At 44.6% G+C, this 41,627-nt stretch carries 29 protein-coding genes; 16 read left to right on the top strand and 13 right to left on the bottom strand.

Translation table 11 applies throughout. From position 1 onward, the window contains the following. The first annotated feature begins 220 nt into the window (after positions 1–220). The 7 genes from P5683_RS00585 (at position 221) to P5683_RS00615 (ending at position 18,330) form a co-directional block, all read left to right on the top strand. Positions 221–5,071, top strand: a complete 4,851-nt coding sequence (locus P5683_RS00585; RefSeq protein WP_315638553.1) for an Eco57I restriction-modification methylase domain-containing protein — start codon at positions 221–223, stop codon at positions 5,069–5,071. Between the two features lie 18 nt (positions 5,072–5,089). Then, positions 5,090–5,437, top strand: a complete 348-nt coding sequence (locus P5683_RS00590) for a hypothetical protein (protein WP_035759013.1) — start codon at positions 5,090–5,092, stop codon at positions 5,435–5,437. 157 nt (positions 5,438–5,594) lie between these two features. Beyond that, on the top strand, positions 5,595–11,933 hold the full coding sequence (locus tag P5683_RS00595; protein WP_315641720.1) for a DEAD/DEAH box helicase: 6,339 nt from the start codon (positions 5,595–5,597) through the stop codon (positions 11,931–11,933). Then, the gene (locus P5683_RS00600) at positions 11,896–14,055 is read left to right on the top strand and encodes a UvrD-helicase domain-containing protein (protein ID WP_006668285.1); all 2,160 of its coding nucleotides are present in this window, start codon (positions 11,896–11,898) and stop codon (positions 14,053–14,055) included. Before P5683_RS00595 ends, P5683_RS00600 begins: the two co-directional genes overlap by 38 nt. A gap of 306 nt (positions 14,056–14,361) precedes the next feature. Then, positions 14,362–14,913 (top strand): hypothetical protein, encoded by a 552-nt coding sequence (locus P5683_RS00605; RefSeq protein WP_046318747.1) that lies wholly within the window; start codon positions 14,362–14,364, stop codon positions 14,911–14,913. A 519-nt stretch (positions 14,914–15,432) separates the two neighbouring features. After that, positions 15,433–17,805, top strand: a complete 2,373-nt coding sequence (locus P5683_RS00610) for a CBS domain-containing protein (protein ID WP_187757651.1) — start codon at positions 15,433–15,435, stop codon at positions 17,803–17,805. A 117-nt stretch (positions 17,806–17,922) separates the two neighbouring features. Beyond that, complete coding sequence (locus P5683_RS00615; RefSeq protein WP_006622943.1) at positions 17,923–18,330, top strand: phosphomannose isomerase type II C-terminal cupin domain; 408 nt, start codon at positions 17,923–17,925, stop codon at positions 18,328–18,330. Here the strand turns inward: P5683_RS00615 and P5683_RS00620 are convergent. Next, a complete protein-coding gene (locus P5683_RS00620; RefSeq protein ID WP_006622945.1) occupies positions 18,327–19,274 on the bottom strand; it encodes a cation diffusion facilitator family transporter in 948 nt (315 codons plus the stop codon). The two genes, P5683_RS00615 and P5683_RS00620, sit on opposite strands and share 4 nt — an antisense overlap. Before the next feature lie 145 nt (positions 19,275–19,419). Between P5683_RS00620 and P5683_RS00625 the strand changes: the two genes are divergently transcribed. Together P5683_RS00625 and P5683_RS00630 are read left to right on the top strand one after the other, a co-directional pair. Then, complete coding sequence (locus P5683_RS00625; RefSeq protein WP_006622947.1) at positions 19,420–19,770, top strand: hypothetical protein; 351 nt, start codon at positions 19,420–19,422, stop codon at positions 19,768–19,770. 123 nt (positions 19,771–19,893) lie between these two features. Beyond that, positions 19,894–20,292, top strand: a complete 399-nt coding sequence (locus P5683_RS00630) for a hypothetical protein (protein ID WP_006622950.1) — start codon at positions 19,894–19,896, stop codon at positions 20,290–20,292. Between the two features lie 79 nt (positions 20,293–20,371). Here P5683_RS00630 and P5683_RS00635 read toward each other — a convergent pair whose 3' ends face one another. Further along, complete coding sequence (locus tag P5683_RS00635; RefSeq protein WP_006622951.1) at positions 20,372–22,603, bottom strand: polysaccharide biosynthesis tyrosine autokinase; 2,232 nt, start codon at positions 22,601–22,603, stop codon at positions 20,372–20,374. Positions 22,604–22,717: 114 nt separating this feature from the next. Further along, entirely contained in the window at positions 22,718–23,155 is a 438-nt protein-coding gene (locus P5683_RS00640; protein ID WP_006622953.1) for a hypothetical protein, read from the bottom strand. A 239-nt stretch (positions 23,156–23,394) separates the two neighbouring features. Here P5683_RS00640 and ccsB point away from each other — a divergent pair, with 239 nt between their 5' ends. Together ccsB and P5683_RS00650 are read left to right on the top strand one after the other, a co-directional pair. Continuing rightward, positions 23,395–24,444, top strand: a complete 1,050-nt coding sequence (gene ccsB, locus P5683_RS00645) for a c-type cytochrome biogenesis protein CcsB (protein ID WP_315638550.1) — start codon at positions 23,395–23,397, stop codon at positions 24,442–24,444. 149 nt (positions 24,445–24,593) lie between these two features. Next, positions 24,594–24,941 carry a KGK family protein gene (locus P5683_RS00650; RefSeq protein ID WP_315638549.1) on the top strand — a complete coding sequence of 116 codons (348 nt, stop codon included), beginning with the start codon at positions 24,594–24,596 and terminating at the stop codon, positions 24,939–24,941. Between the two features lie 82 nt (positions 24,942–25,023). On the opposite strand, the gene P5683_RS00655 is transcribed toward P5683_RS00650, so the two are convergent. Further along, positions 25,024–27,243, bottom strand: a complete 2,220-nt coding sequence (locus P5683_RS00655; RefSeq protein WP_111891761.1) for a S8 family serine peptidase — start codon at positions 27,241–27,243, stop codon at positions 25,024–25,026. Positions 27,244–27,461: 218 nt separating this feature from the next. Here P5683_RS00655 and P5683_RS00660 point away from each other — a divergent pair, with 218 nt between their 5' ends. Genes P5683_RS00660 through grxD form a run of 3 tightly spaced genes read left to right on the top strand, consistent with a single transcriptional unit; the run spans position 27,462 to position 28,790 of the window. Beyond that, positions 27,462–28,127: a hypothetical protein gene (locus P5683_RS00660; protein WP_006668291.1), complete on the top strand. Its 666-nt coding sequence runs from the start codon at positions 27,462–27,464 to the stop codon at positions 28,125–28,127. Positions 28,128–28,166: 39 nt separating this feature from the next. After that, positions 28,167–28,424 carry a BolA family protein gene (locus tag P5683_RS00665; RefSeq protein ID WP_006622964.1) on the top strand — a complete coding sequence of 86 codons (258 nt, stop codon included), beginning with the start codon at positions 28,167–28,169 and terminating at the stop codon, positions 28,422–28,424. Positions 28,425–28,466: 42 nt separating this feature from the next. Then, positions 28,467–28,790, top strand: a complete 324-nt coding sequence (gene grxD, locus P5683_RS00670; protein WP_006622965.1) for a Grx4 family monothiol glutaredoxin — start codon at positions 28,467–28,469, stop codon at positions 28,788–28,790. A gap of 60 nt (positions 28,791–28,850) precedes the next feature. Here the strand turns inward: grxD and P5683_RS00675 are convergent, their stop codons facing one another. After that, positions 28,851–29,102: a DUF6761 family protein gene (locus P5683_RS00675; RefSeq protein WP_006622967.1), complete on the bottom strand. Its 252-nt coding sequence runs from the start codon at positions 29,100–29,102 to the stop codon at positions 28,851–28,853. A 418-nt stretch (positions 29,103–29,520) separates the two neighbouring features. On the opposite strand from P5683_RS00675, the gene P5683_RS00680 reads away from it, so the two are divergent. Next, entirely contained in the window at positions 29,521–30,276 is a 756-nt protein-coding gene (locus tag P5683_RS00680; RefSeq protein WP_108615196.1) for a response regulator transcription factor, read from the top strand. Between the two features lie 210 nt (positions 30,277–30,486). On the opposite strand, the gene P5683_RS00685 is transcribed toward P5683_RS00680, so the two are convergent. Further along, positions 30,487–31,866 (bottom strand): aldehyde dehydrogenase, encoded by a 1,380-nt coding sequence (locus P5683_RS00685; RefSeq protein WP_315638548.1) that lies wholly within the window; start codon positions 31,864–31,866, stop codon positions 30,487–30,489. A 231-nt stretch (positions 31,867–32,097) separates the two neighbouring features. Here P5683_RS00685 and P5683_RS00690 point away from each other — a divergent pair, with 231 nt between their 5' ends. Continuing rightward, on the top strand, positions 32,098–34,134 hold the full coding sequence (locus P5683_RS00690) for a flavin-dependent dehydrogenase (RefSeq protein WP_315641719.1): 2,037 nt from the start codon (positions 32,098–32,100) through the stop codon (positions 34,132–34,134). Positions 34,135–34,144: 10 nt separating this feature from the next. Here P5683_RS00690 and P5683_RS00695 read toward each other — a convergent pair whose 3' ends face one another. The 7 genes from P5683_RS00695 to P5683_RS00725 all read right to left on the bottom strand — a co-directional run bounded on the left by P5683_RS00695 (position 34,145) and on the right by P5683_RS00725 (position 41,622). Continuing rightward, positions 34,145–35,056 carry an SPFH domain-containing protein gene (locus tag P5683_RS00695; RefSeq protein ID WP_315641718.1) on the bottom strand — a complete coding sequence of 304 codons (912 nt, stop codon included), beginning with the start codon at positions 35,054–35,056 and terminating at the stop codon, positions 34,145–34,147. A gap of 2 nt (positions 35,057–35,058) precedes the next feature. Next, positions 35,059–35,337 (bottom strand): hypothetical protein, encoded by a 279-nt coding sequence (locus P5683_RS00700; protein WP_315641717.1) that lies wholly within the window; start codon positions 35,335–35,337, stop codon positions 35,059–35,061. Positions 35,338–35,569: 232 nt separating this feature from the next. Beyond that, positions 35,570–36,535 (bottom strand): ShlB/FhaC/HecB family hemolysin secretion/activation protein, encoded by a 966-nt coding sequence (locus P5683_RS00705; protein ID WP_315642350.1) that lies wholly within the window; start codon positions 36,533–36,535, stop codon positions 35,570–35,572. Continuing rightward, positions 36,526–37,314, bottom strand: a complete 789-nt coding sequence (locus P5683_RS00710; RefSeq protein ID WP_315638546.1) for a POTRA domain-containing protein — start codon at positions 37,312–37,314, stop codon at positions 36,526–36,528. Before P5683_RS00710 ends, P5683_RS00705 begins: the two co-directional genes overlap by 10 nt. Before the next feature lie 142 nt (positions 37,315–37,456). Further along, the gene (locus tag P5683_RS00715) at positions 37,457–37,840 is read right to left on the bottom strand and encodes a response regulator (protein WP_006622978.1); all 384 of its coding nucleotides are present in this window, start codon (positions 37,838–37,840) and stop codon (positions 37,457–37,459) included. Positions 37,841–38,350: 510 nt separating this feature from the next. Continuing rightward, positions 38,351–41,383, bottom strand: a complete 3,033-nt coding sequence (locus P5683_RS00720) for a PAS domain S-box protein (protein WP_273247741.1) — start codon at positions 41,381–41,383, stop codon at positions 38,351–38,353. Positions 41,384–41,490: 107 nt separating this feature from the next. Then, positions 41,491–41,622 (bottom strand): hypothetical protein, encoded by a 132-nt coding sequence (locus P5683_RS00725; protein WP_006622980.1) that lies wholly within the window; start codon positions 41,620–41,622, stop codon positions 41,491–41,493. Positions 41,623–41,627 lie beyond the last annotated feature (5 nt).

Here is a 41,627-nt window from a genome sequence, read left to right on the forward strand (position 1 = left end):
GGTTTCTTGTTGGAGAGGTCTAGAAACCCGGTTTCTTCGAGAAACCGGGTTTCTTTGTGGAGAGGTCTAGAAACCCGGTTTCTTTGAGAAACCGGGTTTCTTGGTGGAGAGGTCTAGAAACCCGGTTTCTTTGAGAAACCGGGTTTCTTGTTGGTCGTGAGTAGTGTAAAATGAAAATTTACAGGGTTTCTTTGACTATAAGCCGGGGTTATCGAATATTATGTTAATCGGAATTGCTAACGAAAATGAATTTTATGCCGCCTATTATTTGGATGCAATTTTAACCGAAGACCTAAAGACGATCGCCTCCGAGGTGGGGACCAATCAAGAGCCGCCGTCCCAGGCTTTGGGGAGGCTGCGGGGAGATTATTTTCGCCTCAAAACTCGCACCCAAACTATTAATATAGATAAAACTGAAATTCTCGGTCAGCAACGGCAGTTTTTTCGGCAGGTTTTGGAGGTTTTGGGGTATCAGTGGGAACCGGGGTTAAAGTGGTTGGATAATGATACCTTGCTCCCGATTTTGGCGGAAGTTAGACAGAGTTCTGGAATGCCAAATTTGTGGGTTTTGGAAGGGTTTAATCCTACCGGAGAACCTCTCGATATTCTCTCCCTGGAATTTGACCCTATTCAAGGTCAAGATTTCCCGGAATTTCGGGTCGATCGCTCTCCAGAAAACTGGCTAAATTCTACCCTGGAAGATATCGTAACTGATGTGGTTTTTGGTCAAAATGAACCCCCCCGCTGGGTGCTATTAATTAGTGTAGACCAGATAGCTTTAATTGACCGTTATAAATGGAATGCTTCCCGGTTGTTAAGGTTTGATTTAGAGCAGATTTTAGCCGATCGCGATCGCCATTCTTTGTTCGCTACCGCTACCCTGTTACACCGCGATCGCATTTGTCCAGCCGAAGGAATGGCGTTGTTAGATACCCTTGATGAAAATAGTCACCGCCATACTTATAGCGTTTCCGAAGACTTGAAATTTGCCTTACGGGAGGCGATCGAACTTTTGGGAAACGAGTTTATTTATTATCGGCGGACAGTCGGTAAAAAGGGGGTTTATTCCACCCAGGAACAAACCCAAAAGGGAGAACAGGAAATTGACCCCAACCTGTTAAAAATCCAGTGTTTGCGGTGGGTTTATCGACTGCTATTTATCTTTTATATTGAAGCGCGACCCGAGTTAGGTTATGCTCCCATGGGTTCTGATGTTTATCGGGAGGGATATAGTTTAGAAACCCTGCGAGACTTGGAACAGGTGGAGTTACTTTCTTCCGAGGACTCGGAAGGCTATTATATAGATACCTCTATTCGTCGTTTATTTAAATTGTTGTGGTTTGGATATCCTGAAGAAGACCATAAACAAGCCGAACTTTTGCAGAAGAAAACAGCCATTTATAATACCTTCCGTTTACCCGCCTTAAAAAGTCATCTGTTTGACCCCGAATATACCTCCATGTTAAACGGAGTCAGGTTTCGCAATTCCGTCCTACAGAAAGTCTTGGAATTGATGTCTTTGTCGCGGTCAGGACAAGGACGACGGGGACGCATTAGCTACGCGCAATTGGGGGTTAACCAGTTAGGGGAAGTTTACGAGGGTTTATTGAGTTTATCGGCTTTTTTCGCCGAGGAAAACCTCTACGAAGTTCAACCCGCCGCCAAAAAAACCTCTACCAAGACAGACACCGAAGACGAGGACGAAGACCAACCCACAGTTAAACCCAAAGCGGCGAAAGGTTCCCAACCACGCAGTGAATTAGAGGTGGCTTATTTTGTTCCCGCTGACCGTTTGGAGGAGTTAAAAACGGAGGAGTTGGTGACAGACCCCCAGACCGGAAAAACTCCCCGCAAACATGAGAAAGGGAAATTTTTGTTTCGGTTAGCGGGAAGAGACCGCCAAAAAAGTGCCAGTTATTACACTCCCCAAACCTTAACCAAATGTTTGGTCAAATATGCTCTCCAAGAACTTTTAGCGGACAAGACCGCTGACGATATTTTAAAGTTAACCGTCTGCGAACCAGCTATGGGAAGTGCGGCTTTTTTGAATGAAGCTATAACTCAATTAGCCGAGGCTTATTTACAGCGAAAAGAGGAGGAACTTAATCAACGGATACCCCATGAAAACATCACCTTAGAGAAGCAGAAAGTCAAAATGCTGCTGGCTGACCGCAATGTATTTGGCATTGATAAAAACCCCATAGCCATGGAATTAGCCGAGGTTTCCCTGTGGTTAAATTGTATCTATGGGGAAAAAGACAGCGACCAAATATTCGTCCCCTGGTTTGGCTTGCAATTGCATTGTGGTAACTCCCTGGTGGGTGCGAGACGACAAATATACCCCCGCCAAAAGGTGAGTCAAGGCAAAAAAAACCTCTCCTGGTGGGAAATGCCGCCGTCACGGATACCCCTGGGAGAAACCTTCCCCGCAGACGGTATTTTTCACTTTTTGTTAGGGGACCCAGGTATGGCTAATTATACGGATAAAGTGATTAAAAAACTCACCCCCGAAGCCATAAAACAGATTAACCAATGGCAGAAAGAATTTATCAAAACTCCCCTAAATGCCGACCAAGCGGACTATGGAACATACCTATCAACTCGCATTGATGAACTGTGGCATACTTACGCGAAGGAATTAGCCATAATTCGCCAACGGACTACGGACAGCTTGACGGTGTGGGGACAACCGGAACAGGAGAAACGGGAAGTTCCCCTAGCACAAAAAGATAAAATCTACGAACAGGAGAAACTCTCGCGGGGGGTGAGTAATTCATCGGCTTATCGGCGGCTAAAGTTGGTGATGGACTATTGGTGCAGTTTATGGTTTTGGTCGCTAGAGGAGGCGGAAAACTTACCGAGTCGGGAGGAGTTTTTCAGCGACATAGGGATGATTTTAGGGGTGACGGAAATGGTACCCTCCCAACAGTTATCTTTATTCCCGGAAACTCAAACACCCCAGCAAGCGGAGGATTTTATTAAGAAATTTGGTTTTGTGGACTTGGAGAAGTTCAAGGGTTTTTCGCCTCGGTTGCAGTTGGTGGAAACTTTGGCGGAAACTTATAAGTTTTTCCATTGGGAGTTGGAATTTGCGGATATTTTCCTAGAGAGAGGCGGGTTTGATTTAATGATTGGTAACCCTCCCTGGGTGAAGATAGAATGGCAAGAAGGGGATATATTGGGGGACTATGACCCGTTGACGGTGATTAGAAAGTTATCGGCGAGTGAGTTGGCGAAACGGCGGGAAGATTTATTTAGTAAATACCCAAAGTTACAAGCGGCATATCTTCAGGAGTATGAAGAGTCACACGGAACCCAGAATTTCCTCAACGCGGTGCAAAATTATCATTTATTACAGGGTCAGAAAGCCAACTTATTTAAGTGTTTCCTTCCCCAAGCCTGGAATTTTGGCAAGTCTGGCGGGGTGTCGGGTTTCTTACACCCAGAAGGGGTTTATGATGACCCCAAAGGCGGAACTTTGCGCCGGGAATTATATCGGCACTTAATAGGACATTTTCAGTTTCAAAATGAATTTAAACTTTTTTCTGATATTGGAAATCGAGTTAAATTTAGCATCAACATTTATCAAAATCCATCTAGCCACAACACAAAAAATATTCGCTTTGTCAATATTGCTAATGTTTTTAGTCCTAATACCATTTTTGAATGTTTTGAGTCTCCGGTAATTGGTTTGATTCCAGGGATTAAAAATGATAACGGCAAATGGGAAACCAAAGGTCATCCTAGCCGAATTATTAGCGTTAATTCCGAGACCTTACAGCTATTTGCGAGATTATATGATGCGGAAGGAACCCCCGCCGAGGAAGCGCGACTACCAACTTTACATTCGCAAAACTTAGTCAGTGTATTAGAAAAGTTTGCCACCCAAGAACAGCGACTGGGTAATTTACAAGGTGAAGTTTATGCAACTCAGCATTGGAATGAAACTAATGCTCAACAAGATAAGACAATTCGCCGAGATACTCAGTTTGCGAAGTCTCCCCAAGACCTGATTTTATCAGGACCCCATTTCTTTGTCGGAACACCATTATTTCAAACTCCGAAAAAAGTTTGTAATACTCACCGCGCTTATGATATTATTGATTTAACGGCAATTCCCGACGACTATCTACCGCGCACTAACTACGTCCCGGACTGTTCCCCTGCTGAATACCGTCGTCGCACTCCCTGCGTTCCCTGGGATGACCAAAAACCCGTCACTGAGTTTTATCGGGTAGTTAGCCGGGAAATGCTTAGTCAATCAGGAGAAAGAACCTTTATTTCTGTTATGATGCCTCCAGGTATTGCTCATGTTCATACCTGTATAGGAACAAGTTTTCAAGAGACAATCAAAGCCGTTGACTTTCTGGCTATGGGAATGAGCCTTACCATTGATTTCTTTGTGAAAACAACTGGAATGGGTCATGCAAATCAAAATATTTTAAAACTTCTGCCTTTAATTCCAGAAAACTTTACACTTAAACCAGCTTTACGAGTTCGCACTCTAGCGTTAAATTGCCTAACAGTGTATTATGGTGAATTATGGGAAGAATGCTGGGAGGAAGGATACGGTGAAGAGAGATGGACAAAAGGGGAAGACCGGCGACTGAATCAAAACTTTTTCCGTCATTTAACCCCAGAATGGCAAAGAAATAACGCCTTGCGGAGTGACTACGAACGTCGTCAAGCGTTAGTAGAAATAGACGTATTAGCAGCCATGTCGTTAGGGTTAACCCTAGAGGAACTCATCACGTTATACAGGGTACAATTCCCGGTGATGCAGCAATATGAAAAGGAAACCTATTATGATATGAATGGTAGAATAGTGTTCACGAGCAGCAAAGGGTTAACGGGGGTAGGTTTACCGCGCAAAGGGAACGCGAAAAAGGAAATCATCGGTTGGGAAGACATCAAAGACCTGGAAAGTGGTATCATAGAAGTAACGGTTACCGACGACACGCTCCCCCAGGGTCCAACGACTCGGAAAATCGCCTACGAAGCGCCTTTTATATTATGCGATCGTATTGAGGACTACCGCACGGCGTGGAAACAATTAACAATTAATAATTGATTTAGAGGAGATTCGATTATGGACACCATAACACACTATCGGCAAATTGTCAAAGACCCTTTATTCCAGCAGCCTATAAACCGGGTTTCTTTGAGAAACGGGGTTTCTTTATCCCTCCACCAGCCACCCCGGAAACCTCCTTTCTTACTCCAGCAGCCTATAAACCGGGTTTCTTTGAGAAACGGGGTTTCTTTATCCCTCCACCAGCCACCCCGGAAACCTCCTTTCTTACTCCAGCAGCCTATAAACCGGGTTTCTTTGAGAAACCGGGTTTCTTTTTCGTCCTTGGAGAAACGGGGTTTCTTATCCCCCCAGGAGCCGATAAACCCGGTTTCTTCCCCCCAATTGTTAATTATTGGTTATTAATTAAGACCACCCGGAAACCGGGTTTCTTTTTCGAGAAGCCGAGAAACCGGGTTTCTTTGAGAAACCGGGTTTCTTATCCTCGAGAAGCCGAGAAACCGGGTTTCTTATCCCCCAATTGTTAATTGTTAATTATTAATTATTAATTAAGAGAAGAGAGATGTTTCCTTCAGTTGTAGCTGCCCAAATTAGGAACTGTGTTTCTGACTATTTGATAACCACCTTTCGACCGACAACGCCAGGGTTTAATGGGTTGATTGAACGATTCCTGAAAACGGCTAATAACCTCTATCGCGGACCTTATGTTTCGGTGGGTTTACCGTTTCGACAGGGTACAATTGGCGGGGACTATTTCCCGGAAATTCCCCTGGGTTTTATCCCGTTTTTGCACCAAGAACGCGCTTTTAATCGCCTCAGTCCCCCTAACTATCAGTCAACTATAATCGCCACGGGGACGGGTTCGGGGAAAACGGAATGTTTCTTAATTCCCCTCCTAGAACATTGTCGCCAACAGGGGAATAAACCGGGGATAAAAGCGATTTTAATTTATCCTATGAACGCTTTAGCGACGGACCAAAGTAAACGTATCGCCCAAATAATTGAGCAAACTCCCTCGCTAAAAGGTCAGGTTACGGCTGGGTTATATGTAGGGGAAAAAGACGAAAAACCTACGCGGGTGATGACCCCAGAAAAGGTGATTACTGATAAAGAGATGTTGCGAAAGTCTCCCCCAGATATCCTGCTGACTAACTATAAAATGTTGGACTATCTGCTAATTCGACCAGACCTTCAAGCTTTATGGACAAATAATGAACCGGAAACTTTGCGCTATTTGGTAGTTGATGAATTCCATACTTTTGATGGCGCACAGGGGACGGACTTGGCTTGTTTGTTGCGTCGCCTAAAACACCGCCTCCAAACTCCCCCAGGACATTTGGCTTGTGTGGGAACTTCGGCGACTTTGGGGAACAAAAGTGATAAAACGGAAATCTTAGCCTATAGTAAAACTATCTTTAAAGAAGAGTTTGAGGCGGCGGCTTTAATTGAAGAAGACCGCCTAAGTGATGGGGAATTTTTGGGGAATGCTTTATTAAACGTCCTCCCCCTACCGAGGTTAGAGGACTGGGAAAAACTGCAACCGGACAACTACACCGACCCGGAAAACTATCTACAAACTCAAGCGCAACTTTGGTTAAACCCGACTACAGAAACGGATACTTTTATTAATAAACCCATAGACGACCAGTGGCGGGTAGAATTAGGGAAGGAACTAAAAAGCCTCCCAATTATCCATAATTTAATCAGGGTTTTAAAGGAAAAATCCTGCACCTACGAGGAAATTCTCGATCGCATTGGTAGCCGTCTCCACTTCCCGGTCAAACAACACCCAGAATATTGCTATCTTCTCCTGGATAGCATTTTCGCCTTAATTAGCGCGGCACGTTGCCAAATTGACAACCCCAATGGTACAATAATCATAGCCCCTTGGGTGACATTACGGGTACAGGTCTGGTTTCGGGAACTCAAGCGTATGGTGGCTTCTGTGGAGTCGCAGCCGGAACTTGCTTTCTCGGACGACCTCACCCCAGAGTTACGCCAAAATCAGAAAACCTTACCGGTCATGCACTGTCGCGACTGTGGGGCGACGGGTTGGGGTGGTGTGCGCCATTCCACGATTAATAATAAACTTATCCCCAACGACCTGCGTGGCTTCTATCAAGCGTTTTTCAGCCAGAAGCCGTTAGTGTCCTTCCTGTTTCCCTGCGACGAGTCTCACGAGGAAACTCAACTCCTCTGTCGTCACTGTCTCACGGTTAACCCAACTTCGGTGGAATTCTGTAAGGGTTGTCATAAGGAAAACAACGCGGATAATTTAATCCCGGTGTTAGTCCCGGAGGTGACGCAAACAGTAACCCGAAACGGACAGGAACAGTTAATATCTAACCATGACTGCCCTTTCTGTGGCAACTCGAACGGCTTATCAATTTTGGGCGCACAAGCAGCCAGCCTGACGAGCGCTAGTATTGGCATCTTGTACACGACACCGTTCAATCAGGACAAGAAACTACTCACCTTTTCGGACTCGGTACAAGATGCTGCTCACAGGGCTGGATTTTACAACGCCCGCACCTATCGTAGCACATTACGCACGTCAATTTTCCAATTAGTGCGAGAATCTCAACATCCCCTGACTTTGCAGGAATTATGCGATCGCTTTGCGGACTATTGGCGGGAAAAAATCCCCATCCCAGAAAATTATATCGCGACTTTCCTACCGACAGACCTGCAATGGTTGCGGGAGTGGGACGACTTCCTAAATGGCGATCGGTCTAAATTAGACCCCCACACGGCTTTACCGGACTTACTGGAGTTAGTCGAAAAGCGCCTGGTGTGGGAAATTGTGACGCAATTCGGACACCGAGGGGCGATCGGTCCGTCTTTGGAACGCAGCGGGGTCGCTAGTGTCAGCTTTAACCCCCAATTCCTGACGGCTGCGACTAAGACGCTACACCAAAAGCTGAGTAATGAAATAGAAGCGCTGCGGACAGTGAGTGAGGACCGGGTAAGGGAGTTAATCGTGGGTTTATTGCATCATCTCCGCCACCGGGGAGGGATTGTGCAACCTGTCACCCAAGGCAATTATATCAGCAGTGGCGGCGAAACATATCTTTTGTCTAAATTAGTTTATATGCCAGGGGTGGGTCCTTCTGTCCCCGCGCCGAAATTTCTGGTAAATGCGGCGGCGAAAACTAAGCAGTTTGAAAGGGTGATCTCTGGGAAAAACAGAGACAGTTGGTGCGAAGATTGGACTATGCGAGTATTTGCTCCCCACACGCTGCTACTGAAGGAACAACTGATTGATATATTACACTTCACCCTAGAGACTTTGGTGGGGGCGAAGTTGCTAGAGTCTCATTTTTGCGGTCAAGGTCGCGCTTGGGGTATCCCCATGGCTGCGATTATAATTAACCCAGGGGGAAAGGTTCTTACTTGCGATCGCTGTTATCATCAAATCACCCATTCTCGGACTTCTTCCCACTTACCGGACACTTGTCGCAGCTTAGGCTGTCAGGGACATTACCACGAAGACGACCAACGCCCCGGTTTAGTCTACTATCGCCAAATGTATCAACAGGGAGAAGTTCGTCGCATTGTGGCGGCGGAACATACGGGACTTTTAAGCCGCACTACCCGCGAACGTTTAGAACACCGTTTTATCCAGAGCGATCGCTATTGTGATCCTAACTTAATTTCGGCGACTTCGACGTTAGAAATGGGGATTAATATTGGCGACCTCTCCAGTGTTTTCCTGTGTTCTCTCCCCCCCAACGTTGCCAACTACCAGCAGCGAATTGGTCGCGCGGGACGACGAGACGGTAATGCGTTAGTGGGAGTAATTGCCAACGCCAAACCTCACGATTTATTCTTCTACAGCGACCCCGCCCAAATGCTAGAAGGGGGGATAGAGGCTTCGGGATGCTATCTAAACGCGGCGGCGATTTTAGAGAGACAACTGACGGCGTTTTGCCTAGATAATTGGGTGGCAAGTGGGTTAGACTCGGAAGGATTCTCTCCCCAACTTAATGATATCCTAAACCATCTGCAAAATCAAGCCCAAAATCGATTTCCTTACAATTGGCTAAGGTTCATTGACAGCCAGCAAGGGGAATTACTGAGGGAATTTATAGATTTATTCGCGGATACCATTACGCCAGAAACTCAAGCCCAAATTGAGGAGTTCATGCACCAGGGACAAGGGGAAATCGGCGGACTAGGCTGGCGCATTTTGAACCGCCTAGAAGGCATGAAAAAAGAACGACATCGTTTTAGTAATGCGATCGTCAACCTCACCAAAAAAATCAAAGCCCAAAAAGGGGAACCCACCCACCTGCAAGACCCGGACAAGCTGGCAGAAATGGAACAAGAAAAAGAGGGACTCCGGGAAATTATCCGAGATATCAACAACAAAAATATCTTTAACTTTCTGACGGACGAGGGACTGCTCCCCAACTATGCTTTCCCGGAAGCGGGAGTAACTTTACGGTCAATGGTTTTGCGGAAACTGCGGCCAAAACAAGGGGCGAATGGTAAGCGTTATGAGGTGCTAACCATGACCTATGAACGCCCCAGCCAGGTGGCGATTAGAGAATTAGTACCCAGCGGGGTTTTCTATGCGGAAGGAAGACGAGTAAAGGTTGACCAAATAGACCTCAAATTATCGGAGCCGCAAGAGTGGCGAATTTGTCGAAGTTGTAGTTATGCAACGGAGAGTTTTCAACCAGAAGCCCATCAAAAAACCTGCCCGCGATGTAATGATACCCTATGGAGTGATAAAGGCAGGTTGCGTACTATGCTGCGGTTACGGCAAGTTATGGCAACTACTGCCGACCAGACAAGTCGCCTAACTGATGATAGTGAAGACCGCAAAATCGAATTTTTCGAGAAACAGTTATTAGTGGATTTTTTGCCGGAATTCCGCGAACAAACTTTTTTGATTAATCACCCAGAGTTTCCCTTTGGGTTCGAGTATATTTCCCGCACGAAGTTCCGCGAAATCAACCTAGGCGAGTCTTTGTCCACGGGGGAAACGGTGGAAATTGCGGGTAAAAAATTTACGACAAAAGGGTTTACAGTTTGCCGCAGTTGTGGTAAAGTAATAGATAGGAATAAGGACCACGCCCAAAATCACGCGATTAGCTGTCAGTGGCGGGACAAACCCGACCAGGTAAAAACTATCGAGGTGCTGTATCTTTACCGGGAATTTGAATCAGAATCAATCCGGTTTTTAATGCCGGATGAAAGTTTCTGGACTCCGGAAGGTTTGCACTCGTTTATTGCAGCGCTCCAATTAGGCTTAAAAGAGAAGTTTCGGGGGAAAGTAGACCACCTCCGCACGACCATTAGCGAAGAACCGCAACCGGAAAGCAACCTCCGCAAATCGTTTTTATATCTGTTCGATAGCATACCGGGAGGGACGGGATATCTGCGGCAATTAATTCGCCAGCCGCAGGAATTACAAGAGGTATTTCTGCAAGCCTTGGAAAAGATGAGAACCTGTAGTTGCAAAGAAAGGCATCAAGACGGGTGCTATCAATGTATTTTTGCTTATCGGAATAGTTTTTATAAAGACTATACCAGCCGGAAAAAGGCGGAGAGTTTACTGGGAAAATTACTGAATCATTGGAGTGAATTAAAAGACCATTCGGAAGGTTTATCAGCGATTCGAGTTAATAGCAATTTAGAGAGTGAACTAGAGAGGAACTTTATCAAGGCGCTATCAATGCGAACTGATTTAGTGCTGAAACCAGAGATTATTGATGGTAAAACAGCCTATTTTATCAAACTAAAAAATAGTGCTTGGATTGTGGAAACTCAAGTAACGCTGGACGAAAAAGATGGTGTAACCATTCCCTGTCGGGCGGATTTTATCATGCGTCCGGCTTCGAGTCGGGTGGAGAGTTTACCAGTGGTGGTATTTACAGACGGTTGGGAATATCATCGCGATCGCATTAAGGAAGACTTCCAACAACGTCAGGCGATCGTCCGTAGTGGTCGATTTTGGTGTTGGTCGTTAACGTGGGATGATGTGATGAAACAGGTTAACCGCAGCCACCGCACCACAAACCCGCCGCCGGACAGTTTCCGTCAGGACTTAAATAACGATAAATTCCGGAAATGCGGGGGCTCATTTTATAAGCGATATGACTGCGAGGGAATGCAACTCCTGGAAAGCCAGGATAGTTTTGCATGGCTAATGAGTTATTTAGACCAACCCCAGGCGCAAAATTGGCAAAGGTGGGCGTTATTGCGAACTCTAGCCCAAGGGAGTCCCGCCAATAATAAGTCACCAGAATTTCTAGGGAGGATGGAAACTCGCCTATCTCCAGAAGCGATCGCCCTTTGGGAAGTTCCGCCCACATACGTCATTGGGGAGGTATGTATTTCGGAGTCATTACAGATTTTTACGCTAGTAGACCTGAAGCGTAACCACGAAAAAAACGCGACAGGTAGCCTCGTCTGCTTAGAGTTAGACGACCAACAGGAAGACCCCGGAAGTTGGCGGGAAGCATTGCGATCGCTGAATTTATACCAATTCCTCCCCCATTTTTACGCCATTACGACCAACGCCGCCCCAGAGATATCCCTAGCTACTCCAGGGTCTATAGTCCAGTCTCCCCTAGAAAACACTGACCCCCGTTGGGAGGAGTTAAGGGAATTAGTGATCGAAGAAAGTCTTTTTCCCGCCATTGATCGCATGAGTCAGGAAAACTGGCCCCTCCCCCAAGCGGGATATGAACTATTAAGCGATCGTGGTAGCGTCAAAGCGATCGGGGAACTCGCCTGGGAGGAGACCCAAATCGTGGTCACCCTCACCCCCGAAGACAACGAAGCCTTTATCGCCGCCGGTTGGCGGTCTTATCTAGTCGAAGACTTCTTAAAAAAATTAACAATTAATAATTATGAACTTAGATCATGGGATTCGCCTAGCCATTGCTGATGACTTTTTTAGTAGTCACAATCAATTGCCACGCAAAATCCAAAACAAAGTATCTGAATTTATCAATCGCTTTCGCCAAAGCCCTACCCGGTCGGGGTTAAATTATGAATCGATTAAAGGGAGTCGAGACAAACGACTAAAATCTGTGCGGGTGGATTTAGATTATCGGGCGATCGTACTGAAACCGGAAACGGGGAATACCTATCTATTGCTATGGGTTGATCAACATGACGATGCTTATCAATGGGCGCGGCGAAAAGTCTGCCAAATTAACCAGGTTTCTGGGTCGGTGCAAATTATCGATGTTGAACAAGTAGAAGCGACTACGGAAAAACTCAAGCAAAGTCACCAGCAACCAGAAGCCCAACCTAAACGCTTTGATGCGATCGCCGATCGGGATTTAATGCGTTTGGGGGTTCCTGAAATTTTACTCCCAGCAGTGCGGGAAATTGTGAGCGATCGCGATGTGGAAGAACTTTTGCCCCATCTCCCCAAGGAAGCCAGCGACGGGATTTTTATGTTAGCTGCTGGCTATCCCCTCCCGGATATTTTCCAACAATTGGAAAGACCAGAACCCAAAGATAATATCGACCCGGATAACCTGGAAGCAGCCCTAGACAATGAGGACAGCCGTTCTCGGTTTATGGTAGTCACCGATGACACAGAATTAGAGGAAATGTTAGCAGCCCCCCTGGAAAAATGGCGGGTTTTCCTTCATCCTACCCAACGGAAATTAGTTGAAAGAGACTGGAATGGGGCGGTGAGGGTACTCGGTGGGGCGGGGACTGGTAAAACTGTGGTGGCGATGCACCGGGCAAAATGGTTGGCAGAAAATCGCTTGACGAAAACGAGCGATCGCCTTTTGTTTACGACGTTTACCCGAAATTTAGCGATCGATATTGAAAACAACCTGAAAACCATTTGCACCCCGGAAGTAATGAAACGCATTCGGGTAATTAACCTAGACTCTTGGGTGACAAGTTTTCTCAAAGAGGAGGGCATCGAAAACCGGATCGTGTACAATAACGAAACGGATGACCTCTGGCAACAAGCCTATACTTTAGCGCCGCCAGAATTAGGATTTCCCCTAAGTTTTTATCGGGAAGAATGGCAGGAAGTGCTACAACAAAACCGCTGCCAAACTCTCAGAGATTATCTAGGTTCCCGTCGCATTGGTCGGGGAACCCGTTTGAGTCGTCAACAGCGACAAGGAATATGGCTGGTTTTTGAGGAGTATCGCAACCTGCTACGAGAAGCGGGATACCGCGAGGCTAATGACGCGATGTATGATGCTATTTCGATTATTCGCGCCAAAGGTCGAGAAATTCTCCCCTATAAAGCGGTAATTGTGGATGAAGCCCAGGATATGAGTAAAGGGGCATTTGAGTTAATTAGGGCGATCGCGGGTCCCCCAACAGCCAATGATATATTCTTGGTCGGAGATGCCCACCAACGCATCTATGGGCAAACTGTCATCCTCAGCCACTGCCATATTGATATTCGCGGACGGTCTAAGAAGTTGCGCCTCAATTATCGCACTACGGACGAAACTCGCAAATGGGCGACAGCGGTTCTGGAAAATTTGGCGATCGATGATTTAGATGGCGGCGTAGATTCTTTACAAGACTACCGTTCAATCATGCACGGCGATGCCCCCATTGTCAAGGGGTTCAAGACTTTTGAGCAGGAAATTTCCTATTTACAAGAGTTATTAACAACCTTGCAAAATCAGGGGAATACTGGCGATCGCAATTCATCGCGAGTTTGCATGGTGTTTCGCACACAATCTCTCATGGAACAGTACGAGTCAGCGTTAGGCAATTATCCAATCAAGATGCAACGAATTAAACGAAATCAACCGGACAATCTCTTAGATGAAGGCATCCGCATCGGCACAATGCACCGAGTAAAAGGTTTACAATTTGATTGGATTGTGCTACCGGGATTAAATGATGATATTTTACCCCTAAAAACCGGTTTAAACGACTGTCCAGACGATGTTTCCAAAGACCGCTTTATCACAGCAGAGCGCTGTTTATTGCACGTCGCCGCCACCCGCGCCAAGCAGCAAGTCCTGATTAGCTATTATGGGAAACCCAGCCCATTTATGGAAAAAAAATAAACCCGATTTCTTAAAAAAAAATAAACCCGGTTTCTCAAAGAAACCGGGTTTCTAAGAGTCTGGTGAGAAACCGGGTTTCTAAGAGTCCGGTGAGAAACCGGGCTTCTGGCTTACGGCCAATTACCGGCACCGGCACTGGTCATGTAAAGGAGCGATCGCTATTTTCGATTTTTGGGCCAAAAACAGCGAAAAAAAAGAAATTAAAAAAATAAATTCAGAAATTGGTAGAGAGCATCGTCTTCTAGTAGAAGGGAGAAAAGAATCAAACAAATCTCTACTTCGACAAACTAATCAAAGGAAAAATGTATGACTCGTATCAGGATTGAATTAATTGATGTGTATTGTGCCGATACCGAAGATATTACGGGAGCCGATGATTTTTATCTTGTCGGTGCCCTAGTCGGTGGTGACGTCACCAAAGCAATTTTGACCCGTCCTATCAAAATCAATGACAAGCAAAGAAAGCAATTTAATCCCCAAGATTCCGTTTTATTTGACGGCAATCTTCTTCCAGGACAAGTCATCAAAGGTGGACTGAAAGCTTATGATGAAGATGCTGGAAAAGACTGGTCTAAGTACGGTGATACGATCACAGCAATTAGCAGTATGGTTTCCAGTGCTATATCTGCTGCCGGACCCTACGGAGTCCTTGCTGGGACGATTCTTTCAGCCGCAACAACTGGCGTTGGCATTCTCGCAAGTCTTGACAAAGATGATTTGCTCGGTGCTTGCGAATTGGAAATTTCTGCCGTAGGACCGGCTAATGAAGTGCGGGAGTGGAAGATGTCTAAGAAAAACACCTTTGTGGGTTGGTCTACCTGGGATTACACGGTTCGATTTATGATTAGTCGTTCCTAAAAAATCGCCATATTTGTAGGCGATATTGCCCGGTGGGGAAAGAATCCCTACCAGACCACCACTCGTGGCGGGGATTCTCAAAACCCCCCAAGTCTTGATTTCCGGCTGTTAAATTAGAGGCGATCGCGTCGGTTATCTATTGATGCGATGTTTCCAAAGACCGCTTTATTACTGCGGAACGCTGTTTATTGCACGTCGCCGCCACCCGCGCCAAGCAGCAAGCCATGATTAGCTATTATGGGAAACCCAGCCCATTTGTGAGCAAAAAATAAACCGGGTTTCTTTGAGTCTGGTGAGTGAAAGAAACCCGGTTTCTCAAAGAAACCGGGTTTCTTTGAGTCTGGCGAGAAACCGGGTTTCTGGCTTACAGCCAATTACCGATTAAAACAAACGCCGCCCAATAGTAGGGATCTCGGTTGCTGGAGTAGGGATAATTGGGCTTGACCCAACCAGAAATTAGCAGCCAATTGCCGATGAAATAGTCCATAATGAATAATCGTCGGTGCAATTGTATCAGTTATGCTTTACCCTGCGCCCCATTACTCCTCAGCCCTTGAACAAGCGGTAGACCGCTATCCGGTTGCAGTCACTCCCGATACGTCGGTAGCAGAGGCGATCGCATTGATAAGCCAATTACAAAATCACTGTCCCTTCCCCCAGGATCTCAGACTAGAACCAGACAGATCTGATTCTAGAACATTAATCCAGCCTACGGGGATACGAGCAAACTGTATATTGGTGGTTGATAAACCCACGCCCTTATGTACAGAATTGGTGGCTCAACCACCAGAACAATCAACGTTATTAGGGATTTTTACGCCCCGTAATTTATTACAACTAATTGCTACGGGAATTTTAGATCATCCCGAAGAAGCCACCCTGGATCACATCAGAATTGGGGAGGTTATGTCAATTCCAATATGTCAACTAACGGAGTCGGAAGATCAGGATATCTTTACGGCGTTGTCTATGTTTCGACAACATCAAATTTTGCATCTACCAGTTGTGAATAGTCAAGGTCATTTAGTGGGAGTAGTCACGCCGGCAAGAATTCGTCAAGTCTTGCAACCTTCTAATATTTTGCGGACTAGACGGGTAGCTGATGAGATAATTACGGACGTTCTTACCGCGCCGGTCAACACTTCTGTATTGACGTTGGCGCAAATGATGGCTACTCATCCAATTGGTTGCGTTGTTATTCATAATCAATTAGCTACCCATAAATTAGAACCTGTGGGTATTGTCACGGCTGAGGATATAGTTTTAGCGCAATTTCTTCAGCTAAATTTAGCGGAAACTACGGCAGCCACTATTATGGGGATTCCTCAATTTTCGTTAAAAGTTCAAGATTCATTATGGCTGGCTCATCAGGAAATGCAAGCCAGACAACTCCAGCGTTTATTGGTTAGTAATAACCAAGGACAATTGCAGGGAATTATTACCCAAATGAGTCTGTTGCGAATGCTCGATCCTACGGAGATGTATCGGGTGATTAGACAGCTTAAGCAGTCTGTATATAAACTGCAAGCGGAGAAAATGGAACTGCTGAGAAGTCGTAATATTAAACTAGAAAAACAGGTGCAAGAACGCACGGCGCAACTCCAGGAGCAATTGCAAAGAGAACGGCTACTAGCTAAAATATCTCTGCAAATTCATCAATCTTTGAACTTAGATGAAATTCTAAATACGACAGTAGCAGAGTTGCGAGATTTTTTGAGTTCCGACCGGGTGGTTATTTACCAAATACTTAATAGTGGTGTGGGGGAATTGGTGGCGGAGTCTGTAGGAGAAGGATGGCGATCGCTCTCGGAAAATAGATTAAATGAATCGGTGATTAATTATTATAAATATACCTTTTTTGACCAGAATATTTATATAGTGGAAGATATCGAAAAAGCGCGAATATCTAAGGAAAAATTGCAGATTTTATCGGATAAAAAAATTCTCGCTTATTTGGTAGTTCCAATTATCCAGGATGGACAACTTTGGGGAACCATTGAAGTTCATCACTGCCAAAAATCTCGTCATTGGCTACCCTCGGAAACTAACCTACTTCAACAATTAGCCACCCAATTGGCGATCGCTATCTATCAAGCCCAACTATATCAGCAAGTTCAAGCCTTGAATACTGACCTAGAAAAACAAGTTCTTGACCGCACGGCAGAATTACAGCGAAAAGTGCAGGAACTCCAACAATTAAACATCCTGAAAGATGAATTTCTCAGCACAGTTCCCCATGAACTTAGGACTCCTTTATCTAATATGAAAATGGCGATTTATATGCTAAAATTGGCTCCGACAGCACAACGTCAACAAGTTTATTTTGACATCCTAGAAAATGAATGTGTCCGGGAAACTAACCTGATTAATGACCTCCTAAATTTACAGAAGCTAGAAGCAGAAAATATTCCCATCAGCTTAGACCTGTTAAATCTAGTGAATTGGATACCCCGAATCACTCAACCCTTTTATTCTAGGGCTAATTCAAGAAAGCTGGTTTTGAATGTGGAATTGCCGCCAGACTTACCCTCTGTACGCACTAATACTAGCAGCCTAGAAAGGATTATTGCAGAACTACTTAATAATGCTTGCAAGTACACGATAGAAGGGGGTGAGATTAATTTAAAATTAGAAACGCTCCCCATTAAATCGGATTTACAAGTATCCCATAAACTCCGGTTGCAAATTGCTAACCAAGCGCAAATACCGGAACAGGAATTACCCCGCATTTTTGATAAATTCTATCGAGTCCAAAATGCTGACCCATGGAAACAAGGGGGAACTGGTTTGGGGTTAGCATTAGTGGAAAAGTTGATCGAACAACTTGAGGGTAAAATTGAAGTTACCAGTCAAAATGGTTGGACTACATTTACTATCGACTTTCCCATCTAATGGGTAGATGTTAAGTTCTGTAAAGCAAAATTGACGGTTTACGGGAGGCAATGGGAGCGAAATTGTTGGGAAAATATGAGTTAAAATGAAGTTTGTATTTTGGGCGTGACGTGGAAAATGGGAAAAGCCAAAACGGACAAACCAACAGAAACTCAAACACCGATAATGACCCGGACACCCCCCTGGGGTAAGGTAATGTTGTTAGAACAGGGGGAACGTTATCGGATCAATCGGATTGTGATTAATCCGGGGTATCATATCAGTACCCAAATGCACTATCATCGTAGTGAACACTGGATTGTAGTGGCGGGAACAGCGAAGGTGAAATGTGGTGATGAAGAAATTATCCTCACGGCGAAGCAGTCTACATACGTCCCGATGAATACCCCCCACCGGGTAGATAATCCGGGAGTGATTCCCCTAGTAATGATTGAAGTACAGAATGGGGAATATTTGGGAGAGGACGACATTATCAGGTTTCCGGAAGTTGATGAGAATATCGATCAATCGGATATTTCCCGTTAATTATCGTCTTGGTCCTCTGTCGGCGATCGCTCCTCGTAGGTAATCACATCTGATTTATATTCGGGTGGTTCCACATGAATTAAAATACGAGCCGGACCATAGCGCTTTTCTAATTGTGCTTCGACGGCTTCAGTAATGTCATGGGCTGTTTCTACATCCTTAGCCCGGACAACCATGTGCATTTCGATAAAAACCTGCCGTCCGATGATACCGCGAGAGGCGATCGCATGACAATTAACGACACCGGGAACAGACATAGCAATCAGCTTAATTTGTTCAGGTGCGATCACCATTCTATCCACCAACCAAGGTAAATTATCGCTAATCACCTCCCACCCGCTGCGAAACACCAAAATAGCGACCGGAAACGCTAACACCACATCCAAAAATTGTAATTGTGGTAAACCCCAAGCATTACCCTGCCACACCCCAATTAATCCGGCGATCACCACAATTGTCGTCCAAATATCACTCATAGTATGTTTAGCGTCCGCCACGAGGAAAGCACTTCCTAGACGCTTACCCACCCGCCGCTCATAATAAGCGATAAAAATATTAATACCCAAGACCACCAACAAAATCCATAAATGTTCAACAGAGACGATCACGGGGTCATTTTCACTGTCTAGCAGACGTTCCACAGCACGGGTGAGGATTTCAAAACAGGCAATTCCCAAAAAAGCGGCAATTCCCAAAGCACCCACCGCATCAAATTTTTGGTGTCCGTAGGGATGTTCGCGATCGGGATGTGGGGAAGCAAAATGATTAGCAACCAATCCTAGCACATTATTCGCCGCGTCGGTGACACTATGCACAGCATCAGCCAACAAACTCAAAGACCCAGTGATCACCCCTAGGGCTACCTTAATCCCGATTACTAATAAATTCAAAGCCAAGGTGATAATCAGAACCCGGCGCACTTGGGAACGGTGATCCACACTCATGATGATACCCTGCTATTTTCCTCAAATTCGCTCTCGAAACTTTCCGGTAAACATCAATCCCCCCCAAACCTCGACATCGGATAATTAAGAGGCGATCGCTAATCGGTACAATTGTTAAGGTAATCATTATTCTACCATTAAAATTATGTCTGCTGCTCCTCTAACTCTCAATTTAATACAGGGCTCAGTAGCCTTGCGCTTCACCCCGCACGCCGCCACCAACTTACAAACAGCCCTAAATGAGTTAACCAAGCTAATAGCAGTGGCTGCTCAATCTACCGCTGGTGGAGGTAGACCCACCCCCCAGAAGTCGATGGAATACCAGTATACCGGAGATGTCTTTCTGGAAGTCTTCTGTAATCCCAACATCTGGCCAAGTCTCTTTGCTGCTAAAGTCTTGATTACCCTCCGCGACGATCGCATTAAACTTACCACGGAGGCTGAATTAACCCAAATCCTTAATGATGTGCAACAATACCTCGAACAGGTTGGCTAAATTCGCGCTATTCACTCCAGTTTTGGCGTAAGTCCCCCCAGACTAGAGCCAAATGCTAGAATATATCCTAGATCCGCGCTAATTAGCCACTTGTTTCTTGTCGTGACGAGTTTTCTGCTACTTATGAATGTCGATAACCTAACCCAAATGCTACACCAAGGATTTCGTGTCACCCTAGGCGCAACATCCTCACTGATTGAAATTCTCCAAGACCCTCAAAAGCGGGAAGCCAACCTGGAAACTATCCAGTCACAGTTAAATGAACTCGCCCAAGAATGGGCGGAAAAAGGCGCTATCACCGAAGAGGAAGCCCGCAGCTTTGTCGATACACTCCTTTCTCAATCAGAATCCACCCAGTCCAGTGAAGTCGATAGTTCAAACATAACTACTCCTACAGATTCCACAGAGTCTGAAGTATCTAGCCCCCAAACCAATGAAATCACCGAAATCCAAAATCTCACCTCTCAAATTGCTAAGTTAAGGGAAGAGTTGGAACGCTTGCGGGAGTCTGATGCTTCCTAATCAACAAAACCAGCCCGTTAGTTAATTAAAGCCAATCCCCCCCACCCGTAGAGACAAGCCTCCCTTGTCTCTACACTTGCTATGATTTTCTGGCATTTGTTCTCGGAACTGTTCCTACAATTGATGATGAACTATTCACCTTTTGAGGAGTCCAATTTCGGGGATTTTGCCGGAATTGAGGATTACTGAAACTATAACTATAAGAACTGAGGGGAACTTCAGGAGAACGGTTCGCAACTACTCCTAAAATGGGGGCGCTCATGTTCGGGTGTTCTTTTAATTGAGCGATCGCATTTTCCAGAACCGAACGATTAATTCGACCCAAACTGGCTACTAACACCATACCACTGGTTTCCGAAGCCAGCAAGTTAGCATCTGCTAATCCTAACATAGGCGGTGCATCATAAATCACCAAATCAAAATCCTGCTCAAGTTTTCGGATTAAATTAATCATCCTATGAGATGATAAAATCCTAATCGGGTCAGGGGGAGTTGAACCTGATGTTAAAACAAACAGATTACTCTCCAAAAAATAGGGCTGAATTACACGCTCTATATCTATATCGAGAGCATCACTAGAAATTAAATCAGTCAACCCCTGCATATTAATTAATCCCAACTGCTGATGGAGACTCGGACATCGCAAGTCACTATCTACCAAAAGCACCTTTCTACCTTGTTCCGCCGCCGCCAAAGCCAGATAAATAGCAGTTGTAGATTTACCTTCCCCAGGGACAGAAGAACTAATCACCATAGACCGAATTTGTTGATCTGGACTCAACAGCCGAATGCTAGTATAAAGGCTTCTAAACGACTCATAAAATGCCGACATGACATTTCCTTGTGACTGATTACTTGACCCAACTCCCAAATCCAAATCTTCGCTATTTTCTAGTGCATAACCATCGGGATTAATATTCTGTGAAACTGTAGACTTCAAATGGCGGTCAAACGGAATAACTCCCAAAATCGGTAACCTTGTCGCCTCCTTAACCTCCTTAACCGTGTAAATCATATTGCTAAGTTGGTCTACCAACAGCGCCAAACCTAATCCTAATAGCAAACCCAAAGCCGTCCCTAAAACTAAATTTTTCTTGAGACTTGCAGAAGAGGGTTTAGGTTCACCCGGAGGAGTTAATAACTCCCAGGGAGCATCCCTTTGAGCCATATCAATTTTAAAAGCCTCCCGTTTTGCCAAAAACTGATTTAAGTTATCCGTAGCAATCAATAACTCTCGCTGAATATCCGTATATTCTCGACTCACTACCGAAAGCTGTTTAACTTCTGCATTAATCCTATCTATGGTATCTTGCAGAATCAGATTTCGTTCTTCTAGGTCTTGAATTTTACTAGCCCACTCTTGACTAACTCGGTTGGTTTCTCTTTGTAAAAGTGGCAATAAACTTTCCCGTTGTTCTTGCAGAATGCTGATTTCTGGACTTTCTTCTAAATAAAGAACCGACTCTTTAGCTATCTGATTATCTATAGCCCGCAGTTGATTCATAATTTCTTGATAACGGGGACTTTCCATCAGTACAGAAGCCACCGCATATTCCGGGGATTGATTAGCGAGTTCCCTTTGTAGGTTCGCATACAAGGCTTTAGCTTGACCCAGTTGCAGCTGATTTTCTAAAAGTTGTTGTTCAATTGACGTTACCTGAGTTGAGAGTTTACTACCCTCAGTTTCCGGGTTTAACAGATTATTGGTTTGGCGGAGAGTCTGTAGTCTTTCTTGCTGATTATCAACTCTTTGTTGTAATTGTGGTATTTGCTCACCCACAAACTCAATACCTTTGAGAATATCTTGTTGTCTGGTTTCTAAGCTATAGTTTAAAAATGCTTGTGAAACCAAATCTAAAACCGACTTAACCAAATTTTTATTAGGGTGCTGATATCCTACTATTAAAATATTTTCAGGAGTCGGCTTGATTCTCAGATTACTGGCAATAAATTTATAAGTAATACCCGGATATTGAGACTGAAGTTCCTCTACAATCGGAACAATAACCCTGGGGCTAGTCAGTAGTTTAAGTTGTACTGCGTCCAGGGTCACAGCTACGATTTCTTCTCGATGACTAAGAGTTTGGGGATTAGCAGAGGAAATTACCTGAGTAGAAATAGCGACTGGCTGAGTTAATATTTCCAACTCAGCTTGATAGATGGGTGTATCAGTAATAGCCTTGTAGACAGCCGCCCCAGCTACCACAATTGTCACTCCACTAATCAGTAAAAGTTTCCGACGAACAGCCCCCAACAGCCGCCCCAAGTCTAAGCCGCCTTCATCATCATCAAGGTGAGTATTGTAAGTCATGGCTATGAATTTGGTGATTGCTTAGGTGCGATCGCCTTATATTCAGCGATAGCACTACATTCTATCTCTCAGTATACTCGGTTGAGTTATGGATCAACTGAGTACATCCAGCCATCAAGCCGCCCCGGAATTAGCTCCATTGAACAACTCGAAGATTTGCCTACAGAATAATTTTAACTTATCGGCTCCCTCATCGGCAGGTTGACACTCACCCCAAAATTGCCAATTGTCTACGGTGGAGACTTTCCACTGTTGTCCACGGTGATCATATCCTGCGGCTTCGACTCCGATCGCCCTAAGTCTAGTCTCATAAGGATCATCATACAGTCGGATCTGAATCAAAATACAGCGACTTTGCATCAACCGACTTCTACCGGGAAAGTTAAAACCAATGTCGATGGAGTCTGGGTCAACTAATTCCCTAGTCTCTGGGTCATTCATCCAGGGCTTGAGGTCTACCCGCACATCGGGAAACTGTGCTTTAAATAGATTAACGACAGAAGCAATTTTGCTGGCAACTTCGAGATTATTAGCTTGTTCGGCTGCATTCACTTTGTGCTGGTCCTCCGAAAAACAGTCCTATCAAAAATCAGATGATGGTGGATTTTTGCATCGTAACCGAGATTTATGAAAAAATCAGGTTATGGTCGAACATAAACCCATTACAGGGTATCTCTGACCGGGTGTGGTGGCAGGTTATTTAATTGCTGTTGGTCCGTAAATAGTCAAAATGCTGCAAAAATCGGTAGGATCGAAAAAGTGATCGAAAAAATTTGACAGGAGAACATAACATGGATCTGGTGGTACTCCAGAATCAGTTAGATAACATTTCATTTGCCATTCTGCTAATCACAATGTTGATTTACTGGGTAGGGGCTGCATTTCCTCAAATACCCACCTTGCAGGGCTTAGGAACCGCTGGTATGGCGATCGCCAACCTGTCCATAGCAGCCCTATTAGGGGCTAGATGGATGGAAGCCGGATATTTTCCCATTAGTAACCTCTACGAGTCCCTATTTTTCCTGGCTTGGGGGATTACCGCCATGCACTTAGTGGCGGAAAACATGAGTGGTAGCCGTTTGGTCGGTGTGGTAACAGCCCCGGTAGCTATGGCGATCGCCGCCTTTGCAGCCCTCAAGCTACCCGCCCCCATGCAACTATCAGAACCTTTAGTCCCAGCCCTAAAGTCCAACTGGTTAATGATGCACGTTAGCGTCATGATGATCAGTTATGCCACCCTGATGGTGGGTTCCCTATTGGCGATCGCCTTTTTAATTCTAACTCGCGGCCAAGCCGTCCAACTTAGTGGCAGTTCCCTGGGGACCAGAATTTCCCGGAATCATAAATCATCCCTTCTGGAAGTACAAACCATTACCACTTCCCCTAATGCTCTGCTATCGACCTCCAAACCTTCAGAATTTGCCGCTGCTACCAACGGTCAAGGTTCTACCGCCCTTCTCGAGTTAGTTACCCCCTCAACAGGCCAACCAACCAGCACCGCCACCCTATCACCCCAACGTCTCAGCCTAGTAGAAACCATTGATAACATCAGCTATCGGATCATCGGTTTAGGTTTTCCCCTACTCACCATTGGCATTATTGCTGGTGCAGTTTGGGCTAATGAGGCTTGGGGTTCTTACTGGAGTTGGGACCCCAAAGAAACCTGGGCTTTAATCACCTGGTTAGTTTTCGCCGCCTATCTCCACGCCCGCATTACCCGAGGATGGCAAGGCAGGAAACCCGCCATTCTAGCTTCTGTAGGATTTTTGGTGGTTTGGGTGTGCTACTTAGGAGTTAACCTATTAGGCAAGGGTCTCCACTCCTATGGTTGGTTCTTCTAACAAATAGTGCGGCACAAGGGGCCAGTTCTGTAATCATCTCTATTTTCCCCAGACTTTTGAGAACCCGCCCGTACATATTCTACAGGGTGGAAACAAGGGCTAAGACCTGATTACCGCCCTGATCCCAAATTCACTAAAAAGGAAATTTCATGAACAACCTAACTCGTATTTTGGATGATAACGACGTACTCCATACCGGTTCGAGTACCCTCATGTTTCAATGCACCTTCAAGGTCAGCGAATTTCTGACTATGATGCAGTCTAAGTTGGAAGAGGAAAATCTGTTTGGGGAAGGCATTGAGTGCGAACTACTTACCCCCGGCGGCCCCTGGGAAAAGGGTCGGTTTCAAATCTGTTTAGAGTTTGTCAGTGATAATGTTACCAGCGCGAACGCTATCCCATCTGTTGACTATGGCATGATGGGCGGCGGCGATACTCCTGAAGTTTTGCCAGCCCATATTCGACGACAAACCCAAAGAATTGGTATGTGGAGTTAGCAGGACGTAACTCTCATCTCAGGATTGATTCTGGGAAGCAGCCACCGATTCATGAGGGTCGGTGGCCGGAGGGTGTCAGATATTACAAACCTAAATCCAATTTCCACCCGTTCAATTTACCAGTGTGATGGGGCGCTAAATCCGCGACAACTAACCGCCAAGTCCCCTGTGGTGAGTGATTTAGTAACTCTCTCATGTAGGGAGTCGTCTGGAGATTATAGGTAGTTTTCAAAACCTTATTGCCTCCCAAAGTGCGACCCTGGAGTAGAACCTCCTCCCCGTGTGGAGCAATTAACCGCACTTCCAAATCACCCAAAAATTGATGCTCGATATCGACAGTCACCTGGATATCTAAAATCGGGCTAGTATTAGCAACAGAAATAGTGCTAGTCACCCCCTGGGGGTTATTATCAGGGATATTTAAGACGCGGTTATTAGATTGCTCCACCCGCCTTTGCACCTGTTGGCGGCTTACTCGTTGACTTTGAGCCATTTTGACGGCTTTTTCAGCATTAACTCGACCGTAGCCAAACCATTGGGAATATCCATTACCATCATAGGTTCCCATGCTGATAGCCAACTGAGGATCAGCATCAGGGTCTACAATCTTATCGGCGGTTTGTTCAATGATGCGGCGCACTTCCCTAGCACTGAGATCAGGATTAACAGATAAGACCAGAGCGGCTACTCCAGCCACGAGAGGAGTGGCGGCGGAAGTTCCTCCAAAATGGGATGTAAAGTCACCCTGATCATAGCCGGCTGCACCTACGCGATCGCTGGTAAAAACTCCTAAACCACGCAGAGCGGTTCTAATCGCTGGAGGGGTTCCAATATAGCCAGTTTCTTGGAGCCACATTCCGGGGGGGGCATTGTTACTGGGGGCACAGACGGTGATTCCGGTTCCCCAATTGCTGTAGGCGGCTTTTTTATTAAGACTGGTACAGGCGGATACGGAAATTACATCAGGATGAACCGCAAATCCAGATAACCATCTGACTCGGCCTGATATGACATTATTAGGCCAGCCACTTTCATTAATGGTTCCGTTGATGGGGCGATTGGCGTTTCCGGCCGCAAATAATACGACGCAGCCTCGACCGTTGCGCCCTACGGTGGCGGCTTTGGTAATTACTGCTCGCTGTCGTATGGACAAGGGGAAATAAACGGCACTCGCCCCCCAACTACAGGAGATGACAGAGGCTCGGTTATTGATAGCCCAATCAAAAATCCTTTCGACTGATTCATCATCGAGATATCCAGTGGTGCGAATGGGCATTAAGGCACAACCTGGCGCAACTCCGACGATACCTTTGCCATTTTCTTCGGCGATCGCTAATCCGGCGCAGGCGGTTCCGTGGTTATCTGAAGGAGATTGTGGTGAGGGGAGACGATTTTGGCCTTTCAGGTCAATGGGGGCGACAATTTTTCCTATACCCTGAAAATCCGGGTGATTGAGGTCGATCGCATCATCGGTAATAGCAACCACTATAGATCTGGTTCCTCGGGTAATATCCCAAGCTGGTTCTACCGAGATATGAGCATCAGGAGCTACGTCAGCACCTCCGGTATTATGGAGATACCACTGACGCGGGTAGAGAGGATCACTAGGTCGATAATACTTTTGGCTTTTGACCACAATATTCGGTTCTGCTACTAGAACTTCTGGGTTCCAGGTCAGGCGGTTAGCAATTTTAATCGGATTTTCTTTAGCTTGGCGGATGACTTCATAAACAAAGGTGTTGGGAACACCATAGACGGATTTTAATAGTCTCAAACCTTGGCTGTTGGCGATCGCATTGCGGTTGGACTCCTCAACATCTTCGTTAAACTGAATGGTGATTTGATTGGTCAGATACATAACCATTCCCGGATTATTATCAGCCTGATAGACATGACTCGCAAAAGCCACCCGATCTGACTGACGAGCCAGTTCCATCGCCTGATCTAGTTCTGTGTCTTTTACCTTAACCTCTTGGAGTTCTGGTGGTACTGAGGAAGTTTCCTCAATGTGGATAGGCAAATTTTCCAAGTTTTCTGCCTCAGATACAACCGGGGTAAACTGAGGGCCACTATCCGTGACTGGTTGTTTTGGCGTGAGTCCATCAGCCTGACCCGGTAGGGGGCTGACTCCAGCACCGCCTACTGGGGGTGTGGAAACCAGGCGAACCGTAAACCGCCCAGGAACTTTAGTAATTGCCAGTTCCTCACCTCCCCGTTGTAGAATGCTGCCAAGACTTTCTTCGGGAACACCTATGCCCTGATATTGTTGATCGTTAATCTCGTAGGGGTTAGCTGATGTCATTTTGTTATAATCCTCAAAACTGCTCACTATTATTGGCTCAATAGATTAAGTCCGATGTTAATGGTTGACCGAATCAAGCTGGTTGGGATGGATGGTCATCCTATAAAGACTATAACCCTTGGCTGGTCAGGATCTACAACAGTTTTGCTCAACTCCCACAATTTGGCCAGAAAATGATAAGATCCGTAAACATAAATAACCTTTCATTTCGCGATCGCATGATGCTGTCCCGTTTCATAGTCCGCTATCCGCAAGTTTGTCTGAGTATATTGGCATCAGTCTTAACTGTTTTCACCGTCTCAGGCAGTGCTACAACGGTTATGGCTCAAGATCCTTCTGTGTATGATGAGCCCACAGGTGAAGGGTCCGGCTCTGAATTTCCTCGAGATTTAAGTCCGACTCCAGTACCTATGAATCCTCAAGATATGCGCCCATTGAGCCTTGATAGTAGTTTTTTAAGTGTTCAAGGGGGGGAGCGCTTGTTAGCCGAAGCCGGGGAAGCCATTAGTAACGAGAATTACGCCCAGGCGGCGAGGAAACTCCAGGAGGCGCGGCAAATTTTCAATCAGCTTTCCAATTTTCATCAACAGTTAGCCAGCAGTTTCTCAGGGGTTGACAACCGCATTGCTGACCAACATCGCAATGAGGCCAGAGATACCGCTCAAATGAGGGATACAGCCACTTATCAATTGGCTTTAGTCCATCGCGCCCAAAATCAACCCGAGTTAGCGGTTCCCCTGCTGGTGCAAATTATTCGTTCTCAAGCCCCAACCCGGGATTTAGGCCAAAAAGCATATCAACAATTACTTGAATTAGGATTTGTCAGCAGTCCCGCCAGGGGTAGTGCTTCTTCTAACCCGGCGACCACTTCCAATGCTCAATAATTCATCTACAATCAAACATAGTCGTTTCATAGGAATCCCATGATCACCCTTTCCCAAGTTGAGGCAATGATTAAGTCTGAGTTGCCTGATGCTGTTGTTAAAGTTGAAGACCTCGGCGGCGGCGACCATTTACAGGCTGTAGTGGTTTCGCCTCTGTTTGAGGGCAAAACCCTGGTGAAACAACATCAGATGGTTTATAAAGCTGTTAAGCAAGCTATGGCAACAGAGGCCATTCATGCCCTGGCCCTGAAAACTTATACCCCCCAAGAGTGGTCAAAAGTCAACCAGGCTGCTTAATTTGTTGATCTAAGTTGTCAATAACTGAATTGAATAATCACTATGAATCCTGAAGTAGAAGCCAGAATTGAAAACCTGATTAACCAGCACAAGGTTTTTGTGTTTATGAAGGGTACCAAGTTGATGCCCATGTGCGGTTTTTCCAATAACGTGGTACAAATTCTCAATAGTTTAGGGGTTCCCTTTGAAACCCTCGATGTTTTGGAAGATGGAGAAATTCGCCAAGGCATTAAGGAATATTCAAACTGGCCGACCATTCCCCAAGTTTACGTCAATGGCGAATTTGTCGGCGGTTCCGATGTGATGATTGAGCTATATCAGAAGGGCGAACTACAAGAGATGCTAGAGGTGGCTTTGGCATCATAGTCGGACTTACTAATTAACTCCCAGACCCAGCCTTCGAGTGGCTGGGTTTGGTAACAATATCTAGTAGTAGTCTACTTCTGGTTGCGGTAGGGGAGTCATTTCCAAGTTAGACGGGTCGTTGATGTACCTAAAGGTTTCTTCCTCTAGGCGGTGAATTTGATAAGGTTCGAGGACGTTTGTATTTCTCAGGGCGGCAATGTAGCCATCTACAAACATTCTAAGCTCATCATAACGATAGCCTCGATTCCACATTTCGACGAGGGAATCGGTGATTTTTTGGTAGTGCCGGATGGTCTGAGCATTCTGTAACATGGTGGAAACCTCAAGTTATAATCTATATGTTGGGGGTATGGTTAAGGGATTAGTCTCTACCTTGATTCAGTTTTATACACCTCACCGATATGGATTTCTGGCATTCTAGCTGAATCGGACTATGATTGAAAAGACTTGGACCTCTAGTTATAGGTTTCCCTGGACTGATGGCAATTGTTTCAACTTCTTACTGATTCCCCTCATTGTGATCATAATGCACCCCGGAAAATTACGGGGGTTGTGGGCTGATGGCCGCTTTAAGGTTGATGCCTCTCTCCCTCTGTGATTTTTATATTAACCTAATTCTGATCATAGATATAGGGTGGATTGCCGATCGCAAGGGTAGCAGGAGTTACAAAATGATGATTTAGACTCTGTTAACCTTGTGTGCAATTATTGATAAAGGAAGCTGGCACCAGTGGGATCTGCTTATATTTCAATTATTGAAGGAAATCCGCACCTGCGATCGCTGTTAGGTTGGCATCTTCAGCACGTTGGTTATTCGGTGTGTCAATCTGCGGACTTTCATCATGCTAGAGAGGTGTTTTACACTACTCAGCCTAGTTTAGTAGTTCTTGATGCAGAATTACCAGGCGGCAATAGTCTAGAATTCTGCCAGTGGCTACTACAGCAACGACAGTCTTTAATCCTGATGCTTTCGGCTCGGAATACGGAATCTGATATTGTCCGTGGTTTGAGAGCCGGAGCCGATGATTATCTAACTAAACCTTTTGGAATGCAGGAGTTTTTGGCGAGAGCTGAAGCACTTATGCGTCGCACCCGCAATGTTGCTCCTCCTACCAGTTTAGATTATGGGGATTTGAAAATTGATTTGGTACAGCGTCGGGTTTATCTTCTGGGTCAACTGATAGAACTGACTCCCCAAGAGTATAGTCTTCTTTATGTTTTGGCTCAAAATGATGGGGAGCCTCTCAGTCGTTCGGAACTTTTACGGCGCGCTTGGCCAGATTATATTGATAATCCCCGCACGATTGATACTCATATTCTATCATTACGCAAAAAGATGGAAACTGACCCTCGACAGCCTAGTTTAATTCAAACGGTTCGTAATATTGGTTATCGATTGAATTTGGATGTTCTTAAACCTGATCCAAGTTGGTATCCTAGTGTTAATGGTCAATTACCACCAATTCAGGCTAAAACTGGTAGCTAATTGTGAGGATTCGGTAGGGTGCGTCAGCACCAGTATATCAATGGCATTGTTAACCAGAACATTCACAACTGACGCACCCAATAAAAGGCTTTTACTCGGTTTGTATGATTCCCTATATAGGGAATAGAGTTGAGAAAAAGCCGTTTTTAGTTATGGGCAATGATGGTAAATTTATTAATCAGATAAATCCACCATATTGCAGATAATAAATCAGCCGTTTTTGATGGAAAATCTCATCAGGTTAAATTTGGGTTTATAGGGTGCGTATCGCAGGGGAATATCGAAAAGCAGAGATTGCTTTAAAAGGCTTTTGTAATGGCAAAAAGTGTCAAAGGTTGCTTGACCGTGATATTTACCGATACCGCTTTCTCCTACGCCTCCAAAAGGCAAAGATTGACCCCCAACTTGCATAATAGTTTCATTGAAACAAATACCCCCAGATGAGGTTTCTTGAAGAACGCGCTGTTGTGACTGTTTATTACGCGAAAATAGGTAAAGTGCGAGAGGTTTGGGTCTGGCGTTAATTTGACTAATCGCATCTCCTAAATCATTATATGTCAAGATAGGTAAAATCGGCCCAAAGATTTCGTCTTGCATGATGGGGTCTTCCCAGGAAACCTCATCAATTAGGGTGGGAGAAATATAGCGATCGCTTTCATCAAATTTCCCACCAGCGACAATCTTACCATCATGTATTAACTCAGTTAACCGATGAAAATGATAGTGATTAATAATCCGCCCATAGTCGGGACTTTGCTGCGGTTCGGAGCCATAAAAACTCTCAATACAGCCAATCATAGCTGTAATTAAGTCCGATTTAATGCGGCGGTCTACCAATAAATAATCGGGAGCTATACAAGTTTGACCAGCATTAATAAACTTCCCCCAAACTATTCTTTTGGCGGTATAATCTAACTGAGTATCAGCATCGACAATACAGGGACTTTTGCCACCCAATTCTAAGGTAACGGGAGTCAGATGTTTGGCGGCGGCGGTCATGACAATTTTACCGATACGCTTCCCTCCGGTAAAAAAGATGTGGTCGAAGGGTTCATCTAATAGTTGTTGGCTAACTTCTACCCCCCCTTGAACAGTGGCAATATAGTTAGGTGAAAAAGTTTTGCTAATCAGATCAGCTACGACTTGGGAAGTGTGAACAGCTAGTTCAGAGGGTTTGAGGATAGCACAATTCCCGGCAGCGATCGCACCAACTAGGGGAGAAATGACCAATTGAAACGGATAATTCCAAGGTCCGATAATTAAGACAACTCCCAAAGGTTCAGGATAGATATAGCTAGAAGCAGGAAAGGCGGTGGGGTGGGTCTTGACCCGGCGAGGTTTGACCCAGGACTTTAGATTTTTGAGAGCATATTTAATTTCTCCGAGGGTGGACAGTTCAAACAACCCTTCTAACTCAGGACGGCCTAAGTCAGCTTTGACTGCTTCTAGGATAGGTTGTTCAAAATCGGCGATCGCCTGTTGGAGTCGTCGCAGTTGCGAGAGTCGGAAGTCTACCTGTTTAGTCTGTCCGGTGGCAAAAAATTGTCGCTGTTGGCTGATAATTTCCGAGATATTCAAGTTTTCTGTCATTATTGAGAATTTCCTTATGGTTAGAAGTTCCCCTGTTATAGACCAGGGTACTGACAGTCTGCTATATCTGGTTATGGTGGCATAACAGACTATTGTTACCTGTTCTACTGCCCTCTGGATAGTTACTGCTGGCGCAGTTTCCCCTATCCTTAGTGTAATAGTGCGATCGCTAATTTCGTTAACAGTGAAGCGGTAAGCCTCAACTCAGGTACCAAAGAAATTGACATGGACATGAAAGAGATTCTATATCTGGAAATTCCTAACCCCGATACACACAGCGTTTGTACCTGGTTGCAGCAAACGTTTAATCCGGGGGTGGGCGAGAAAATGATCACCCCAGACGGGTTTCGCCTGAAATTTCCTCAACAGGGGTCTGGGGAATTGTCGGTGTTTACTTGGTCAGTCCAACGCACAACCTATCTCAAGGTTTTTCGGGTGGGGACTGTGGGAAGTTCTCAAGAAAAACAGGTACTCAACAGCCTGGAAACTGGGTTAAGACAGGAGTTTCCCTATCAGTATCCTGAACCTCCAGCCATTGATTTGTCGAAGGAGTCGATTTTTGAGGCTTTGGCTGCCTATTATCCCCAAACGGTCAAATATTTTCAGAAAATCCCTAATGGGGAATATGACTTAAAACGGGTGTACTGGTGGGAAAAACGCTGGCGGGAGGGGGTGAGAAATCCACAAACTCCTAAACAGGTCATTTTTACTGAGGCGAGAACCGACTCTGATGGCGAGTTGCCTAGTTATGACCTAATTTATGTTGGTGGGGCTTTAGGGGTCATTCATGCGGCGGTAATGGCACGTTTAGGGTATCGGGTGCTATTGATGGAACGTCTCCCCTTTGGTCGGATGAACCGGGAATGGAATATTTCTCGCAGTGAATTACAGAGTTTAATTGACCTGGGATTGTTCACCGGGGCGGAAGTAGAGAGTTTTATCGCTAGGGAGTATAAAGACGGTTTCCACAAGTTTTTTGATGCTAATAATCCCCCCATCGCTAAGGGGGAAGTTTTGCATACTCCTAGAGTTTTGAATGTAGCCATAAATACCGATAAATTGCTGTCTTTGTGTGGTGAAAAACTGCGACAGGCGGGGGGAGAAATTTGGGATAAAACCGAGTTTATTCGGGCGGATATAGGGGGCGATCGCGTTAAGGTTACCGCTACTGATTTGACTACTAATTCCGAACGCATAGCTACGGGAAGGTTATTGGTTGATGCTATGGGGACCGCTTCCCCTATTGCTTGGCAACTTAATGGCGATCGCACTTTTGATAGTGTTTGTCCTACCGTCGGGGCTGTGATTAATGGTGGGTTTGAACCTGGAGTTTGGGATTCTAATTATGGGGATGTTCTCCACAGTCATGGGGATATTTCCAAGGGTCGCCAATTGATTTGGGAGTTGTTCCCCGGCGAAGGTGATGAGTTGACTATTTATCTGTTTCACTATCATCAGGTTAATCAGATTAACCCCGGTTCTCTGTTGGAAATGTACGAGGATTTCTTTACCATTTTACCAGAATATCGTCGTTGTAATCTGGATAATTTGGTGTGGAAAAAGGCGACTTTTGGCTATATTCCCGGTTATTTCAGTCTGGGAGGAAGCGATCGCACTGTCGCCTATGACCGTTTAATTGCTATTGGAGATGCTGCTTGTCTTCAGTCTCCTTTAGTGTTTACAGGTTTTGGTTCTTTGGTGCGGAATTTATCCCGTTTAACCGATTTATTAAATACCGCACTCAAGCATGATTTACTAACCAAATACTACCTGAATAAAATTCGCGCCTACCAAAGCAATATCGCCGTTACTTGGTTATTTTCTAAGGGAATGATGGTTCCCACCGGGCGTTATCTTCCTCCTCAAAGAATCAACTCCATTTTGAATACTTTTTTTGGGCTTTTGGCTACAGAACCCGAAGAAGTGGCTAATACATTTATTAAGGATAGGACAGACTGGTGGACCTTTAACCGTCTGGCTTTGAAAGCCGCGCGCATGAACCCCCAGTTGCTGATTTGGATTTTAGATTTTGTCAATACTGGGGAAGTTATCCGCTGGATGATTAGTTATTTTACCTTCACCTGGTTGGCGTTCATCAGTTGGCTATTTAGTTGGGTTCCCCCCCTCGCGCGTCGCCTTCAACCCTGGTTAGAACCTCGTTATCCGGGGCTATGGCTGTTATTATTATCCACCAGTTATGTACTGACAGATGGTTTGGGACAGCATCAACCACCACTTCTCAGGAAGTTACAACCCAGGACCTCTTAATCATTCATGATTAATTATTAGCAGAAGTCGCCGGTTTAGGGTCAAAGCTGGGAAATGGGGCGACACCCCCTTGATATAGGGGAAGTACACCGTTCCATTTCTGAATCATCTTTTCCTGAAGTTCTAATTCCCTGAGTCTGATAGTCATGGGGTTGACTGTGGATGCACTAATTCTGGCTGCTTCTGCGTCCGCTTGGGCTTTCGCTAGTTGACGTTCTGCTTCCGCTTGGGCGACTTGTAGTTGTGCTTGAGCGGCGATCGCCTGTTGTTCAGCTTGAAAACGGGCCGTCATTTGCGCTTCAATGGCGCTATCAAAACGGGGCTTACTGACAAACCCAATCGAATCAAATTCCACCCCCACGCCGACAAATTTTTGGTTTAAGCAGTTTTGAACCGAGGTCAATAGTTCTCGCTGTTTAGTTCCGACAATATCTTCCGGTCTTAATCCGGCTGCTTCTTGGTTAAAGCAGTTGCGGAGTTCACTGCGGACTAAAGTCGCTTTAAACTCATCAGGGTCTTTCAGATATTTACCATAAAAATCCTTGATTTGGTTCGTATTGAAAAAGTAGGAGAGAGAAATATCTGCATTGACGCTAGTTCCCCCAACTCCGAAAGTGATGCTTTCATCGAGAGGTGAACCTTCATCTTTAGCCGAGGTGAGGATGTAATATTGAACGTGATCGGGAAAAACGATAATTTCCTCGCTGTAACCATTGTACCATACTTTTCCGGTGCTAATAGTGGCATTCTGTACACCGCGATTGCTTCCGTACATTTGCACTCTCAGTCCTACATAACCAGGGGGAATGCGTTTAACACTGGTTCCCGGAATTACGCCACAGGAAGAGATACTCATACTTACTAAAATGGCGCATCCTGTTAACCCTAGTAAATTGGGGATTTGCGCGGTTTTCATCATCATAATTACCTCTGGGAGTCTAACAGTTTTAACCAAGATGTTTCATCTTCGGGAAATGTTGCTTGTAGCTGTTTTTGTTCGACTTTGGCGCGATGAATTTTGCGGGTAACATGAGAAACCGATAAGCCTGGAATTATTACTAATCCAGTTAAGTAGCCAAATACTCCTAACCAGACTTTCGGGTTACTGGGGGAACTAACTAAGTTGGCGGAAGTTCCTAAAATCCAAAAGCAAAGGATGAGTTCAAAACAACCAACTACTAGCCATTTAAGCAGGGTTTTCATGACTGGGGAATAGAATCGAGTTATAGCCCGGGGGTTAACTCGATGGGGTGAATATGCGCGATCTATTTAGCTCCTGTGTACTATTATAGGCGATCGCTTTAGGACTCAACAGATATCAAAGATTTTTTTAAGATTGTCTGGCGAACCTCAACAGCAGATAGGTTTAGTCATTAGTAACTGTTACCTAAAGTTTTGGAAAACCCCGTTGATGAGGCTATGAACTAGGAAATATTTACCTAAACGGACTCCATTCCACCGAAAAATATAACCCATGTTCTTGGAGAGTTCGTTTATTGGAACTAAGTTCTATCAGGGGAATTCCCCAATCAAACCTGGCGCGGAAATTATCACCATACTGCCAACGCAAGCCTAAACCTAAAGACATTAAAGTTTCCGCAGATAATTGCAATTCGTCAGCGTTGCTACTCCAGGCTGTACCGAAATCGACAAAGGGGGTAACTTGTAAAATTCCCTTATTGTTATCTACTCGGAGAATGGGATAGCGTAACTCCGCCGAAGCAAATATAAAATTATCGCGCAATAAGGCATCCTGACGGTATCCCCGAAGATTGTCTAATCCCCCTAATCCTACTTGTTCTAGGGGTACTAATTCCTGTGTAGATAATTGGATATCCGATCGCAATAATACGGGGGTATTTGGGGCTAATAATCGCAGCCACTGTGCTTGACCTCGCCATGCTAGATATTGGCTATCAGGACCATCATCATTAATCGTCGAGTTCAACAGATTTAAGCCTATACTAAATTGCGATCGCGCCGCCAAAACCTGTTGAGTTCCTCGCCTGGTATATTCCTGAGATAAGCGCAAAATTGATAGGCGGGTTTGACCATCCGAGTCCGCACCTCTAGCTAAGGGAAAACCTATGCCTAAAATAGATGTCTCGCTTTGGCGACGAGCGAAACTAACACCCAAAGCCAACTCTTCTGTAGGTGTCTGAATAATAGGTTGGCGATATCGCAATTCAAAGGTCGTGCTTTTCGCCTCAATATCCAGTTCATTAAAAGGTCGTTCTACAATATTACTATCCGTATAATTAAAGTAAAATCCGACCGTACCGTTGCGGGCATTAATCGGAAAATCATAGAATATATCTACTACATTACTGCCATCCGTATTACTATAATATATCCCTAAACCATCTCCTTGTCCGAGAAGATTCGCCTCTGTCAGTTCAATGCCTCGTTGAAACGTGCTAACACTGGGGGGCGATAGTTATTAGCAAATAAATTAATATCGAAGGTTTTAGCCGTCGCAAATTCTACGTCTAAGATACTCTGACCAGGACAAGTTCCCGTAGATAATTCAGCTTGTATCGTATCAATTAGGGGGTTTAATTGTAATAGTTGTAACGCCGCCAGTAGACGATTTTGATTGAGGGTTTTTGCCGTAGCCACAGCTAGACTACTACGCACATAATTGGGGTTTAGTCGTCCTGTAGCGCTGACGTTAATATCAGTTACTTCGCCTTCTAAAATTTGGATATTTACCGTTCCCTGTTGCAGTTCCTGGGGGGGGATAAAAGCGCCCGAAGTGATGTAACCTTCGCTGATATAAAGATTGGTAATCGCCGAACGTGCTTGCAAAAGTTCCGCAAACGTAATCGGACGGTTTAGAAAAGATTGCGTAACTTCTGCTAGTTGTTGATTACTAAAGGCTGTGTTTCCTTCAAAGCTGAATTGTTCGACAATAATAGTAATAGATACATCTGGAGTTTCTTCGATATTTTCTGGTGTCGGTAAAGGGGAAGGAAATAACTGATCAGGTGTGGGTAACTGCGGGGGAAGTTCGGGTTCTGGTTGGGGACGTTCTGGTAGTGATGGAATGGTGTTGGGAACCTCTGGAAAATTTACAGGTAAGACCGGGGAGAGGCTTTCGGCTAGGGTAGCACAAGGGTAAGTGATAGCTACAATCTTAATAGTGGTATTTAGTAGCAACTTCAATAGGTTATTGAACATAGGTTTTGGAGTTCAGATGCCCATATTTACTCCTCAATGTGTAACTGCCAGCTATATTGAGATTTTCATCATTTTAGCCTGGTTTTTTGTGTCTGACACGGTTAAATATTTCCCAGAGGTTGCCGTTAGTTTCAATGGCTGATTAATCAGAATTGGTCGCTAACAGGTCCCTGACTTGTTGGGCTAAGGTCAAGGGGTTGAATGGTTTGGTAATCACTCCGGTGATGTCCATTTGTTCAAAGCGATCGCGATCTTGTTTTAGCACTTTGGCTGTCAGCAGAATTACCGGAATTTCTCGACAGCTTGGTGTTTGTTGGAATTGCCTGGCCAACTCGAAACCATCGAGATCTGGCATGGATACATCTAACAAAATCGCATCAGGATGTTCCGTTTTGGCTTTCTGTAACCCCTCTTGACCAGACTTGGCTGTAATTACATCCCAACCTCCCAGATCGGTCAGACAAACCCGGACAATTTCCCGGATACGTTCTTCATCATCAATTACTAAAATTTGGGGTTTTGACATAGGTCACAATTTAGGCCACAATTTACGATGTAAGCAATATAAAACTACTCTGGCTTATTAGATTCAAATAGACAAGCATTTTTCCGGTCTACGAATACAGAAAGTTATATAGATAATTATCAATTTTTACCTGTTACTTCTGTGGTCTGTCCCTGATGGCATTTGAGTTAAGCCATACTTATATATCTGGCAAAATGATTTTAATATTTAAAAAATTGTAAATATTTATGACATTTTTATTGAGAATATTTCCCACAAATTTGACGAGAGAATGGGGGTTATGGTAGGGTGGAAAAAATCAAAAATGAGCGCTGTTTGTGTGCGTATAGCAAAAATGAGGCTAAAACCCTGATTATGTCGTCAGTTTAAATGTCAGTGGGCGGAAAATGGCTAATCCCGAGACACCAATTTTGCCGAAAAAATGGACGGCCAAAAATCGGGGGGTTGACAAAAATCACATTTTGTGCATCATGACTGTTAAATGGGGAAATTGAGTTTTTAAAAACAAGTTTAATGGTCAGTACGGTTGGTATGTATAACCATAGGAATAGTGAAATAAAAAGTGCTGCCTTTAGCCAATTGACTTTCGACCCAAATTTTGCCGCCGTGTTGCTGAATAATACTTTGACAGATAGATAAACCTAAGCCAGTCCCACCCTTTTGGCGAGAGTCCGAGGCATCGACTTGCTGAAAGCGACTAAAGATAGTTTCTAGTTGTTCGGGAGGAATGCCACGTCCCTGGTCGCGGACTTGAAAAAGCACCATATCATCCTGTGGATAAGCTGAGAGAGTGACGGTGGTATGGGGAGGGGAAAACTTAATAGCATTACCGACCAAATTAGTCAGAGTTTGTAGCATAGCATCTCGTTCCGCCCAGAGTTGAAGGGAGGTGGGTAAAATTTCGAGGGTAATGGAGTCTTGATGAGCGATCGCTTGTAAACTCTTAACCACTTGTGTCATCAAGTCCTGAGCGGAACAAGCCTCCATTTGAAATTCAACCTGACCCGAGTTTAACCGTTCAATATCAAGAATATCATTCACCAGTCGCACGAGTCTTTCTGTCTCTAATAAAGCAATTTGAATAAATTTATGAAACTCCTGGGGTTTGTGATCATACAAGCCAGAAGATAACAGTCCTAAAGAACCTTGAATAGCGGTGAGTGGCGTTCTCAGTTCATGGCTAACCACAGAAATAAACTCATTTTTCATCTGTTCTACAGCTCGCCGTTCACTGATATTCTGAGCTTGAGCAATAAAATAGAGAGGAACCCCGTCAATATTTCGGACTACCGACATACTTAACAATACCCAAATCACATATCCTTGCTTATGAAGGTAACGTTTTTCTACATAGTAATATTGAACTTGACCATCGAGCAATTTTTGAATGGATTTTACCTCCTGCTCATAATCTTCTGGGTGGGTGATATCTTTACATTGAAGTTGGAGTAGTTCTGCTTCCTGGTAGCCTAACATTTCACATATACAGCGATTAACTTTTAAGCAGTTTCCTTGGGGGGATAACAATGCCATACCGATCGCTGCATCTTCAAAAGCAGTGCGGAAGAGTTCCTCACTATCTCGGAGTTTTTGTTCGGCTTGTTTATAGTGGGTGATATCAAAGGTTAAACCTAAAATTTGGCTAAGTTTACCCTGTTTGTCTAACAATGGTAAATATTTAACAATCAGGGTTTTTGGGGGTTGATTTGGAAGCGTAATAGTAGCTTCGCCCATTTGTATGCTTAGGGTTTGGATCGTTTTTTCTAGCAAGGGTAAATAGTGGGAAGTTGCCTCTGGGAGAAATAGCTCTTCATCTCGGCGACCCATAAATGTTTCTTCTGACCAGCCTGTTAGTTCTAATGCTCGTTGGTTGACGAATTTTAAACGGCGATCGCTGTCATAAATTACAAAGACATCAGGAGCATGGTTTACCGCTAGGCGTAGGAGTTCTTCGCTTTCTGCTAAGGCTATTTCTGCTTCTTTGCGATCGCTAATATCTTCCGCAAATCCTATATAACGCAGGGGAGAACCATCGTCATTATAAATAATGTTGACTTCTTCATAAACCCACCTAATTACACCATCATTTCTAATAATCCGATATTCTCGTTTAACCAAATTATTTTGATGCTGTTTTTCCTGATAATTAATTACTGCTCCTCGGTCTTCTGGGTAGATGGTATTTAACCAAGAATCAGGATTTTGATAGAGACTCTCACAGGTGCGTCCCCAAATTTTTTCATAGGCTGGGCTTAAATAAATATATTGTCCTGAATGGGCGCATTTTACAAAGAAAAACTGACTGATAGTAGAGGCAATTTCTTGAAAGCGTTTTTCACTTTTGATTAAGGCGACTTCAGTTTTTTTACGATAGTTAATATCTGTGATAATCGCACAACATCCAGCATATTTACCATCATCAAATATAGGATTAGTTGATAGTATAGTCCAGAGAATATCTCCGTTTTTCCGCTTCCATTTAAACTCATGTTGTTCCGCAATACCTTCACGACGACGTTGCAGATAATTTTCGACTATTGGATAATCCTGTTCATCCACAAACTTAAATAGGGAAGATTGAGTTATTTCTTCTTGGGTATAACCCAGCATATCTGCCATTTGCTGATTGACACAAGTGGTCATATTGTCACTGTCAATCATCCAAACTCCTTCGAGGGTCGTTTCAATGATAGTCCGAAATTTAGCCTCGCTTTTTATTAAAGCTGCTTCCGTCTTTTGGCGATCGCTAATATCTTGAACCCAAGACAGCAACATATTCAGTTTTCCTGATTCATCGTAAAAATTGGAATTGTACCACTCACAATAAATAACTGAGCCATCTTTGCGGTAATTACGATTTATGCAAATCCTCCTTTTTTCTTGATTAGCAAAAATGGTCTGAGTTTCTCGATTAATGCGATCGCTATCTTCCTCAAAGATTAATTTCCATTCATTCATCGACTTACCCAACACTTCCGACTCAGACCAACCAAATATCTCTTCTGCTTGCTTAGACCATTGGATAACCCGCAATTTTCGATCCCAAATAATAGTTCCCATGGGAGAATTATCAATCAGTGTTTTTAATTGATGATTCACCGATTGTAATTGCTGTGTAATTCCTGAATGATGGGTGAAATCATCCCCTCTGTGGGAGGATAGCAGTTGCATTTCAATGCGACCTTGTGCTTCTTCCAAATCTAAGGGATAAATCAGAACATCTGCTACTCGCAAGTTCAACCGGCGAACTTCCCGAAATATGGTTGTAGACTCAGCTAGTAGCATAATGGGAATGTTGGCGGTTACCGTGTGCGCTTGTAATTGTTTGGCGATCGTATATCCATCAGTATCCGGTAATTTCACATCTAAAAGAATGAGGTCAGGTGGAATATGTTTCGCTACCCCCAGACCTTCATATCCATCACCAATAACCTGAACTTGATAATTATTGATAGTTAATAGGTTAGCCAGTTCCCCGCGACTCGGAGACTCGCCTGCAATCACTAAAAGCCGAACCGGAAAATTGATATCGGTGGAAGCCATAATCTGCTATCAGTGCAAGAAAATATACTTATAGTTTTGATAGTAGCGCTTTTGATATTAAAGTCATAGCGACTTGACAAATTTTTTTCTTGAACCTTATAAGTTTCTTATATTTCACTGCTATAGTTAATTCCAGACCCTGATTGATTCTCAGTCCACCCATAAACGAAAATCACTGTTGATTTTTCGGTGGCGATCGCCTTCCCACTAGCTATGCTGGCTAGGAAGGTGTTAGCCACTTACC

The sequence above is a fragment of the Limnospira sp. PMC 1279.21 genome (genome assembly GCF_032349615.1).
In the GTDB taxonomy this organism is placed as follows: Bacteria; Cyanobacteriota; Cyanobacteriia; order Cyanobacteriales; family Microcoleaceae; genus Limnospira; species Limnospira fusiformis.

What these genes read in the sequence shown, in the direction of transcription:
- P5683_RS00585 (WP_315638553.1), top strand. Translation starts at nt 221, where the DNA reads ATGTTAATCGGAATTGCTAACGAAAATGAATTTTATGCCGCCTATTAT.
- P5683_RS00590 (WP_035759013.1), top strand. Translation starts at nt 5,090, where the DNA reads ATGGACACCATAACACACTATCGGCAAATTGTCAAAGACCCTTTATTC.
- P5683_RS00595 (WP_315641720.1), top strand. Translation starts at nt 5,595, where the DNA reads ATGTTTCCTTCAGTTGTAGCTGCCCAAATTAGGAACTGTGTTTCTGAC.
- P5683_RS00600 (WP_006668285.1), top strand. Translation starts at nt 11,896, where the DNA reads ATGAACTTAGATCATGGGATTCGCCTAGCCATTGCTGATGACTTTTTT.
- P5683_RS00605 (WP_046318747.1), top strand. Translation starts at nt 14,362, where the DNA reads ATGACTCGTATCAGGATTGAATTAATTGATGTGTATTGTGCCGATACC.
- P5683_RS00610 (WP_187757651.1), top strand. Translation starts at nt 15,433, where the DNA reads ATGCTTTACCCTGCGCCCCATTACTCCTCAGCCCTTGAACAAGCGGTA.
- P5683_RS00615 (WP_006622943.1), top strand. Translation starts at nt 17,923, where the DNA reads ATGGGAAAAGCCAAAACGGACAAACCAACAGAAACTCAAACACCGATA.
- P5683_RS00620 (WP_006622945.1), bottom strand. Translation starts at nt 19,274, where the DNA reads ATGAGTGTGGATCACCGTTCCCAAGTGCGCCGGGTTCTGATTATCACC.
- P5683_RS00625 (WP_006622947.1), top strand. Translation starts at nt 19,420, where the DNA reads ATGTCTGCTGCTCCTCTAACTCTCAATTTAATACAGGGCTCAGTAGCC.
- P5683_RS00630 (WP_006622950.1), top strand. Translation starts at nt 19,894, where the DNA reads ATGAATGTCGATAACCTAACCCAAATGCTACACCAAGGATTTCGTGTC.
- P5683_RS00635 (WP_006622951.1), bottom strand. Translation starts at nt 22,603, where the DNA reads ATGACTTACAATACTCACCTTGATGATGATGAAGGCGGCTTAGACTTG.
- ccsB (WP_315638550.1), top strand. Translation starts at nt 23,395, where the DNA reads ATGGATCTGGTGGTACTCCAGAATCAGTTAGATAACATTTCATTTGCC.
- P5683_RS00650 (WP_315638549.1), top strand. Translation starts at nt 24,594, where the DNA reads ATGAACAACCTAACTCGTATTTTGGATGATAACGACGTACTCCATACC.
- P5683_RS00655 (WP_111891761.1), bottom strand. Translation starts at nt 27,243, where the DNA reads ATGACATCAGCTAACCCCTACGAGATTAACGATCAACAATATCAGGGC.
- P5683_RS00660 (WP_006668291.1), top strand. Translation starts at nt 27,462, where the DNA reads ATGATGCTGTCCCGTTTCATAGTCCGCTATCCGCAAGTTTGTCTGAGT.
- P5683_RS00665 (WP_006622964.1), top strand. Translation starts at nt 28,167, where the DNA reads ATGATCACCCTTTCCCAAGTTGAGGCAATGATTAAGTCTGAGTTGCCT.
- grxD (WP_006622965.1), top strand. Translation starts at nt 28,467, where the DNA reads ATGAATCCTGAAGTAGAAGCCAGAATTGAAAACCTGATTAACCAGCAC.
- P5683_RS00675 (WP_006622967.1), bottom strand. Translation starts at nt 29,102, where the DNA reads ATGTTACAGAATGCTCAGACCATCCGGCACTACCAAAAAATCACCGAT.
- P5683_RS00685 (WP_315638548.1), bottom strand. Translation starts at nt 31,866, where the DNA reads ATGACAGAAAACTTGAATATCTCGGAAATTATCAGCCAACAGCGACAA.
- P5683_RS00690 (WP_315641719.1), top strand. Translation starts at nt 32,098, where the DNA reads ATGAAAGAGATTCTATATCTGGAAATTCCTAACCCCGATACACACAGC.
- P5683_RS00695 (WP_315641718.1), bottom strand. Translation starts at nt 35,056, where the DNA reads ATGATGATGAAAACCGCGCAAATCCCCAATTTACTAGGGTTAACAGGA.
- P5683_RS00700 (WP_315641717.1), bottom strand. Translation starts at nt 35,337, where the DNA reads ATGAAAACCCTGCTTAAATGGCTAGTAGTTGGTTGTTTTGAACTCATC.
- P5683_RS00710 (WP_315638546.1), bottom strand. Translation starts at nt 37,314, where the DNA reads ATGTTCAATAACCTATTGAAGTTGCTACTAAATACCACTATTAAGATT.
- P5683_RS00715 (WP_006622978.1), bottom strand. Translation starts at nt 37,840, where the DNA reads ATGTCAAAACCCCAAATTTTAGTAATTGATGATGAAGAACGTATCCGG.
- P5683_RS00720 (WP_273247741.1), bottom strand. Translation starts at nt 41,383, where the DNA reads ATGGCTTCCACCGATATCAATTTTCCGGTTCGGCTTTTAGTGATTGCA.